Source organism: Mesorhizobium onobrychidis, assembly GCF_024707545.1.
In the GTDB taxonomy this organism is placed as follows: domain Bacteria; phylum Pseudomonadota; class Alphaproteobacteria; order Rhizobiales; family Rhizobiaceae; genus Mesorhizobium; species Mesorhizobium onobrychidis.
In genome coordinates, this window is the sequence record NZ_CP062229.1 from 6,150,970 (window position 1) to 6,207,227 (window position 56,258).

Consider the following 56,258-nt stretch of genomic DNA (forward strand, 5'->3'; position numbering starts at 1 on the left):
CAGCGAGGTGACCAAGCTTCGGGAAGCCGGTTTCAGCCTCAATAATAGAAGCGCTCTTCGGCAATTTTGCCGTTCTTGACCGTGTACAGACCAACCTCATCCATGCTGACACGCTCGCCTGTAGCCTTGGGCGTTATGTCAAACTTGAAGCGCACTGCGAACTGGTCGCCGTTGACATATGGGCCTTCGACCGAGCCGCCATGAACTTCGTTGTTCTCTTGCCACCACTGGCCCTTCTGCCTCACGGCTTCCTTGCCACGGCAGATGGCCATCGGCCCTTCCATTGCTTCGTAGCTGACGATGTCATCGGCATTGTACTTCTCAGCAGCACCTTCGTTCTCACCCTGCTTGAGCAGCTCTGTGAAATTCTTGGCAATTTCCGCGGTGGTCATGTGTTCCTCCTGTTCAGACTAATTCCAAGTAGGGAATCGCTTGCTGGCCTGCCACTGTCGCCTGCTCGATAGCTGACATCATGTCAGGATGGAGATCGCGTGCCAGCCCTTGACCGCTGAAGCACTTATGATGCGACGAAAGCATGGAACAAAGCAGGAACAAACTGGAGAGTCAAGTGGAGATCGAGTCGGCAATTTCACGATAGTGCATCAGTAGCATCCACGCTCGACGGCGAGGCGGCGCACCAGCGCCAGCACGTTGTCGATGGTCGGCGTCGGCTGGCCAGTCAGCCGGCCGAGTTCCTGAACCGCCGTCACCAGCGCGTCGATCTCCATTGGTCGGCCGCGCTCCAAGTCCTGCAGCATCGAGGTCTTGTGCTCGCCGACGTCGCCGGCACCCTTGATGCGGCGGTCGACCGATATCGGGAAACGAACGCCGAGGCTTTCGCCGATCGCCTGCGCCTCGAGCATCATGGTGAGCGCGAGCGTGCGGGTTGCCTCGTCGGCAGTGATTGCCGCAAGCGTGCTGCCGGTCAGCGCGGAAATCGGGTTGAAGGAGAGATTGCCCCAGAGCTTCACCCAGATCTCACTGCGAATGTCGTCGCGAACCGGTGCCTGCAGCCCCGCCGCAATCATCTCCTCGGCAAGCCGGGTGACACGCTCGCTCTTCTCGCCCGAGGGCTCGCCAAGCGAGAAGCGTTTTCCCTCGATATGGCGGACAAGGCCGGGCGCATCCACCTCGGCCGCGGGATAGACGACCGAGCCGATGACGCGATCCGGCCCAAGCCGATCCCAGATCACCCCACCGGGATCCACCGCTTGCAACCGCTTGCCTTCGAGCGACCCGCCGATCCTGTGGAAATACCACCACGGCACACCATTCTGCATGGTGACGACGGCCGTCCTTTCGCCCAGCAGCGGCGCAATCTGGTCGAGCGCTGATGCGAGCGAATGGGCCTTGAGCGCCAGCACGACATAGTCCTGGACGCCTAGCTCCTGCGCCTGCGCGGCGGCCCTGACAGAGGCGACCGATTCATGACCATCTTCGATCAGGCGGAGCCCGGTCGCCTTGATCGCGTCGAGATGCGCGCCGCGCGCTACGATCGAAAGATCGACCCGGCCGGCCATGGCAAGTTTGGCCGCGAGATAGCCGCCGATCGCGCCGGCGCCAAAAATGGTGATCCGCATCATCATCCCAGCCCGGGTTTGGCAAGCCCGGGTTTGGCAAGGCCGAGTTTGGTCGCGAGACCGATGCGCTGCAGCTTGCCCGTCGCGCCCTTCGGGATTTCGTCCAGGATCAGGACAATGCGCGGCACCTTGAAGTCGGCAAGCCGGAGCGCGGCAAAGCTGCGGATGTCGCCTTCGGTGGCGGCCATGCCCTCGCGCAGCACGATCGCAGCCGCGACCTCCTCGCCGAGCTTGTCGTGTGGCGTGGCGAAGGTGACGACCTGCGCCACCGCCGGATGGTCCATCAGCACGTCGTCGACCTCGAGCGGCGAGATTTTCTCGCCGCCGCGGTTGATGATCTCCTTGAGCCGGCCGGTGACGCGCAGATAGAAGTCTTCATCGAGCACGCCCTGGTCGCCGGTATGAAACCAGCCATGCGCAAAAGCCGTGGCATTGGCGTCCGGATTGTTCTCGTAGCCCGCGGTGACATTAGGCCCGCGAATGACGATCTCGCCGGTCTCACCGGGCTTCAGCAATTGCCCGTCCAGCGCCATCACCGCCACTTCCGGTCCGGCGGCGGCGCCGACGCTGCCCGGCTTGCGCAGGCCCGGCGGCAACCGGTTCGAGGCCATCTGGTGCGCGGCCTCGGTCATGCCGTAGGATTCGATCACCGGACAGCCGAAGGTCGCCTCAAGCTCCGCCATCACTTGCGGCGGGAGCGATGCCGAGGACGAGCGGATGAAGCGAAGAGGCGCGGCGGCCAATGCATCGGCATTGCGCGCCGCCCGCGGCAGGATCGCCTGATGCATGGTTGGCACGGCCGTGTACCAGCTCGGCCGCGCCTCGCCAAGCCAATGGAAGAAGCGCAGCGCGTTGAAGCCCGGCGTGCAGAAGACGCTGCCGCCGACCGCGAGCGAGGACAGCACCGCCGCGATCAGCCCATGGATGTGGAACAGCGGCATGATGTTGAGGCAGCGATCACCGGCCGTCAGGCCGAGCGTCGCGCCGATATGGGCGGCCGAGGCGGCGAGATTGGCATGGCTGAGCGGCACCAGCTTGGGGCGTGACGTGGTGCCGGAAGTGTGCAGCAACAGCGCGATGTCGCCGTCCCCAGCCAAATCGGGCGCAGCCGGCGGGCCGATCGGTTCGCCCTCGATCACAAAGCTTCCCGCAGGCGCGTCGCGCAGTGCTGCCAGCCTGAGCACAGCTATGCCCAGGCGCTCGGCCACGGTCACCGCCGGGCCGCTTTCGTCTTCGGCAGCAAGGATCGCCTTGGCGCCAATATCGGTCAGGTAAAAATCGAGCTCGTCGGCCCGGTAGGCCGGGTTGAGCGGCGCGGTCGAGGCGGCCGCCGCCACCGCGACAAAGGCAGTGGCCATCTCCGGCCCGTTCGGCAGCACGATGGCCACCCGGTCGCCACGGCCGAGGCCCAGTGCATGCAGTTGCGCTGCCGTTTCCGAGATCAGGCGGCGCAATCCGCCATGGCTGAGCGTGATCCTGTCGGGTGCCGAAATCGCCGGCGCATCATCCGCGCCGGCAGCAAGTCGTTCAATGATCGACGCCGCTTCAGACAACGCGAACCTCTAGATCGCCGACACCATCGATATGACCGCGAAGAACATCACCGCGAACAACCGCGCCGACGCCCGCCGGCGTGCCGGAAAGAATGATGTCCCCCGGCATCAGCGTGAAAAGACCTGAGAGATAAATGATCATTTCCGGAACTTTCCAAATCATCTGGTTGAGGTCGCCGGTCTGTTTTCGCTCGCCATTGACGTCCAGCCAAATCGCTCCCTGGGTTGGATGGCCGATCGAACTTGCCCGAACCAACGGCGTGCATGGCGCCGATGCCTCGAAGGCCTTGCCGACCTCCCATGGACGGCCCATGTCCTTCGCCTTACCTTGCAGGTCGCGCCGCGTCATGTCGAGACCTACGCCATAACCGAACACGCAGTCCAGAGCCTTTTCGACCGGGATTTCCGTGCCGCCGCTCTTCAGCGCCACGACCATTTCGATCTCGTGATGGACATCGTTGGAGGCCGGAGGATACGGAAATTCCCCTGTCGTATCGAGGTTGTCGGGGTTCTTCTGGAAGAAGAAAGGCGGCTCCTTGTTGGGGTCGTGTCCCATCTCGACTGCATGCGCGGCATAGTTCCGCCCGACGCAATAGACCCGGTGCACCGGAAACATCTTGTCGGTTCCCGCCACCGGGATGCTGGGGATTGCGGTCGGTTCGATGACGTAGCTTGAGGTCGTGCCGTGCATGTTCACTGTCTTGCTCCTGCATAGTATTCGACTTTGGCTTCGGCCCTTTCGATCAGTTCGGCGATCAGCAGGGCGAAGGCAAAAAGGATGATGGTCAAGGCCCAGAATTCGGCCATGCGGAAATTTCGCGAGAAGGTCTCGAACAGCGCGCCGTAACCGACGATGGCGACGAGCAACTGGCCGATGACGACGCCCTTGACGCCGCGGATGAGGCCGAGACGGATGCCGGCAAGGATTTCCGGAAGCGCCGCCCAGAGGATGATCTTGGTGTAGAGTGCCGGGCGCGAGGCGCCATAGGAACGCGCCATCTCGATCAGCGACGGTGAGATATGGCGGACCCCGGCGCGGGTGTCGAGAACGATGATCCAGATCGCAAACAGAAACACTGCCGCAACGATCGTCTTCTCGCCGAAGCCGAACAGGATCATCAGCACGGGGACGATCGCCGAGAGCGGTGCGCTTGAAAAGATATTGACCCACATGCCGAGCAGGTCGTCGGCGATCTTGACGCGTCCCATCAGGATGCCCAGTGGCACGCCGATAACGATCGACAGGGCCATGCCCATGGCGAAGGCGCGAAGGGTCGTTATCGTCGCGCTCTGCCAGGATGGGGTCTGCACCAGACTGACCGCCGCAACCAGCACGTCGCTAAACGGCGGCAGCAGAAAGACAAGGTCAAGCCGGCCGACGATTTCCCATACGACGCACCAGACGAGCAGGGATGCCATCATTGGTACACGGTAGCCAAACAAGGTCATGACCGGTTATTCCACATATTGCTTCAGCCCCTGCCAGATCTCCTCGACGGTATCGAGATAGTGCCTGTCGCGATGAATGCGCTCCGGGTCGCCGGAGCGGTCGATTTCCGGTTCGATGATCTGCGACACCCGGCCGGGTCTCGGTGACAGCAAGACGATGCGGTCGGAGATGTAGACCGCCTCCTCGATCGAGTGCGTCACGAAGATGAAGGTCTTGTTCTGGTTGGTGCGCAGCCGGATCAGGTCTTCCTGGAACTTCCGCCGGTTCTGCTCGTCGACGGCCGAAAACGGTTCATCGAGGAGCAGGACATCGGCATCGACCGACAAGGCCCGCGCCAGGCCGACGCGCTGGCGCATGCCGCCCGACAGTTCGTGCGGATATTTGTCCTCGAAGCCGGCGAGACCCACCTCGGCGATATAGCGGCGGGCGATCTCCTCGCGCTCGGCCTTGTTGGTGCCGCGCAGTTCCAGTCCGAAGGCGACGTTGCGTGTCACCGTCGCCCAAGGCATCAGCGCAAAGTCCTGGAACACGAAAGCACGTTCGGGGCCCGGTGCGCTGACGCGCTTGCCGTTGATCGCTACGGTGCCGCCATCAGCCCGTATCAGCCCCGCTATGATCTTCAGCAGCGTCGTCTTTCCGCAACCGCTGGGTCCGAGAAGGCTGGTCAGCTTGCCCCTGGGAAAGTCGAGGTCGATGCCGCGCAGCGCCTCGACATTGCCGTAGGTCTTGGAAATTCCTCTCACTTCCACGATTGAATCGATCGGCGCGGGAACCGGCGACGGTCCATTTCGCAATGCGGTCGCACCCATCTTAAGCACCTCTACTCTCGGGCCTGAAAACACGGACTTCCACCCACTGCAGAAAGACGAGCGTCAGCGTGGAAAGCGCGATGATCGAGGCAATTGTTGCGTACATCTCGGCGTAGTCTGCGCGCGAGCGGTGGAACGTGATGAGGTCGCCGATGCCGGTCGGGGTAATCAGCAGTTCAGCGAGCACCACGCCGACAAACCCGGCAGCGACGCCGAGGCGCAGACCGGCAAAAATCACCGGGCTGGCGTCCGGAAGAATGATCTTGGCGACGGTCTGCCAACGTGTGCCCAGGAATGATCGGCACATGACCAGCAGCGACTCGTTGACGTTGCGCACGGCCTTGTAGGTGTTGAGTACGATAACCGGCAGTGCCAGGATCATGACGGCGAGCGTCTTGGCGGTCATGCCTATTCCGTAGACGAAGGTGACCATCGGAATGAAGGCGGCGACGGGTGCTGCCTGAAGCACGATCAACACAGGGATCACCAGCCATTCGCCGGTGCGCCAGAGGCCGCAGATCGTGCCGAGGCCGACACCCAGGAACGCCGACAGGACGACGCCGAGCACCAGCGGCTGCAGCGTCGAAAGATAGGCGGTCGCCAGGCTGCCGTCGGCGAGCAATCCGAAAAAGGCGACGATCGTGTCGGAGAAAGTCGGGAAGGCGAAGCTGACGGGAATACGCCCGGCCACTTCCCAAATTCCCGCGAACAGAGCGATCGACACCAGCCTGAGCAGGATCGGCTGGTCCCACGATGCGCCCGTTGCGCTTCGAGTCGATGGGGAAGCGAGGCCGGCAGCCTCGCCGTCGGTTCTGATACTTACGGCCATCCGGCAGGCCGCCTATTTCTTGCCGAGCTTGGCGACGGCGCGGTCGATTGCGGAGACATCCCAGAAGTCCTCGACCTTGAGGCTCGCTGGATCGCCTTCGATCTGGCCGGCAAGGCTGAAGAAGGCAAAGTCGTCTTTGGCCGCATCCGCTCCGCCGCCGTTCAGCGCAAGGCTGCCGGCTTCCGCGGTTTCCTTATAGTATTCGGTGATTTCGCTATCCGCCTCCGCGCCGAGATCCGGCAGCAGTTTGTACTTGTTGCGGAGCTCGACCGCCACCGCCGGGTTCGCGGTTATTTCCCGCGCGGTCTTCATCAGTTCCTCGACCAGGATGTCGACGTCGGCGGCGTTGCTCTTCAGATAGTCTGCGGTCGCGAAAAGCGCTTCATCCGAAGCGCCGAGATCCTCGACCGGCAGAACGATGAACTTGCCGGGGGCTTCGGCCTCGAGCGCGCGCCGGTTGGCGGCATCGACGATCGACGCCTTGATGGTCCCTTGGAGCAGCGCATTGCGGCGAACCTCGGAACCCGGGACATAGCTGATGTTACCGAGCTTGATGCCGTGGTTTTTCGCCATCAGGAGCATGACCGCCTCGGTGCCGGAGCCGCGCGCCTGAACGGCGACTTCCTGCCCGTCGAGATCCTTCCATTCCTTGTAGAATTCGCTGTTGACGACAGGAAAGAAGCGCAGCGTCGATATCTGCGCAAAGATGCGGATCGGCACGCCAACCTTCTGGATCAGAGTGTAGGGAGCGCCGATGCCAACATCGGCCTGACCGCCGACAATGGCCTGGGCTGCCAGATCCTCGTCATTGAGAACAATGAGCTCGACATTCACGCCGCGCTCCTTGGCGCGCTCTATCGCGGCGAGTGTCTGAATGGATTCTATACCAGGAAGGTCGCCGAATGCGATGCGCATGTCGCCCGCATTTGCGGCCGACAGGGGCAGTGCCCATGCAAGGACCGCGGCGAAAGCGGTGGCAAGGATGGTACGTCTGGTCATGCTGGCCATTGTCATTCCTCCCGTTTTTTGTAACCATTATCTTAATTGGTTAAGGCTGCAGAGAGGATTGGTCAAGGAGAAACTGCGCCATGTCGGGCATGCGGGCCTAGAAAACTCGGCAGTTGACGGTTTGAGCTAATCGTTTTAACACCGACAAAGGGAAATCATACGCGGATTGGTTAAATTGATGGACGATCCCGGTAATGGCGGCCACGCCGCCCTGGTTCAGCTTCAGGCCTATCTTGCCCAGATGGACCATGCCGGTGAGACACGGCTGCCTGCCGAGCGGGAACTGTCCGAGAGCCTCGGCGTGTCGCGCGGCGATCTGCGCAAGGCGCTGGCGGTGCTCGAGAAGGACGGCCGCATCTGGCGTCACGTCGGCAGGGGCACCTTCGTCGGTAGTGGACCGGTCGAGGAGACGATCGGGATTTCGGAAATCGCCGGGCGCACCAATCCGGCCGACGTGATGCGCGCGCGCCTCATCATCGAGCCCGAGATTGCGCGCGAAGCGGCGCTGCACGCCACGCTTTCCGATATCGCTTCGATGCGGCAATCGCTGGTGCAGACGCGGGAAGCCGTCACATGGCGGCAATACGAGAATATCGACAATCTGCTCCACCGGCAGATTGCGCAGGCGAGCCGCAACAATGTGCTGCTCGGCCTGTTCGACGTCCTGAACGCTGTGCGCCGAACCGTGGTCTGGGGACGTCTTCGCTCAGAAGGCGCTCGCCCTCCGGCAGACCATCACAGCTTCGCCGACCATGAACGGATCGTCGAAGCGATAGCCGAGCGCGACCTCGGCGGCGCGGCGGCGGCGATGCGGCTGCATCTCCAACAGGTCGAGCGGCGCCTGATCCCTGTTCGCGAAGCCGCCGAATAACTCGGATTGACCCGCTACAGCGCCGCGCGTCCTTCTTGGATGCGCGGCTCTGTTCGGGTTAAGCCCTACGCGCCGTAGCCGATGATGCCCTTGATCTCGAGGAAATCGTGGATCGCCCAGTCGGCATATTCGCGGCCGTTACCCGACTGCTTGTAGCCGCCGAAGGGCGCGAACGTGTCCCACTCCGGATAGTTGATCGAGACCTGCCCAGCGCGCAGGCGGCCGGCGACTTTTCGCGCGTGGTCGATATCCCCGGACTGCACATAGGCGGCGAGGCCATAGAGGGTGTCGTTGGCGATCTTCACCGCGTCGTCGTCGTCATCGTAGGAGATGACCGAAAGTACGGGCCCAAAAATCTCCTCCTTCTCGATGGTCATGCCTGGCGTGACATGGCCAAAGACGGTCGGCCTGACATAGTAGCCGCGGTTGAGGTGCTCCGGTCGGCCGGGACCGCCGGTGACCAGCGTAGCACCCTCGGCGATGCCGGCCTCGATCAGCCGCTGGATCTTGTCGAACTGGATGTTGCTGACAACCGGCCCGAGCTTGGTCTCTTCCGAGCGCGGGTCGCCGACCTTGTGCGCCTCGGCCGCTTTCTTGGCGATCGTCAGCGCCTCGTCGTGGCGGGCTGCCGGCACCAGCATGCGCGTCGGCGCGTCGCAGGACTGGCCGCTATTGCCGAAACAGGCGTTGACGCCCTTGCGCACGGCCTTCTCGAAGTCGGCATCGGGCAGCACGATGTTGGCCGACTTGCCGCCGAGCTCCTGCGCGACGCGCTTGACCGTCTCGGCCGCTGTTTTGGCGACGATGATGCCGGCCCGGGTCGAACCGGTGAACGAGACCATGTCGACGTCGGGATGGCCGGCCATGACCTGTCCGACATCCGGACCGGTGCCGTTGACCATGTTGTAGACGCCCTTCGGCGTGCCGGCCGCTTCCATCACTTCCGAAAAAATGACGCCGCTGATCGGCGCGATCTCGGAAGGCTTCAGCACGACCGTGCAGCCGGCGGCGATCGCCGGCGCGACCTTGCAGACGATCTGGTTGAGCGGCCAGTTCCACGGCGTGATCAGCGCACAGACGCCGATCGGCTCCTTGACCACCATGGTGGTGCCGCGCTTCTCGCTGAATTGATAATCCTCCAGCGCTTTGATGGTGGATTCCATATGCGCCCTGCCCGCCCAGGCCTGCGCCTCGCGCGCCCAGGTGATCGGCGCGCCCATTTCCTGGCTGACAGCCTGGGCGATGTCCTCGTAGCGCTCGTTGTAGACTTCGAGGATGCGCTTCAGCAGCTGCAGGCGCTCGGCCTTGCTGGTTTGCGAAAAGGCCGGGAAGGCTGCCTTCGCCGCTGCCACGGCGCGATCCACATCGGCCTTCGAGCCGACGGAGATTTTCGTATAGGCCTCTTCGGTGGACGGATCGATCACATCCAGCGTCGCCGGCACCACGGGCGCGACCCATTTGCCGTCGATGAAGAAGTTCAGGTGATTGCTCATGGGTGATGCTCCGGTTTTCTGGAAAGGACGGGGATCAGATTAGCCGGGTAGCATAGGGCAGTTAGCGCCGCGGCGCAGGCTGATATGCGCCACGTCGCCGACGCTGAATTGAAAACCTTCCGCCCGCCGTGGCGCATCGATCACCACTGGTATCCCCTGCCCCAATTCGGCGTGCAGGCGCAAGGTGCGGCCGTGAAAGACGATGCTGCTCACCCGCACCGGTGCGGTGCCGGTCGCAGCTTCGGTCGCTGCCAGAAGATCCTCCGGACGCACACCGATGGTTCGCACCGCGCCTTCTCCCGGCGCTTCGCCGGTTTCCGACGAGGCTTCGAGCGGCAGGGCGCCGGCGCTGAAACGCAGTCGATCGCCGTCACGGCCGACAAAGCGCGACTGCAGCAGGTTCATCGTGCCGATGAAACTGGCGACGAATTTTGTGGCGGGCCGGTCGTAGAGCGTGGCCGGCGGTGCGATCTGCTCGATGCGGCCCTTGTTCATGACGACGATGCGGTCGGAGATCGACAGCGCCTCGGTCTGGTCGTGGGTGACCATGACGAAAGTGGTGCCGAGCCGCGACTGCAGCCGCTTCAATTCGACCTGCATCTGTTCGCGCAGATGCGCGTCGAGCGCCGACAGCGGCTCGTCGAGCAACAGCACGCGCGGTTCGCAGACAATCGCACGGGCAAGCGCGACGCGCTGGCGCTGGCCGCCCGACAATTCGGACACGCGGGCGCCGAGCTTGTCGGCAAGGCCGACCATGTCGAGCGCCTCGCCGACGCGCTTTGCCTGCTCTGCCCCGGAAAGCTTGCGCAGCGACAGGCCGAAGCCGACGTTTTCGGCGACGTTCATGTGCGGAAACAGCGCATAGTCCTGGAACACGGTATTGACGGGGCGGTCGAAGGGCCGCAGCGAAGTGATGTCACGGCCTTCGAGCCGCACCCGTCCGCTTGACGGGCTTTCGAACCCGGCGATCACCCGCAGGCTGGTGGTCTTGCCGCAGCCGGACGGGCCGAGCAAGGTCAGGAATTCGCCACGGGCAATGTCGAGATCGACGGCGTCGAGACCGACGATGCCGCCGGGGAATATCTTCGAGACCGCCTCAAGCCGGACGAGAGGATCAGGCGCCATCGCGAACCTCGGACGGTTTGGTCGTGTTGACCCAGAGTATCTGGCAGCGCTCGGCGCCCGGATTGCGGAAGGCATGCAGCAAGGTGCTCTTGAAGGCGAAGCTGTCGCCGGTCTTCAGTCCATAGGTGGTTGAATCGACGACGAGTTCGACTTCGCCCGACAGGACGAAACCGAATTCGTGGCCGGGATGAGCGTAGGCTTCGACGGTGCCGCCGCCGGCTTCCACCGTCACCAGCATGCCGGTAAGTGTAGCGGCCGGCGGCGATAGCAGCGCTTTGGCGATGCCTTCGGATTTCACCGGGATCCGTCGCCGGCTGTCGGCGCGCACGCAATAGAGATCGTTGACGGCATCGTTGCCGTCGGCGATCAGCGCCGACGGCTCGATGTCGAGCGCGGCGGCGAGCGGCCAGATCACCTTGACGCGAAGCGAGGACAGGCCGCGCTCGATCTGGCTGAGTGCCCCGATCGAAACGCCGGCCTTGGCGGCAAGCTCGGCCAGCGAAAGATTGCGTTCCAGCCTGAGCGCCCGCACGCGCCGGCCGACCCGCACGTCAGCGTCGTCCTTCGGCTTTTCAGCCGTTTCGTTCAGTATGTCCATCCGTTTCCCGACCTCGTTTCGGTATCCTAGAGCGGCGCCGCGCGGTTCTCCCTTCTCCCCTTGTGGGAGAAGGTGGATCGGCGCGCAGCGCCGAGACGGTTGAGGGGTGCTGGCCGGAGTGCAGTTGGTGCCAAGATGGAACACCCCTCATCCGACCGAGCTCCGCTCGGCCACCTTCTCCCACAAGGGGAGAAGGGAAAGGCCCAGGCTCAGCCGCCTGCCTTGACCTTCTCGAACATCTTGGCGAGTTCGTCATTCTGTTTCATCGGCCCGGTGAAGACGGTGGTCTTCAGCATCACTTCCGGATCGGACGGCAGCTGCAGCTTCTCCAGTTCCTCCTTCGGCACCGCTGCGAAGGCCGAGCTGTTCGAACTGCCGTAACCATAGGCCTGGATCAGGTATTTTCCCGAATCCGTCTCCAGCCGGCTGTTGATGAAGTCATAGGCGAGGTCGACATTCTTGGCGTCCTTGAGCATGACGAAGCCGCACGCCCAGGTCAGCATGCCTTCCTTCGGCTTCATGAACTCGACCGGCACGCCCTGCTTCTTCAGCGAGGTGGCCGACGCGTTCCAGGTCATGGCGGCGACAAGCTGGCCGCTGGCCAGCGCCTGTTCGACCGAGGTCATGTCGGTGGTGTAGTTCGAGAGCAGCGGGCGCTGCTCGCGCAGTTTTTCAGCCACCTTGTCCATCTGTTCCGGCGTCATGTCGAACGGATTGACGCCGGCGAGAAGCGCCGCCACCACCGGCGTATCGTGGACGGCGTCGATCGTTGCCATGCGCCCGGCATATTGCTTGTCCCACAAAAGGTTCCAGCTCGGTTCCGGGTTCTTCACCAGATCGGTGCGGTAGAGGATCGAGGTGTTGCCCCAGTCCCACGGCACCATCCAGACCTTGCCGTCGCCGGCCTGCAGGTCGGGCAGGTTCTTGAAGACCGGAAAGATCGAATCCCAGTTCTTGATGCGCTTGGTGTCGATCGGCTGCAGCAGGCCTTCCTTGTTCCAGCGCGCCACCTTGTCGTAGCAGGGATGTGCGACGTCAGGGCGGAAACCGGCCTTGACCTTGGTGAAGGCGTCATCGTCGTCGCCGAACATCGAGGCCTCGACGCCATCGGGGTGTGCGGCGAGGAAGCTCTTGTTGAAGTCGGGAAGTTCGTAGCCCGACCAGGTGAAATATTGCAACTTGTCGGCCGCAAGCGCGACGGTCGACGAAAGCGCCAGCGCGAAGGCTGCCAATCCGGCTTGGACTGTCTTGCGATTTATCGATTTCAGGTCGAATGCCATTGCAGTTCTCCTCTTTCGGTTTCTTCTGGTTTGGACAGGTTGGCGGGTACCGGCCGCTGAGCGGCGGCGAGCCCGCGATGGCGCAGGATTTCGGCAATTGCCGCGATGACGAAGGACACGGCCAGGATGGCCGTGCCCAGTGCCATGACGGTGGGCAGCGATTTCGGGAAACGCAGCTGGCTCCAAATGTAGAGCGGCAAGGTCGGCTCGGTGCCGGCGAGGAAGAAGGCGACGATGAACTCGTCGAAGGAGGTCAGGAAGGCCAGCATGAACGCTGACACAATGGCAGGCAGGCTGAGCGGCAGCATCACCCGCCTGAATGTCGTCCAGTCGGAAGCGCCGAGATCGAGCGCGGCCTCGCGGATGGTCTTGGGGATAGCGGCGAAGCGGCTTTTCATGATCACCACCGTCGTCGGCAGCGCCACCAGTATGTGGCCGAGCACGATGGCGGTGCGCGATGGACCGAAGCCAATAAGGTTGACCAGGATCAGCAGCGAGATGCCGACGATGACGCCGGGGATCAGGATCGGCATCCGGGCGATGGCGCTGATCGCGGCGGCAAGCGGCGAGCGGCCATAGAGGTCCATGTAGGACACGGTGATGCCGCAGAGTGTGGCACCGGTGGCGGCAATTGCACCGATGACGAGGCTGTTGGCAAGCGCGCCGGACAGCGCCGAATTGCCGGACAGCGTCGCGTACCATTCGAACGTGAAGCCTTGCAGCGGAAACGCCGCCTGGATCGAATCGTTGAAGGAGAAAAGCGGGATCAACGAGATCGGCAAATACAGGAATACCAGATAGACAAGGACGTAACCGCCGAGCCAGCGGCCACCTTGCTTTGCTTCTATGCGCGCCACGCTCATGTCCGGCTGCCGAACCTGCGGTCGGCGAAACGCACGACCAGCACCACGGCGAGGATGACCAGCATGACGGCGACGGCCAGTGCGGCGCCGAACGGCCAATCATTCGCCTTGCCGAACTGGGCCTGGATCAGCGTGCCGATCATGGTGCTGGCGGGGCCGCCGACCAGCGCGGGGGTGACATAGTCGCCAACCGTCGGCACGAAGACGACGAGAGCAGCCGCCAGCACACCCGGCATCGAATTCGGCAGCACGACGCGGCGGAAGCTGGTGAACGGTCTGGCGCCGAGATCGGAAGCAGCTTCGAGCAGCGATTTCGGGATCGTGTCCAGCGCCACATAGATGGGCAGGATGGCGAACGGCGCATAGGCGTGAGCCAGCGTGACGACGACGGCGGCCGGCGTGTTGAGAAACGCCAGTGTCGGCTCGGACCAGATGCCGCTTTCGATGAGCGCCGAATTCAGCACGCCATTATAGGCAAGCACGATCTTCCAGGCGAAGACGCGCAAGAGATAGCTGGTCCAGAACGGCAGCGTCACCAGAAACAACAGCAGCCCGCGCCGCCGTCCGGCATGGAAGGCCAGGTAGTAGGCGACGGGATAGGCGGTGACGACCGTCGCCAGCGTCACCAGGCCGGCAATGGCCAGCGAGCGCAGCGTTACTGTCCAGTACAGCGGGTCGGATGCCACGGTGATGAAATTCGCAAAAGTGAAACCGGCGCCCAGCAGCGAACCGTCATTGCCGCGAAGGGCGAGGAAAACCACGAGGCCGAGGGCAAACAGGATCAGGAAGAAGGTGACCAGCCCGCCCGGCAGCAGCATGGCCAACCGAAAACCCGTCGAGGACCGGGATTCCGGCAGCGGCTGCCTTGCAACGATGGTCGACATCGGGGTTGCCCATCGAAATTTGAAATCACCTAAGATTTTTTCATATTCATGAAACTGTCAAGCTGATTCCTGCATCGGGATTAAATCAACGCTCGAATGCATCCAGCATAGGAAGCCAGGCCCTCGTCGCGACGACGCCGACCTGCCGAAAGGCGTGGAACGGGATCGGTCGGACGGAGAGACCCGGGAACGGCAATCTTCCGTCGAGATGCGCCAAGGGCCCGGGATTCTTGTCGAGGTGCGTCACCTTCTGGTGATCGGCGATCTTCACGCCCGATGCCGAAGCGATCCGCAGTTCGTTGATGAAAATCCTTAGTGACGATTTTTCACGATTTTGAAAAACCGTTTCCGCTTCGCACCTGGGACACGCCAAGGTCAATCACCACCCAGCGACGCGGAGACCGCCCGGACAGATTGACAAAACTTGCCTTGAGGGCGGGATAGACCTTTGGCGAGAATTTGTTGAAAGTGCCGCCGAACCGGAAGAAGTCTTTCAAATCATTTATCGGCTGCGCCGGGAAACGCCGCAGCCGACCAGGACACAGGAATTCGCAAGCCATGACGAACGCCACGCACCTGCCCGACGAGGGCCTCTTCATTGGCCGCGCCCGGACAAGCGATAGGTCCCATCCGCTGGTGGTCACGGTCCGCGACGGCACGGTCTTCGACATCACGTCGAGCATGGCACCAACCGTGCGCGACATCTGCGACATGCCGGATCCGGCAGGGTACGTCCAGGCGGCCAGGGGCGAACCGATCGGATCACTTGATGCGATCGCCGCCAACAGTTTCCAGGCCGCGCGCGATCCGCAAAAACCGTACCTGCTTTCTCCGGTCGACCTGCAGGCGGTCAAGGCGTCGGGCGTCACCTTCGTCGTCAGCCTGCTCGAACGGGTCATCGAGGAGCAGGCGCGCGGCTCGGCCGAGAAGGCGGATGCCATTCGCGCCGACATTGCCGGGCTGATCGGCCACGATCTGTCGAAGCTCAAGCCAGGCTCGCCGGAAGCGATGGAGATCAAGGCCAAGCTCCTCCAGCGCGGCGCCTGGTCGCAATATCTGGAAGTGGGCATCGGCCCCGATGCCGAGATCTTCACCAAATGCCAGCCGATGGCATCGGTCGGCTTCGGCGCCGATGTCGGCCTGCATCCGGTTTCCACCTGGAACAATCCGGAGCCGGAAATCGCCATGATCGCTGCCAGCAGCGGCATGATCGTCGGCGCGACGCTCGGCAACGACGTCAATCTGCGCGATGTCGAAGGGCGCTCGGCGCTGCTGCTCGGCAAGGCCAAGGACAACAACGCCTCGGCCGCACTCGGTCCATTCATCCGCCTGTTCGACGATAACTTTTCCATTGATGACGTGAAGCAGGCCATCGTGCGTCTGAAGGTCGAGGGCGAGGATGGCTTCTCGCTGGAGGGCGCCAGTTCGATGGCCGAGATCAGCCGCTCGCCCGAAGAGCTGGTCGCTGCCGCCATGGGGCCGCATCACCAGTACCCGGACGGGCTGGCGCTCTATCTCGGCACCATGTTCGTGCCGTCTAAGGATCGCGGCGAAAGGGGCAAGGGCTTCACGCACAAGGTCGGCGACATCGTCACGATCTCATCGGAGAAGTTCGGCGCGTTGGTCAACAGAGTGCGGCTGTCGCCCGACTGTCCGCACTGGACCTACGGCGCCAGCCATCTGATGCGCGACCTCGCCAGGGCCGATCTTATCTAGGTTCCCGCCCCGCCCGCGACGGGAGATGGTTAGGCCTGGGTGCTCGAATTGGGGGGACGCTTGCTGCAAAATGTCAGCCAAACTGATGCAATCTGATGGGACTGCTGATGGCGCCTTGTCGCGCGCCAACTACCACTGGCAAATGGAGACTTGCCATATGTCGAAAAAGCGGATGCTGTGATGCTTCCAGATCGGCGCGGGCAAGAAATACGATCAGGGTTTGCCGTGATCGTCGTCGGAGGTGGAGGAAGTTTTCAAAATGGGAGGAAATCAAATGCTGACAAGGCTACGACTATTTGTATTCGGCTTGATCGTGGCGCTGGCCATCCCGGCGGCGGCACAGGCCAAGACCTTCTACTGGATTTCGCATGGCGGCCCGGCCGATCCGGTCTGGACCTACTTCCTCGCCGGCGCCAAGCAATGGGCGACGGACACCGGCAACACCGTCAATACCTCGTTCCACAATGGCGACGTGTCGTCCCAGCAGGAGGCTGTTCGCGCGGCCATCGCCGCCAAGGCGGACGGCATCACCACCACCAGCCCCGACCCGGGCAGCCTTATCGAGCTCGCTAAGGAAGCACGGGCGGCAAACATCCCGATCATCAATTTCAACACGCCCGATCCGAAGGCGGACTTCAACGCCTATGTTGGCGGCGACAACGTCACCTTCGGCAAGAACTGGGCGCAGTATCTGGTCGACAAGGGCCTGGTGAAGAAGGGCGATTTCGTCTGGATGCCGGTCGAAATCCCGGGCGCCACCTATGGCGTCCAGGAAGAAGAAGGCATCAAGAGCGTCTTCGAGCCACTCGGCATCACCTATGAAATCACCGAAGCCACGCTCGATCAGGCCGAAGCGATCAACCGCATGGTCGACTACCTCACCGCCAACAGGGCCAAGGTCAAGGCGATCATCGGTCTCGGCGACCTGGTGACCGGCTCGATCAAGCGGGTGTTCGACCAAGCCGGCATCAAGCCGGGTGAAATCCCGGTCGTCGGCTGGGGCAACTCGCTCGACACCACCCAGGAGGTGCTGACCGGCTACGTCAATGCCGCACAATGGCAGGATCCGCAGGCGACCAGCTATGTGGCGCTTTCGATCGCCAACATGGCCGCCAGCGGCATTCCACCCGGCTTCGACGTGATCACCGGCGCACTCTACGAAAAGGACACCGCGCAGGTCTACGACGACATCCTGTCCGGAAAATAAAACCGCGATTGGGATGATCGCGGCACGCCTGCCGCGGTCATCCCCATCATTCCGCCGAGCCTCGAACCGCCTTATGCGGTGCCGGGTTTGGCCAGTTCCAACCATGTCGCGGGTCCAACGTGGAAAACAGTTCCATCATCCAACGCTCGATCGCCAGGCCGGAATTCGGGCCCTTCGTGCTGCTTGTCGTCGAGCTCGCCGTGTTCTGGGGGTTCAACCACGACTTCCTGTCGCCGCAGAACATCAGCAACATACTGGCCTTCACGGTCGAGCTCGGCCTGATCGCGCTGGCGATGACGCTGTTGATGACTTCGGGCGAATTCGACCTCTCGGTCGGATCGCTGTTCGGTTTCTCGCCCGTCTTGATGTGGACGCTCTTCAACAGCGGCCTCACCTCGCTGGAAGCCGGCTTCGTCGTGGCCTTGCTGGTTGCCGCCTTCATCGGGCTGGTCAATGGCTGGTTCGTGACGCAACTCAAGATTCCATCCTTCCTGGTGACGCTCGGCATGCTGCTGGTCGTGCGCGGCACCGCCCTGTTCGTCACCAGCGGATTTCCGCAACGCACCTGGAGCGCCGAAGGCAGCTGGCTCGCCGAGGCGCTGGTCGGTGATTTCTTCATCGGGCCGTTCCGCATCTACATGTCGCTGTTCTGGTTCATCGCAGCCGCGATCGCACTCGGTTACGTGCTGACACAGAGCCGGACCGGCAACTGGATCCAGGCGGCCGGCGGCAACCCCAGTGCGGCAAGGGCGCGCGGCGTCAATGTCAGCGGCGTCAAGATCGGCCTGTTCATCCTGTCGTCGATCATGGCTTCGCTTGCCGGCGTCATCAGCTCGCTGCGCACCTCGGCGGCCAACCCGAACAGCGGCACCGGCTACGAGCTCGAAGTCATCGCCATGGTGGTGATCGGCGGCACGGCGCTGACTGGCGGACGCGGCACCATCATCGGAACCGTGCTCGGCATCCTGATCCTGCGCGTGATGCGCAATGGCATTGTGCTGATCGGCGTGCCAGGGCTTGCCTACAACATCTTCATCGGCGCGATCATCCTCGGCATGATGGCGCTCCACTCATGGCTGGAACGCCGGCATCAGGCGGGGACTTGAACCATGGCCGAACCGCTTGTCCGCATGGAAAACATCCGCAAGTCCTACGGGCGTGTGCAAGCGCTGGTAGACGCCAATTTCCATGTCAATGAAAGGGAGATCGTCGGCCTGCTCGGCGACAATGGCGCCGGCAAGTCGACGCTGATCAAGGTGCTGTCGGGTGCGGTTCCGCTGACCAGCGGCGACATCTTCATCCGCGGCAAGAAGGTGGACTTCCGCAGCACCAGCGACGCCATCGCCCACGGCATCGAGACGATCTACCAGGACTCGGCACTGGTCACGCAATTGTCGATCGCGCGCAACCTGTTCCTCGGGCGCGAGCCGATCAAGCCGCCGCGTTTCCTCAACCGTATGGACCAGGAGGCGATGAACGTGGTCGCCCGCGATCTGCTCAAACAGGTCGGCATCTCGAAGAACATCCCGCCGACCACACCGATCGGCTCGCTCTCCGGCGGCGAGCGGCAGGCCGTGGCGATCGCACGCGCCATGCATTTCGACAGCGACCTCATCATCCTCGACGAGCCGACCAACAATCTCGGCGTCGCCGAGACGCAAGGTGTGCTGAGCTTCGTGCGCAGCGCCCGCGATTCGGGCCATTCCTGCATCTTCATCGCCCATAACATCCACCATGTCTTCCAGGTGGTCGACCGCATCGTCGTGATGCGCCGCGGCAAGGTGGTTGCCGACGATATCGATCCGAAGAACACCAACGTCGCGGAAGTCGAACGGATTATCACCGGCATGTCCGACGAGGAGATCCGTGACGCCATCGTCCAGGGGAAACAATCGCAGGGCTGAGCGGGCCACGCGGAAACCGGTTGGCCGTATGTCTGGTACAGGATCACATCGGCTCCTATGACTGCGACAATGAAAGCCACCGTTGCGGACATCGCCAGAAGCTGCGGGCTGTCGACCGCGACGGTCGACCGGGTGCTGAACAGCCGGCCGGGCGCCAGCGCCGCCAACCGGCAGCGCGTGATGGAGGCGGCCAAGCAGCTCGGCTATTTGCCGGTCGTGGATCAGGTCGTGCTGCCCTCGCGGCCGGCGCATCTCGAGTTCTTCCTGCCGATCGGCTCCAATGCCTTCATGATGGATCTGGCAAATCATATCGAGGATTATGCGGCACGCCTGCCGCTCGTCGCCTCCTGCCGGATCCACAAGCTCGCCGGCATCTCGCCGAACGCGTTGCAGGCGGCCGTCGAAAACCTCTCGCTCAAGGCAAACGGCGTCGGCGTCATTGCGATCGATCATCCGAGAACGCGCAACATCTTGCGCGAGATCGTCGAGGCAGGCATCCGCCTGGTCACGCTGGTGTCGGACGTTCCGGGCGCACCGCGATCGGCATATGTCGGCATCGACAACCGTGTCGCAGGGCGCACCGCAGCCCTTTTGATGGGACGTGTCCTGGGCGGGCGTCCGGGCCATCTGGCAATGATCGTCGGCTCACGCTCCTATCGCGGACATGAGGAACGCGAAATGGGCTTTCGCTCCGTGCTCAGCGAGGAGTTCCCCAATTTGACTGTGACCAGCGCCGTCGAGATCAACGACGAGCCGGATATCAGCTACACGGCGACGATGAAGGCGCTGCACAATGAGCCGGAACTGCTCGGCATCTATTGCGTCGGCGCCGGACGTTCGGGCGTGGCGAAAGCGCTGCTGGAAGCCAAGCCGCAAAGGAAGCCGGTGTTCATTTGTCACGACCTGACGAGGGCGACACGCGGCTATCTCGTCGACGATCTGCTCGATGTCGTGATCGACCAGAATGCCCGATTGATCGCCGAGCAATCGGTCATCCGCCTGCTCGGCTCGATCGCTTCCTCGGCGCCTTATCTGACGCGGAAACTCATTGAGCCGCGCCTTGTCTTCAAGGAAAACGTGCCCGTCCAGTGATGCCGCGCAACGGCCACGGTCACTTGCCCCGATGGTTAAAATTCGGTTGATACCGCGAATATGCACATCTGCTATGCATCTTTTGCTATTGCCGAATCATTGGGCAATCGCTAGTTTCGCAGGTGTCGGCCATCTACTCCTCCCAGATGCGATGCCGACGCTGAGTGCGGTACACCTCCTCCCGTGCCGTATTCGAAATCGAGCCCGCTGCCACCTCCTCCCGGCAGCGGGCTTTTTTTGTTCCGGCTCCGAATGATCGCGGCGGCTGTCACCAGGGTTGATGCCGACAGCACATTCGCCCGCAAGGGTGCGAGCGGTAGGGCATGTTGCAGCCGCGATCAGCGGATCCGTCGGAATCCCGTCACACTTGTCACTCTCACCGATTCGTTGTCGGTCCTATCCTGCCTCACCAACAAGCAACAGGTAGCAAATGGTGCGGCGACAAGACCGGCAAAGGAGAAGCGCGATGACGGCACGTCCGAACGGACAAAAGGGCATTCGGCGGCGCGGCTCGCAATGAACACGCTACCGATCGTTTCGCCGCTGGCGAGACTATCTGGCCCTGAAAGATGTGATCAAGCCTTCCGCCATGCGGACAAATTGCGCGCTGGGGCCTTCGGCTCCGACGCTTTGAAGGCTGACACGGGCGCCTTCAAGCAGCAGCGACAATGTATCGGCGAGAAGCTCCGGCTGGCCGATGCCGGCATCCCCGCACAGGCCGACCAGACGGTCGCGCTGGGCCTGCTTGAGCTCCTTGATCACACGCCTCGCCGGATGGTCGGTCTCGCTCAGTTCGATGGCGGCGTTCGCCATATCGCAACCGCGGCCGTCCATCATCAGGCAATCGGCCGCCATCCGAACCCAGGCGTGCAGTTGCGCAAGCTTGTCGCCCGGGTGCTCCGCCTCGAACTTTTGCCACATCGCGTTGGCGCTGCATGCGGTCGCCCGCAGACACTCGATGACCAGATCGTCCTTGGACTCGAAATGACGGTAGAGCGTCATCTTGTTGGTGCCGGCGGCCTCAGTGATCGCGTCGACGCCGACGCCCTTGATGCCATGCTTGTGGAACATATCCCGTGCTGTCTCCAGGATACGATCCCGGGGGCGGATGCGTTCCGCAGTACCGTCTTCCATCAAAACCTCCTTGGTTTCCGGGGTTTCCGAAAAATCCCTCGGTACACCTCTTGACTAGGGTGTTACCGGTCTGTAACTTCTAGATGTTACTTACTGGTAACACCCCCATTGCCTCGTGTCAATCTCGCAGGCGCCTGTGAATAGCCTCCGCCGAATCGGCCCAGGCATGAAACTGCGCCCCAGGCGATTTTGGCCGCGAACAGGAAGACCACCCGATCTGCGGCGTATCCCGCAGATCGCCAAGCCAGGAGCCGCTACGATGTCGCAGCGCAAAGATTTGACGATCGACGAAGTTGTGAAGGATCCGATGATCCGGATGCTGATGAAGGCCGACCGTGTCGACCCGCGCTCTTTCGAGACGATGCTGCGTACCCTTGCGGATGCGCAAGGCCGCAGCCGCACGGCGCCGCCTCGTTTCCTGGAAGACCCGGGGCAAAGGCGCAGCCGGCGGCTGTCCAGGGTGGCCAAGGCCTTTGGCGAGGCGAGAGCATTCGGCGAGGCGCACGTGTCATGGTAAACTTCTTCATCCACCGTCCGATCTTCGCATCGTCGATCGCCATCATCATGGTGCTCGCCGGGACGATCTGCTATTTCCTGCTGCCCGTCTCGCAGTTTCCCGACATCACGCCGCCTCAGGTCGTGGTCAGCGCCAACTATCCTGGCGCCAGTGCGCAAGTCGTGGCCGACACCGTCACGACGCCGCTTGAACAGCAGATCAACGGCGTTCAAGGCATGACCTATATGTCGTCGTCGAGCTCCAATGACGGCTCGTCGACGATCACCGTTACCTTCGAGGTCGGCTATCCCCTGAGCACCGCCGCCGTCGATGTCCAGAACCGCGTCTCACAGGCGGCGTCCTCGCTGCCGGCCATCGTCAACCAGGGCGGCGTGACGATCAAGAAGCAGAATCCGAATTTCGTCCTGATCGTCAACCTCACCTCGCCCGACGGCTCCGTCGATCCGGTCGCGCTCAGCAACCTCGCCTACCTGCAGGTGGTCGACCCGCTTAAGCGCCTGCCGGGCGTCGGCGACGTGCAGATCTTCGGCGAGCGGCGCTATTCGATGCGCGTATGGCTCGATCCCGACAAGCTCGCCAATCTCGGCATTACCGCTGTCGATGTCCAAAACGCCATCGCCGAGCAGAATGTCCAGGTCGCGGCCGGCAAGATCGGGCAGTCGCCGGCGCCGGCCGGCACCGCTTTCGAAATGCAGGTCAACGCGGTCGGCCGACTGAGCGATCCCAAGGAATTCGGCGATATCATCGTGCGCGCCGATGCCGCGAACGGTTCGCTGGTGCGCTTGCGCGACGTCGCGCGCATCGAACTCGGCGCCCTGCAGTATTCGTCGTCGGCCTTCTTCGGCGAGGACCCGACCGTGGTGCTCGCGGTCTACCAGATGCCGGGCTCGAACGCGCTCGATCTGCAGCAGCGCGTCAAGGACAAGATGCAGGAACTGTCGGCCCGCTTCCCGAAAGGCGTCAGCTACGCCATGCACTACGATACGACACGTTTCGTCTCGGCGTCGATGCACGACGTGCTGGTTACGCTCGGCGAGGCGCTGGTCCTGGTTGTTGCGGTGGTGTTCATCTTCCTGCAGAGCTGGCGCACCACGATCATCCCGACGATTGCGATTCCCGTGTCGCTGGTGGCCACGCTCGTCGTCATGTACATGTTCGGCTTCTCGCTGAACATGCTCAGCCTGCTCGGCATGGTGCTGGCGATCGGCCTCGTCGTCGATGACGCGATCGTCGTCGTCGAGAATGTCGAGCGCCAGCTGGAGGCCGGCCTCAAACCGCTGGCTGCTACGCGCGCGGCGATGGCCGAGGTCACCGGCCCGATCATCGCGACGACCGCCGTGCTGATGGCCGTGTTCGTGCCGGTCGCCTTCATACCCGGCGTTTCCGGCCGGCTCTACAACCAGTTTGCGCTGACGGTGGCGATCTCCTTCGGCATCTCCGCCTTCGTCTCGCTGACGCTCACCCCGGCGCTTAGCGCTGCCTTCCTGCGCCACCGCCCGGCAACGCAGTTCGTGCTGTTCCGCTGGTTCAACACGGGCTTCGAACGGCTGTCGCATGGCTATGCCTATGGTGTGCGCTTCCTCATCCGCCTGCGCTGGATCATGCTCGGGCTGTTCGCGGCCGGGCTTGTTGCCACCTATTTCGTCTGGCAGCGACTGCCCTCGACTTTCCTTCCGGTCGAGGACCAGGGCTATTTCTTCGTGGTCATCCAGTTGCCGGATGGAGCATCCCTGGAGCGCACCGACGCGGTGGCCCGGAAGGCACGCGACATCCTGCAGAACACGCCCGGCGTCGATATCGTCGGCTCGATCAGCGGCTTGAACTTCCTCACCAGTGCCGCCCAGTCGAACTCGGCGGTGGAATTTGCCATCCTGAAACCATGGGACGAACGCGGCCCTGACCAGAGCGCCTCGAAGCTCGTCGCCGACGTGCGCTCGAAGCTCATGGAACTTCCGGAAGCGTTCGCGCTGAGCTTCGATCCGCCTTCGATCCCGGGCATCGGCACGACCGGCGGCTTTGAATTCCAGGTGGAGGACCTGACCGGTCGCGGCAGCGCTGCGCTCAACGACGCGACGCAAGCCGTGCTCGCCGAAGCGCGCAAGCAGCCCGAGCTCAACCCGCAGCAATTGTTCTCCTCGTTCTCGACCTCGACGCCGCAGTTCAACTACGACCTCGACCGCAATAAGGCGAAGCTGCTCGGCCTCAGTCTGCCTGACGTGTTCAACACGCTGCAGATCTATCTCGGCTCCCTCTATGTGAACGATTTCAATCTGTTCGGCCGCACCTTCCGGGTGACGATCCAGGCCGACAAGGATGCGCGTGCGGGTGCTGCCGACATTTCGCGGCTCTATGTGCGCAATGCCTCCGGCGGCATGGTGCCGTTGAGCACGCTCGGCAAGCTGGTGCCTATCGTCGGCCCGGAAACCGTCCCGCATTACAACAACAATGCGTCGGCCCTGATCAACGGCGGTGCCGCACCCGGCTTCTCTTCAGGCCAGGCGGTCGCCGCGATGGAACGTGCCGCTGCCACGGCGCTGCCGAAGGATTTCGGCTACGAATGGACCGGGATCACCTATCAGGAGCTCAAGGCTGGATCGATCGCCTCGATCGTCTTCGGTCTCGCCATGGTCTTCGTCTTCCTGATCCTCGCCGCCCAATATGAGAGCTGGGCCATGCCTTTCATGGTTCTGCTCGCGGTACCGCTTGCCCTGTTCGGTGCCTTTGTCGCCCTGTTGATGCGCGGCATGCAGATCGACGTCTATTCGCAGATCGGCTTCGTCATGCTGATCGGGCTGGCGGCGAAGAACGCCATTCTGATCGTGGAGTTTGCCCGGCGCCGGCGCGAGGAAGGCCTCAGCATCGTCGACGCCGCAATGGAAGCGGCGCGCCTGCGGCTGCGGCCCATCCTCATGACCGCTTTCGCGTTCATCCTCGGTGTGCTGCCGCTGATGTTCTCCACAGGTGCTGGTGCAGCGAGCCGCCAGTCGATCGGCACCACCGTCTTTGGCGGCATGGTCGCGGCGACGATCCTGTCACTGGTGTTCGTGCCGGTCTTCTATGCGGTGATCGAGCAGCTGCGCGAGCGCGGCAGCAAGAGCGAACCCGTTGCCGAACCGACTGAACCAACTGCCGAACCCGCTTTCGAGCGATTGGCCGAAGCGGCCGAATAGGATTGGAGAACTGATCATGCGTAAATGGAAAATTGCGTTGGGAGCGGCCGTCGCCGTTGGGGCGATCTCGGTGGCGAGCGTTCACTTGCTCGACATGGGCAATTTCGGCCTCAACGCCGGTACGGCAGGAGCAGCGACGCCCGAACCCGCGGCATTTGTCATGCCGGTGCCGGTGGTGAGCGTCGTCAAGAAGACGATCCCGATCTATCTCGACTATGCCGCCCGCACAGAGTCGATCCGCAGCATCACGCTGCAGGCGCGCGTGCCGGGTTACCTGCAGGAGCAGGTCGCGCCCGACGGCAGCGATGTCAAGAAGGGCGAGCTTCTCTTTAAGATCGCTCCAGAGGATTTCCAGGCTGCCCTTGAACAGGCGAAGGCTCAGGTCCAGCGCGACGAAGCAACGCTCGACTATGCCCGTTCCAGCCTTGGTCGCGGCACCGAGCTGGCCAAGAGCGGATACATCGCCAAGGATGCGTTCGACCAGCGCACCAGCAGCTTGCGCGAGGCCCAGGCCTCGCTGGCCGTGAACCAGGCGGCAGTGCGGACCGCCGAGCTCAATCTGAGTTATTCGGAGATCAAGGCGCCGTTTGCAGGGCGCGTTGGCCGCAACCAGGCTTCGGTCGGAACGCTGGTCAGCGTCGCCGGCACGGTGCTCAACACGCTGGTGCAGCTCGACCCGATCTATGTCACCTTCAATCCGAGTGAAACGGATCTGGCGCAGATCGAGGAAGCCCGCGCGGCGGGGCCCATCGATGTCGACGTCCTGCTTCCCGGCGATACCGAACCGCGCCACAAAGGTCAGCTCACCTTCATCGACAACACGGTCGATCGTTCGACCGGCACCATCACCGCACGGGCGACGATCGGCAACGCCAAGTTCACGCTGCTGCCGGGCCAATATGTTCGCGTGAGATTGCACATCAAGCAGCAGCCAGATGCACTGATGGTGCCGCAGACGGCATTGGGATCGAGCCAGCTCGGCAAATACCTCTACGTCGTCGGCAAGGACAATACTGTCGACCAGCGTATCGTTTCGCTCGGGCCGACCAATGGCGATCTAGTGGCCATCTCGAGCGGCGTATCGGAAGGCGACCAGGTGATAACAGGCAATCTGCAGAAGATCGGCCCGGGAATGCCTGTCTCCCCCCTGCCCCAGAAACCGGCCACCTGATACCCCCCATCAGGCCCGGTCCACGGCGCCCTCAGCTATGCCGAGGGCGCCGTTTTGCCGAGCAGCGCGACGAGCCCGGCAATGTCGGCACGCTCCGCCTTAACTGGCAGCATGAAGGGCGCAATAGGGCTGGCCGAGACGTCGGAGGGCGCTACAGGGCTATAAGATTCCTATTTCTTGCAGCTCACGCACGAATGGAATTTTTATGCGTGTTGCCCCACATTTGCGTCATGCGGCGGCCGCACAGCTTACGCCAGCGAGTCGTCGCGTAGGATGGCATGCAATAGGCTGGGAGTTGCACCAATGGCCGATGTTAAATCGAAGCTGCAATGGGACACCACACTGTTGCCGGATGCCGATCCGCTTTTGGGCTTGGCACCATTGGAGGCTCCAGCTGTAGTACGCTACCTTGCTGCGTTTGCAATGACCGCCTTCGCGGCGGTCGTGGCTGTCGGTGTCGACAGCCACGTGGCGATCCGAACATCTCCCTCATATTTGTGGTGCCGGTGACCATAGCGGCCGTTGGCTTGGGCTTGGGACCCTCCCTCTTTTCGGCGATACTTGGCGCTCTCGCCTACAATTTCTTTCTCACCGAGCCTCGCTATACGCTGATCGTCGACGACCCGGCAAACGTCTGGGCTATCGGACTGCTTTTTGTCATCGGACTTATCGTGAGTGCCGTTGCCTTTACCTCCCAGCGCAGGGCAACTGATGCGGCGCTCCTGAGAAGGCAGGTGTCTGTGCTGCAAGGCTACAGCCGCGACGTCGTGGCGGCCGACGGTACGAAAGCGATCGTCTCGATCACTTCCCAAGCTCTTGCAGCACTCTTCCGAGTCCCTGTCGTCGTCATTCTCGTTATGGAGGGCAAGGTGGTCTCCGTCGAGAGAGTCGGCGACATAGAACCCCTGGAGGCCGAGATCGAGGCGGCGCGATCGTCGTTGGCCACGGGTGTTGTCGTGCCCGCCAGAGTCTACCCGGCGTTGGCCTCGCGCTTTGACTTTTGGCCTGTGGCGACGTCAGTGGGCCTGGGTGCAGCCATTGGAGTCGCATTCGACCCCGATGAACGTCCGTCGGCGCCGGCCACGTTGGTCGACATCGTGGGGCGTTTTTTAGCCCTGGCCATTGAACGAACGTCTCATTCCCGGGTTGACCGCCATACTCGGCCGTAAGTTAAACCCATGGCGACCGATACATAGCAAAAAGTCCGCAAACCTCCCGGCCATTGGTGCAGCCATCTGACCGATTTTTTGAACCTATGGCGCCGTCCTGCCGAGGAGTTCGACCAGACCGGCGACGTCGGCACGCTCGGCTTTCGCCGGCAGCATGAAGGCGCAATAGGGTTGCCCGAGCCGGACCGAGACCGACGACAGCGCGATCAGCCGGCCCGCCTCCAGATCGGCGCGGGCCATGACTCTTTGGCCAAGGGCTATCCCGAGGCCCAGTCGGGCCGAGGCGATCGCCAGGCTGGACAGTCCGACGCGCCGCCCGTGCGACGGGTCGGGGGAGCGATTGTCGCCCGACGCCGCGAACCAGTCCGCCCATGTCGGATGCGAGGCATAGTTCGGACCCCAGTTGGTGTGGATGAACAGGCTCTCGTGCACCTCCGCCAGGCTGGACGCGCCATCCCCGTATCTCTGCCAGAAGTCCGGCGCGCAGACCGGCAGGACGTCGTCATGGACGAGACGGACCATCCTGAGCGCCGGATAGTGATAGTCGCCATAGGAGATGCGCAAGTCGATGTTCTGGCGCACGACATCGATTGGATCGTCCTCGACCCGGACGTCGATCGCCATTTGCGGGAAGGCATCGAGAAGAACGGCCAGTCTGGGCGCCAGCCACAATTCGGCCAGCGAAAACGGCACGCTGACGACGAGACGCGTCCTCAGCCCACCCTCCAGCATGCGCCGCCCGATCGCCGCAATGTCGCCCAAGGCGCGCGCCGTCTGCGGGTAGATCGCATGGCCTGCGTCGGTCAGCGCGATGCGGTTGCCGCTGCGCACGAACAGTTGCTTGCCGAACCAGGTTTCGAGATTGCGGACCTGCTGACTGACCGCCGCTGACGAAACGCCGAGTTCGGTGGCGGCCAAAGTGAAGCTGCCGGCGCGCGCCGCGACCTCGAAGGCCTTGATCGCGTTCAGCGGAGGGGGCCGTTCCATGCGCGCCTTTCATAAGTTTTTCCTGCGGAAGACTAATAATTTTCGACGTTGAGAGAAAGATTTTTTTGCCGTCTTCTATGCTCGAACCTGGAGCATAAGACGATGAAAGACATTCTCGATCTGGACCGATACCCGCTCGACCGTGAAGGCAGTGCCGAATGGAAGCGCCTCGTGGAGACCTCGATTGCGGCGCTGGAAGCCGACGGCATGTTCAACCTCGAGGGTTTTCTGCAGCCCGGCATGGCTGAACGGGCGGTGCGGGAAATCCAGCCCGTCATGGCGACGCGCTCGCACATGCACAAACGGACGCACAACATCTACTTCAAGCCCGATATGCCGGAACTCGCTCCGGACCACCCTTCCCTGCGCAAGGTCGAGACCATCAGCCATACGGTCTGCGCCGACCAGATTCCCGGCAGCCTCGTGCTCGCCATCTATGAGTACGAACCGCTGCTGCGCTTCCTGGCGGCAGCGATGGGAAAGACGCGGTTGCACGTCATGCAGGACCCGCTGGCGCGCACCAATGTGATGGCCTATCGCGCCGGCGAGGCGCTGAACTGGCATTTCGACCGCTCGGAATTCACCACGACACTTCTGCTGCAGGCCGCTGAGCGCGGCGGCGACCTCGAATACCGCACCGATCTCCGCTCGGACGACAATCCCAATTACGACGGCGTCGCCAGGCTGCTCGAAGGGCGCGATCCCGAGGCAAAAATCCTGCGCATGAAGCCGGGCACGCTGAACGTCTTCCGCGGCAAGAACACCGCGCATCGCGTCACCACCGTCGAAGGCGAACGCGAGCGCATGATCGCGGTGTTCTCCTACTACGAGAAACCCGGCATGATGTTCAGCGCCGAGGAGCGCATCGGCTTCTACGGCCGGGCGGCCTGAGGCGGAAGGCGCCGATATTCTGCCCAGAATCGGGAAGTCAGAAAAAGGGTCTTGTCAGATTGTCGACAATCTGCTTGTTGGTTTCGGTTCCTTGTGGAGGCCGAATGGGAAAGGCAGATTTCGCTCCGATCGCGGATACGACACGACGCGCCGAGATCGTGGCGCTGCTCAGGCGCGCGATCCTGACCGGCCAGCTGGAACCCGGGCAGAAGCTCAACGAACTCAGGATTGCCGAGCAGATGCGGGTGAGCCGCGCGCCGCTGCGCGAAGCGATGCGCGAGCTCGTGCAGGAGGGCATCCTGACCAGCATCCCCTACGCCGGGACCTTCGTCATCGATGTGACCGCCAAGGACATCGACGACGCCTATTCGCTAAATAAGGTGCTGGACGAGTTCGCCATCGAACTGAGCTGGCCGTTGCGCGACCAGTGCTTCTTCGACGAGCTCGGCCGGCGCCACGAGGCGGTAAAGCAGGCGACGCGCGACCGCGACACAACAAGGCAGATCGAAACCGCGCTGCAATTGCACGGGCTGATCCATGAATGGGCCGACAATTCGGTGCTGCTGGAAACTTGGCAGCGGCTGACCAGCCGGTTGCAGATGTATTTTGCCCTGCACCAGCGGGCGCGCAACGAGCCGGTGCCTGCCGAAGACATCCACGAGACCTATGTGCAACTGCTGAAGGGCGCCGACATGGGCGCAGCCCAGCGCCACGCCCGCGAGCATATCGACCTCGATTTCGAAGAACTGCTCGCCTATGCGCGCAGCCTCGAACAGCGCGACTCCAAGGGCGCCAAGGCCGATCGCTTTGGCCCGACGCGCAACCGACCAGACGGCAGCTGAGCCGACAGAAGCCGCCAATTGGCGGTTTCGTCGCGACATCACAGACAACGGACAGAGAACGTGCAGATCAAAACCATCAAGGCCTACCATGTCGTGCAGCCCTTCGTGGACGGGCCCTACCGTATGTCGAAAGGGCGTGTCGCCGACGCGTTCGACGCGGTGATCGTCGCCATCACCTCCGACAGCGGGCTGACCGGCTGGGGCGAGATGGCGCCGCTCGGCAATTTCTACTCGCCGGCATTCGCGGCCGGCGTTCGCGCCGGCGTCATGGAAATCGCGCCGCATCTGCTCGGCCACGATCCGCGCGGGCTGGCCAGTATCGGCCGGCTGATGGACACGGTGTTCAAGGGCCATCCCTACATCAAGTCGGCGCTCGACATGGCGTGCTCGGATCTCGCCGCACGCGCCGCCGACGTGCCGCTGGTCACGCTGCTCGGCGGGCGCGAGAGCGAGACGGCGGAGCTCTACAAGGTCGTCACCCATGGCACGGTCGATGGGATGGCCGCACTGGCCAAGCGCATCGTCAAGGACGGGTTCCACCGGCTGCAGGTCAAGGTCGGCGGCAACGTCCATGACGACATCGAGCGCGTCACCGCGGTCGCCGCTTCGGTGCCGAAGGGCACGGTGATCTTCTGCGACGCAAATGCCGGCTGGACGTCCTATCAGGCGCGTCAGTTCAGTGACGCGACGCGCGCCATCGACTACACGTTCGAGCAGCCCTGCACCACGATCGACGAATGTATGTCGGTGCGCCGCTCTCTCGACAAGCCGATGGTGCTCGACGAATCCGTCGCCTCGCTGGACGACATGCTCGACATCCACCGCAAGGGAGCGGCCGACGGGCTGACGCTGAAAATCTCGCGGCTCGGCGGCGTGACCAAGACGCGCCAGATCCGCGACCTTGCCGTCGATTTGGGCTTCATGATCACCGTCGAGGACACTGGCGGCGCCGAGATCGACACATCAGCAATGGCGCATCTGTCGCTGTCGACGCCGGAGGAGCGCCGGCTGCACGCCATCGCCTTCCACGAATGGGTGACGGTGCGCACCGCATCGAACAAGCCGCCGGTCTCGGGAAGCCGCATGGGCATTCCGGACGGGCCGGGCCTCGGCATCGACGTCGTTCCCGACCTGCTTGGCGCGCCCTTCTTCGAGGCCGGCATCTGAGATGAAGATCTGCTGCATCACCGCAACGCCAATCAACCTCCGGCTCGAAGCATCGAACGGCTATTTCTGAGCGGTTCCGGCGCCGTTTAGCTGTTGGCTGAAAATCACGCCGCGGAGCGACCTGCCATGTATGGTCGCTGCGGCTCCTGTTGGCTGCTCCAGACCACGCCAGTCTAGCTCTTCACCGCCCGAGATCACCTGCCGGTCCTCGCCGTCTTCGCTCCCCGCAGATTGCGATCAACCGTTCCCGCCGTGAGTGCGCAGACATATCCAAAATCGGAGTTCGCAATGGGTTGAAATATTTTTCAATTAGAAATAGGAATGTTCAAAATGACTTCGACGCCGCCGCGCGGCAAGAGCTGGAGGAAGCGACATGGCCCATCCGCAATTTGCAGCGGAACTTTTGCAGCGCGCTGAAAAGCAGGGACCGATCACCATCGGGCTTGCCGGCGCCGGGCAGATGGGCACCGACATCGTCGTCCAGGTGGCGTTGATGCCGGGCATGCGGATCGGCGCCATTTCCGAGGTCAGGCCGCAGGCGGCGATCGACGCAGCGCTTCTCGCCGGCCACGACCGCTCGGATATCGTGCAGGCCGGCACTGCAGCGGCGATCGACCGCGTCATCGAGGCCGGCAAGATCGCGGTGACCGAAGACCTGCATGCGCTGGCGTCCGCCGGCCGCATCGACGTCATCATCGACGCAACAGGCAATCCCAACATCGGCACGCTGTTCGCGCTCGAAGTGATGAAGAACGGCAAGCACATTGTCATGCTGAATGTCGAGGCCGACATCACGATCGGGCGCTTTCTCAAGGAAGAGGCGCGCAAGGCCGGCGTCGTCTATACGGGTGCCGCCGGCGACGAGCCGGCCTGCACGCTGGAGATCATCGGTTTTGCCAAGAGCCTCGGCTTCAACATCATCGCCGCCGGCAAGGGCAAGAACAATCCGCTGAAGATCGACGCCCTGCCCGCCGACTACGAGAAGGAGGCGGCCGAGCGCAACATGAATGCGCGCATGCTGGTCGAATTCGTCGACGGCTCGAAGACGGCGATCGAGATGGTGGCGATCGCCAACGCCACCGGCCTGGTGCCCGACGTGCCGGGCATGCACGGCCCGACCGCGACGCTGGAGGAACTCGCCAGCGTGCTTTGCCCGCAGGAGGATGGCGGCGTGCTGCATCGCAAGGGCGTGGTAGACTATTCGATCGGCAAGGGCGTGGCGCCCGGCGTGTTCTGCATCATCGAGACGCGGCATCCGCGCGTGCTGGAGCGCATGATCGACCTCAAGGTCGGCAAGGGTCCGTATTTCACGATCTTCCGCCCCTACCACCTGACCAGCCTGGAAGTGCCGCTGTCGGCGGCGCGCGCCGTGGTCTACAAGCGCGCCGACATGGAGCCGCTCGATCATCCGGTCGCCGAGGCGGTGGCGGTTGCCAAGAGCGACCTTGCCCTTGGCCAGTCGCTCGGCATGATCGGCGAGAACGATTATCGCGGCTTCGCCATGACCTGGGTGGACGCGCGCGCCCGTGGCGCCCTGCCGCTCGGCCTCGCCGAACGCGCCAAGGTGGTCAAACCGGTCAAGACAGGCGATTTCCTCACCTATGAAAATTGTGTACCCGACGATTCGATGGTGATAACCCAGATCCGCCGTCGTCTCGACCAGTCGGACGGACGGTTCGTTACGAACGCCGCCTAAATCCGCTGGATTTCCGCCTGATGGACGATGTCGTAATCGGGATCGACGCTTCGACCACGGCCGTGAAAGCGATTGCCTTCACGCGCGACGGCAAGGAGCTGTTCCAGGCGCGCGAAGCCTATCCGCTTTCAAATCCCAAGCCCGGCCATTTCGAGCAGGATGCCGAACATTGGTGGACCGCGCTGCTCGGCGCCTTGAAGCAGGTCACTGAGGCGGTTGGCGCTGCGCGGGTGGCGGCGATCTCCATCGCCCACCAGCGCGAGACCTTTACGCTGATTGATCATGCCGGCAAGCCGCTTATTCCCGCGATCCTGTGGCTGGACGAGCGCGCCCGTCCGCAAGTCATCAGGCTTTCAGCTGAACTCGGCCGCGAGGCGATCCGCGACTGGAGCGGCAAGCCGCCGGACCCGACGCCCGCGCTCTATGCGATCGCCTGGCTTGCCGAACACCAGCCGCAAGCGCTCGACGACGCAGCCGCTCTCGTCGACGTGCACGGCTTCTTCGTCCACCGGCTGACCGGAAGTCTGGTCACCAGCACGGCAAGTGCGGATCCGCTCGGGCTGCTCGACATCAAGAATGGCACTTGGCACCCTGAGCTCGTCGAGGCCGCAGGACTGCGGCCGGACCAGTTGCCGCAAATGGTCGCGCCCGGCGCGATCTGCGGTAGGCTTAGTGAAAGCGTGGCCAGGCTGACCGGCCTGAAGGCCGGCACGCCTGTTGTCGCCGGCGCCGGCGACGGCCAGGCGATGGGACTCGGCATGGGCGTCTATGGCGAAGGCAAAAGCTATCTTTCGCTCGGTTCGGGCGTCGTCAGCGGCTGTTATTCCCATGGGATGGCGACGTCGGACGCGTTTCGAACGCTGGTCTCGCCCACCGGCTCGGGGTTCATGCTGGAGACCGTGCTGCGCTCCGGCATGCAACTGGTCGACTGGATCGTTCGCACCACCGGCTCGCCGTCGGCCGCAGCGCTGGAGAAGGCGGCGGTGGATGTCGCTGCCGGCAGCGAGGGCCTGCTCGTCATGCCGTATTGGGCGGGCGTCATGAGCCCCTATTGGGACGGCGCGGCGCGCGGCGCCATTGTCGGCCTGTCGTTGGACCATGAGCCGAAGCACCTTTTTCGAGCGGTTCTGGAAGGCATCGCCTTCGAGCAGGCGATCGCCAGCGAGGCAATGGAAACTCAAGCCGGCGGCAAACCGGCGGCGATGATCGCCGCCGGCGGCGGCTCCAATTCGGCGCTGCTGATGCGGATCATGGCAAGCGTGCTCGAGCGGCCGCTCTCCGTCTCGCCAGTCAACGAAGCCGCAGCACTCGGCGCCGCCATGCTGGCGGCCTCCGCCATCGGATGGTTTGCCTCGCCCGAGATTGCGGCCGAGGCGATGACCGCGCCGCCCACCAGGCACGTCGAGCCGGTCGACGGGCTGGTCTCCCATTACCGCGCGCGCAAGGCGATCTACCGCGACCTCTATCAGGCTACGCGCGACATCCATGTTCGGCTCGGCAACGCAATAACGTGAATTCGACGAGCGGTCGCCAATCCTAAACCTTCTTCGGCAGGCCACGCTCACGGCCGAACTTGTTCCGACCCGATGCGGACGTCCTTGTCCGATAACGGATGGCTCGTTCCGAGCGCTTTGTGGCCGTTCCTCTCAAGCCGAATCGTCGATGCAGTAAGCGGCGAGGAAGATACGGACCGCTTCTTTGGCATGGGCCTGCAATGCGTCCGCCTGCAGAATTGCGTCGCTGCCCAGCAGCATTGCGTCGTTGACCGGCGCACCCATGACAAGCCAGTTGAAAAATGACGCGGCGGCATGCACGTCATCTGCCTTGATCTGGCCACGCTCCTGATAGCGGGCGAAAGCCTTTGCGAGCCGGCCGATCGACCGGCCAGGCCCACGCTCATGCAGCACCCTGCCCAGTTCGGGGAAGCGTTCCGCCTCACCGATCACCAGCCGCCGCAAATGCATCAACCGCGGTGTCATGACAATGGTCAACTGCCGGTCGGCGAAATCGAGAAGAAAATGTTCGATCGGCAGATCGTCTTCGGGATCGGCGACCTGCTCCTGCAATTCGTCGCCGGTCTCCCCCGTCATTCCTTGCACGATTTCGAGGAACAGCGCCTCCTTGCTTTGGAAATGCGCGTAAACGGTCTGCTTCGACACTTTGGCGGTGGCAGCGATCTTGTCCATGTTCGTGCCGAGAAAGCCATGCTTAAGGAACAGATCGGCTGCTGCCGAGATGATCGATCTCCGCGTGCGCTCGACGCGCGTCTTCGCACCATTGAGCATCGCCGCCTCTCGCCCCTCCAGGATCAAGTCCATGTCCTAACCGCACTATAGGCCGGACGCATTGACAAATCAAACTAGACGGTCCAGTCTAATAAGGGTGTTCGGGTGGACATGATGATCGTGAACGGATTTCAGGGAAAAAGCTGGACTGCGACCTGCGTATGCGGACGTGTCCTCTTGGAAGCCGGCGGCAAGCCTATCGTCAGCGCCGCCTGCTATTGCGCAAGTTGTCAGAGCGCAGGCCGGCAACTGGAGGCGCTTCCGGGTGCACCACCGCTCTTGGAAGCCGATGGCGGGACAAGCGTCGTCCTTTTCCGCAGGGACCGGGTACGCTGCGTACGCGGCCACGATCTCTTGGCCGAGCATCGACTTGAGCCCTCCTCCAAGACGAGGCGCGTCGTGGCGACGTGGTGCAACTCCGCCATGTTCCTCGACTTCACGAAAGGCCACTGGTTGACCCTCTACAAGGAGCGCATTCCCGCAGACGATCGACCACCGCTTGAAATGCGGGCGCATTCCGGCCGCTTCATGTGGAGGCTTCTCTCGTCCTGGGCGGCGATGGGATTTCGAACCCCTGAAATCGACTACGTGAGTGGAAAGATCGATGGCTGAAAAGATTGAAGTTGAGAACGTGGCATCGCCTGGCCGGGTCGTGCGCGTCGACAAAGCCAAGTACGAGGCCATGAAGGGGGCGTTGCTGGCGGTCTTGCCTCCCGCCGCCCCCGGTCTGACTGTTGCGGAGGCCAAACAAAAGTTGCTGCCCTTGTTGCCGCAGGACCTCTTTCCGGGCGGCGCGAAGGCTGGCTGGTGGCTCAAGGCCGCTCAGCTTGATCTCGAGGCGAAAGGCAGGATCGAGCGGGAAGCAACCAAGCCGCTTCGCCTGCATCGAAAGCAATAGCGTATACATTGTCCTGATCGTCTCCAGCAGGACCGGCAGCGGCCGCTTGCTCCCTCACGGCGAGAGTTGTCCAGACAATGCTCGTCCTCACGAGACACTCATGGTCGTCCATCGCGGTGGCAAATTCCTGGTCGCCGGCTATTAGCCGGTACGGGGACTGGAACGTCCAGACGTCCGATGGCGACGTGGAAACAACGTGGGCAGTTGCGACATCAACTATCTCACCGGCAAAGGCATCGCCTCGCAAGACTGGATGACGGCAGACCGATCGAAGGAGAATTCTAGCCAGTGGCTCTCGCGGACTGGTCGTATGACAGCCGCCCCAAGCCCTGTGAATTTTGAGGTGCCTCTGTCCTAGGCGCGCAAAACTTAGCGGTTGAGCAGGCCCTTGGCCGCATCCTCGTCGGTGATCAGAACCGATATCTTGGTGTTGGCGAGCGCCGCCCGCATGATGGCAATTTTTTCCTGCCCCCCCGAGACCAGGATGATGGCCGGGATGTCCGACAGGTCCTGCAGCGGATAGGCGCAGACCCGGCGGTTGACCTCATGGTCGACGGGCCGGCCCTCGGCGTCGATAAAATGGCATAAAATATCGCCAACTGCGCCGGCCGCCTGAAGCTCTTCGAGTTCGCTGGGCTTGATGAAGCCGTAATTGGCGATCGGACTGTCATTGGAAAACGATCCGACGCTGAGCACGGCGATGTTTGCCCGGCGCGCGCGGAAGACAACGTCCTGAACGCTGCGCTGACTCATGAAGGCTTCGCGCTGCTCCGGCCTGTCAGCATAGACCGGCACCGGCAGCAGAAAGCACTCGGCGCCGATCTTTTCGGCGAATTCCCAGGCGCTCTCGGTCGGGTTGAGCGGCTGGGCATGGGTGAGGCCGCCCAGCATGGAGACCACCGTCGTCCTGGCGATCGGCCGCCGCGGCAATTCATTGATGGCGAATTTCAGCGTTCGCCCCCAGCCCAGTGCGATGACATCGCCGGCATTCACATTGTCGGCCAGATAGGCGCCCGCGGCATGGCCGATCATCAGCGGCGCATTGCTTCGGTCAGCCGCCGACGGCACCACAATGGCCTGGCTGAGCCCGAAAAGCTGCTTCAGAGCCTCTTCCAGCACCAAGCATTCGACGACACTGTCGCGGATGCGGAACTGGACGACGCCCTCCTCACGCGCGGCGGACAGGATGCGATGCACCTTGATGCGACCGATCCCGAGGATCTCCGAAATCCTCTCTTGCGTCAGCCCCTCGACATAATAGTGCCACGCGGCACGGGCCTTCAGCTCGGCATCCGGGAAGCGCGAGGCCTTGTCATTCTCCGTCATCGCCATCTTTTTGCCCTCCCGCGGTCGTCCGAATCCTTAAATGCCATTCAAATGGCGTATCCGACCAAGCGCCACGAAATCGTACTGCGCGCCCAGGATTCAAGATTTAAGACATCGACAGGATACCGTCTACAACGCGAGATGAAAGCCAAAATGGTCAACATTTACTTTGTCTTGACCGTCCTGCCCTGCTCAAGCAGCCGAAACGAAGTCGCAGGGATGAGAGCGGACCTGAAACGCGGGATTGCATGCCCTTTCGTAAGGCAAGCCGGCTGGCGGCGCAAACCGGCGTGGAATGATGCGGCGGGCCTTGACAATTTTCCGACGAACAGTTTAGCTGAACAAAATTGCATATCAAAGATAAATTGTTCACAGGGAGGTGCCTGGTGAGCAAGAGTGAGCCGACGACGCATCGCCGGATCGCTGACGGAGGAGACAAAATGGCTCTGAGCAACGGTGCAAGCGAGTTGAAGGCCGGCCCAGGTACACAGGCCGCGGCGAGTGCGAAGCTTTCGGCCCTGTTCGCCGGGACCATGGGACCGCTGATCGGCCTGATGCTGCTGTGCCTTGCCCTGTCGCTGACCACCGACACGTTCCTGACCGTCCGCAACGTCCTCAACGTGCTCGACCAGGTCACCGTGCTCGGCATCATGGCGATCGGCATGACGCTGGTCATCCTGATCGGCGGCATCGACCTGTCCGTCGGCTCCGTGCTGGCGCTCGCCGCGATGGTGATGGGGTTCGTCGCCCATCCCGACCATCTCAATCTCGGCATGCCCGCCGGCATCGTCACTGCGCTCGTCGTTGCTGGACTTTGCGGGCTGGTTTCAGGCCTGCTGGTGACCGTCACCAAGCTGCCGCCCTTCATCGCCACGCTGGCCATGATGTCGGTGGCGCGCGGTCTCGCCAACATGATCACCGACGGCTCGCAGATCATCGGCTTTCCCGACTGGTTCACCAGCCTGTCGATTATCCGCCATTTCGGCTTCCTGTCGGTCACCGTCGGCTTGATGATCGTGCTGGCCATCATCTTCGCGATCTTCCTGAACTACCGCGCGACCGGCCGCAGCCTCTACGCGATCGGCGGCAGCGCCGAGGTCGCGCGGCTGTCCGGCATACCGGTCAAGTCGCTGACCAACTGGGTCTATGCGATCTGCGGCGTGCTGGCCGGGCTTGCCGGCATCGTGCTTGCGGCACGGCTCGATTCCGTCCAGCCGAGCTCCGGCTTCGGCTACGAGCTGGACACGATCGCCGCGGTGGTGATCGGCGGCGCCAGCCTGTCGGGCGGCATCGGCTCGATCGGCGGCACCGCGATCGGCGTGCTGATCATCGGCGTGCTTCGCAACGGGCTGAACCTGCTCGGCGTGTCGCCCTTCATCCAGCAAGTGGTGATCGGCGTCGTGATCGCGCTGGCGGTGGCCACGGATACATGGCGGCGCAGAGCGCAATGAAGGGCGGCGCGCAATGAGATTCGCCTGGGAGGTCCGGGCGAAAACGGATCGGTGATCCGAAACTGGGAGTTGTTCGGCCAAGGGGGCGCCGTGATGCGCCGGCAGGACAGATTGAACATCAACGGAGGAAACACATGCTGACCAAACGTTCATTGCTGCTTGCTGCCGCGGCCGTCATTCCGCTGCTCGGATTGTCCGACATGGCGTCGGCCAAGGAGGCCAAGAAGCTTGGCCTTGCCGTGGCCAATCTGCAGGCCGACTTCTTCAACCAGATCAAGCAGTCCGTCGAAGCCTATGGCAAGGAAAAGGGCATCGAAATCGTCACCGTCGATGCCAAGGGCGATTCGGCGACCCAGGTCAGCCAGGTGCAGGATCTGATCACGCAGAACATCGATGCGCTGATCTACATCCCGGCCGGCGCCACCGCTGCCACCGTGCCGACCAAGACGGCCAAGGCGGCCGGCATCCCGGTCATCAATGTCGACCGCAACGCCGAAGGCGCACCCGGCGACACCTTCATCGCCACCAACAGCGTGGCGTCGGCCAAGGCGGTGTGCGACTACATCGCCAAGCAGGCCGGCGGCAAGGGCGAGCTGATCATCATCCACGGCCAGAAAGGCACGACGCCCGAGGTCGACCGGTCGAAGGGCTGTGGCGAAGCACTGAGCGCCTATCCCGACATCAAGGTGGTCGGCGAGCTATGGAGCGAAGGCTGGCATCAGGACGAAGGTTTCAAGCTGACGCAGGATCTGCTGCAGTCCCATCCCGACGTATCGATCGTCATCGGCCAGGCCGACGCGCTGGCGCTCGGTGCCGCGCAGGCGGTCAAGGTCGCCAATCCCGGCCACAAGGTCTGGGTTGCCGGCTTCGACGGCGACGTGGCGGCGCTCAAGGCTCTGAAGGGCGGCGTTTTCGACGTAACCGCGACGCAGCAGACACAAGGCATGGGCCGGCTTTCCGTCGATGCGGCGATCAAGCTGGTGGCCGGCGAAACCGTTCCCGCAGAACAGCTGCAGGACGCGACGCTGACCACCAAGGACAATGTCGATCAGTTCATCGCCAAGCATCCATAATATCAGGCATCCCTGATCCCAAGCATTTCTGACGGTTAACGAGCGGAACGATGTCCCTGGATCCCAGCCACACGCAGACCCCGCATCTGGGGCTCTTCGTCAGCGGCCTCTGCAAGAGCTACGGACCGGTCCAGGTCCTGGCCGATGCGAGCTTCGAGGTGCGGCCGGGCGAGGTCGTGGCGCTGCTTGGCGAAAATGGCGCAGGCAAGTCCACCGTTTCGAACATCATCGCCGGGTCGACCAAATCCGATGCCGGCACCATCACATGGCGGGGGAAGCCCTATTCCCCCGCCTCTCCCGCCGCGGCCATCGACGCCGGTGTCGGCATGATCCACCAGGAACTGAAGCTGCTGCCGGATCTGTCGGTCGCCGAGAACGTCTATGTCGGACGCCTGCCGATGCGCGGCGGCCGCATCGACCGCGCGGCTATGAATGCGCGGGCATCGGCCCAACTGAAGCGCCTCGGCCTCGATGTTTCGCCGGATCGCAAGGTGCGCACGCTGCGCATCGCCGCCCAGCAACAGGTCGAGATCGCCAAGGCACTGACGCTCAATGCCGAGCTTCTGATCTTCGACGAACCGACAGCCGCGCTTGGCAGCGAAGAAACGGAACTGTTGTTCCAGCAGATCCGCAAGCTCAAGGCGGAAGGCATGTCCTTCATCTATATCAGCCACCGGCTGGACGAGATCGCTGAGATCGCCGACCGCGTCGTCGTGATGCGCGACGGGCGCATCGTCGCCCGGCACGAGCGCGCCGACATCCCGGTGCGCACCGTGGTCGAGCAGATGGTCGGCCGCAGCGTCGAGCGGATGTTCCCGCCGCTCTCGGAACCGGGCAGCGAGACGTTGCTCGAAGTCGAGAACCTGTCCTCGCCGGAACGCAGCTTCCAGAATGTCAGCTTTTCGGTGCGGGCCGGTGAAATCCTCGGCATCGCCGGACTGATCGGCGCCGGCCGCACGGAGCTGGTGCGGGCGATTGCCGGCGCCGATCCGATTTCGTCCGGCTCGGTGCGTGTCGCCGGCAAACCGGTGCACCTCAATGACCCAGCGGCGGCGATCAAGGCCGGCGTCGTGCTGGTGCCGGAAGACCGCAAGGCGCAAGGCGTGGTGCTCGACCAGACCATCGGCGAGAATCTGGCGATCGGCAATTTCGACCATGTCGCGCCGAATGGATGGGTATTTCCGAAGGCGGTACAGAAATTCGCCGAGGCCGGCATCGGCCGGCTTGGCGTCAAGGGCCGGCCTAACCAGGCGATCAGCAAGCTTTCCGGCGGCAATCAGCAGAAGGTGATCATCGCCAAATGGATTTCACGGCCGCCCAAGGTGTTCATCCTGGACGAGCCGACACGCGGCATCGATGTCGGCGCCCGCGCCGCGATCTACGGCGTCATCGCCGACCTCGCCCGCTCCGGCATGGCGGTGGTGGTGGTAAGTTCCGACCTCGAGGAAGTGCTCGGCCTGTCGCATCGCGTGCTGGTGCTGAGCCGTGGCCGCCAGCGCGGCATTCTAGACCGCAGCGAGGCCAGCAACGTCACCGTCATGGAACTTGCCACAAGCTAGGACAGCTTAACGGAGCGAAACCGGGGAATCGGAATAAAGCGCAGCAGGTGGTATCCTCCCAAGCACCGGACCGCGCGGGGCGCCAGTCAAGGCTGGCGCCCTTTCCTTCCTAGGCAGCACCGGCGGCTCAACAGGAAACATTTCGATGAAACTATTCGATCTTCATGGAGAGGTAGCGCTGGTGACCGGCGCCGGCAGCGGCATCGGGCAAGCGATCGCCATCGGCCTGGCCGAGGCCGGCGCCGATATCGCCTGTTTCGGCCATGCCTCGAAAGGCGGACTGGACGAGACCGCGCACAAGATTTCGGCGCTCGGCCGCAAGGCACTGGTGCTGACCGGCACGGTGACTTCAGAGGCCGATCTCGCGGCGGCGATCGAACGCACGGAAGCCGAACTCGGCGCGCTGACCGTCGCCGTCAACAATGCCGGCATCGCCGGAGCCGAACCGGCGGAGACGCTGCCGCTGCAGACATGGCAGAAGCTCTACGACGTCAATGTCAGCGGCGTGTTCCTGTCCTGCCAGGCTGAGGCGCGCGCCATGCTCAAGCGGCGCAAGGGCTCGATCATCAACATCGCCTCGATGTCGGGGTCGATCGTCAATCGCGGCCTGACCCAGGCGCATTACAATTCGTCGAAGGCCGCCGTCATCCACATGTCGAAGAGCCTTGCCATGGAATGGGCCGATCGCGGCCTGCGCGTCAACGTCGTCAGCCCCGGCTACACGCTGACGCCGATGAACAAGCGGCCGGAGGTCGCCGACCAGGTCAGGATCTTCGAGCGCGACACGCCGATGGGGCGCATGGCGGCGCCGGAAGAGATGGTCGGCCCGACCGTGTTCCTGGCCAGCCGCGCCTCGAGTTTCGTCACCGGCATCGACCTGATCGTCGATGGCGGCTTCGTCTGCTGGTAGGAGAGAAAATGCAGAAGCGTTTCCAGGGAAAGACGGCGGTCATCACGGGCGCCAGCGGCGGCATCGGTGCGGCGATCGCCCGGCGCTTCGCGGCTGAGGGCGCGGCTGTCGTCGTCAGCGCCATCGACCCGCGCGTCGAAGAGGTCGCCGCCGGCCTGAAGGCAGAGGGCGCCAAAGTCGCATCGCTGCGCATGGACGTGACGAAGAAGGACGAGGTCGCTGCCCTCTACGATCTGGCCGAACAGCAGTTCGGCCGCGTCGACATCTCCGTGCAGAATGCCGGCGTCATCACCATCGCCAGGATCGAGGCGATGACCGAGGCCGAATGGGACAAGGTGATGGCGGTGAACACCAAGGGCGTGTTCCTGTGCTGCCAGGAGGCGATCGCGCGCATCCGCAAACATGGCGACGGCGGCAGGCTGATCAACACCGCATCCGGCCAGGCGCGCCAGGGTTTCATCTACACGCCGCACTATGCCGCCTCGAAATTCGGCGTCGTCGGCATCACCCAGAGCCTCGCCAAAGAAGTGGCAAAGGAGAAGATCACCGTCAACGCGATCTGTCCCGGCATCATCGACACCGACATGTGGGCCTACAACGACGCTGCGTGGGGCAAGCTGATGGGCGACTACAAACCGGGTGAGCTGATGGCCGAATGGGTGAAGAATATCCCGATGGGCCGCGCCGGCAGCGGCGAGGACGTTTCCGGCCTGGTCAGCTTTCTGGCCAGCAACGACGCCGCCTACATCACCGGCCAGACCGTCAATGTCGATGGCGGCCTGATCATGTCGTGAGCAACGGAGCAAGTTGACGCATCAATCTGCTGGATATTCGGCAGGCGGCGAAACTGCGGCCGAATTGCGCGGTCCGCGCTGCGTTAGTCGTTGCGCGACATGAACGTTGGTATATATAATTTCATCCCATGAAAATGGCTTCGGCGACCGCCGACAGCCGAAATCATGGGACCTTGATGGCTCGCAAGCTTGAGGGCGCCGCAAGACCGGCGATCGATCCGCGGATCACCGCTTCGGCAGCACGGCGGCCATGACGCGGTCCCGTCCCGCACGACAACTTCATCGAATTGGGCATCATTGCGTCTGCGGCGACTTTAGCGCCGACAGCAATTTGGTGCCAACGGACTTGCGCAACGACCAGCTTTTCCAACACAATCAAAAGACGCAAGAAGGGAACGAACGAGAACTTCCACCAGAGCTTGACAGGAGAACAAGCATGTCACTGCGGAGTATGATTTCGAGATTGTCAATGGGAGCCTTAACACTTGCCGCGGCAAGTGCACTGACGCCTTCGGCCCATGCGGCGGCGCCAGAATCCAATGATCCGATCAAGATCGCGCTGTTCGACTGGACCAGCGTCAACCTGAACGCAAAGATCCTCGGCGGCATTCTGGAAAAGCTCGGATACACGGTCGAGTACCCGACCGCCGACTATCTCTCCAGCCTGACCACCGGCCTCACCAATGGCGATCTCGCTGTCGCTCTGGAATTCTGGGACACGACTGCCGGCGAAGCCATGAAGGCCTCGGATGCGACCGGGCAGACCGAACGCCTCGGCAAGCTCGGGCCCAAGGCCAAGGAAGAATGGTGGTATCCCGAATACATGAAGGAGAAATGCCCGGGCCTGCCGAACTGGGAGGCGCTGAAGGACCCGAAATGCGCCGAAGCCTTCTCGACGGCGGAAACGGCGCCGAACGGCCGCTATCTCGGTGGTCCGGTGACGTGGGAAGGTTTTGACGACGAGCGTGGCGCGGCGCTGAAACTGCCCTTCACCGTCATCCATGCCGGCACCGACGCGGCGATGTTCGCCGAACTGGATTCGGCCTATCAGCGCAAGGCGCCGATCATGCTGTGGGTCTATTCGCCACATTGGGCGCCAGCTAAATACAAGGGCGAATGGGTCGAATTCCCCGACCATACGCCGGAATGCTACAACGACCCGAAATGGGGCGTGAACCCTGACGCGAAATACGACTGCGGCAAGCCGCATGGCGAGATCTGGAAATATTCCTGGGCCGGCATGAAGGACAAATGGCCGGTCGCCTACAAGGTCGCGAAAAACTACACGGTCGACACCGACGAGCTCAACAAGATGAGCGGCGAGATCGATCTCGAAGGCAAGACGCCGGAAGACGTCGCCGCTGCCTGGATCGCCGCCCACGAAGCCGACTGGAAAGCCTGGGCCGAGTGATCGTTCCAACTGGAAAACTGCGAGACCCGGCCCCTTGTGGCCGGGTCTCTATCCCATATTCCAGAAGGACGATTGCATGGCCGATACGACTGAACAGGTGCCGCAAGCGGCAGATGCCCGCCCGATAAAGCTCGCCTGCCGCAACGTCTGGAAGCTGTTCGGCGCGAACGCGGCCAATTTCATCCGCCAGCGCGACGGCAAGGCCAGCATGGCGGAGGTCGCCGCGGCCGGGCTGGTCGGCGCGGTGCGCGCCGTCGACCTCGAAATCCGACAGGGTGAGATCTTCATCATCATGGGCCTGTCCGGCTCCGGCAAATCGACGCTGGTGCGCTGCATGTCGCGGCTGGTCGAGCCGACGCATGGCAAGGTCGAGTTCGAGGGCAAGGATCTCCTCAAGATCTCCGATGCCGCGCTGATCGAGCTGCGACGCCACCGCATGGGCATGGTGTTCCAGAATTTCGCCCTGCTGCCGCATCTGAATGTGCTGGAGAACATCGCCTTTCCCTTGGGCATCCAGGGACAGGACCGGCCGACGCGCGAGAAGCGCGCGCGGGAAGTGATCGAGCTCGTCGGCCTGCGCGGCCGCGAGCATTTCTATCCGCGCGAGCTTTCCGGCGGCCAGCAGCAGCGTGTCGGGATCGCCCGCAGCCTCGCCACCAAGCCGGAGATCTGGTTTCTCGACGAGCCGTTCTCGGCGCTCGATCCGCTGATCCGCCGCGAGATGCAGGACGAGCTGATGCGGCTGCAGACGATGCTGCACAAGACTATCGTCTTCATCACCCATGATTTCGACGAGGCAATCCGGCTGGCCGACCGCATCGCCATCATGAAGGACGGCGAGGTCATCCAGATCGGCACGCCGGAAGAGCTGGTGGTCAATCCGGCGACCGACTATGTCGCCGAATTCACACGCGACGTCGACCGCGCCAAGGTGATCTCGGCGCGAAGCCTGATGCGCGCCTGCGACGGAACCGAGCATGGCGGCGTGGTCGCGCCGGATGCCAAGATATCAAGTTTTTCGGCGGATATCGTCTCGGCCGGCAAGCCGTTCGCGGTGGTCAACGGCACCGGCAAGCCGATCGGCGAAGTCACGCCGCAAGCGGTGATCGATCTTCTGGCAGGCATCGAACGTCCCGGGGCAAGCGCATGACGGTGACGGCAAGCACCAGCGAGGCGAGATCGCGGCCGGTTCAGATCTGGCTGGTGGTCTGGGCCTGCGCCCTTGCCGCGGTGCTTGCCGTGTTCCTGCTGCAGGACAGGCTGCCTTGGGCGGTCAACTATCCGGCCAGCGCAATCGTTCCGGTCGCCGACTGGGTCAGCGCGCTGATGAACCTGATAAAGTCGAACTTCTCCTGGCTGACGCGGTCGATCACCGCGGCGCTCGGCGTGCCGCTCGATTTCGCACTCAATCTGCTTGCCAAGAATTTCAAGATCGGCCGTGGCGCGGATATGATCATCTTACCGCGCCTATCCTGGGTCGGCGTGTGCATCGCTGCATTCCTGGCCGGCCGCGCCGCCGGTAGCTGGAAGCTCGGCGCGCTGGTCGGCGGCTGTTTTCTCTACATCGCGCTGTTCGGCCAATGGACCAGCGGAATGCTGACGCTCGGGCTGATCTCCATCGCCGTGCCGTTCTGCATCGTCACCGGATTGTTCGTCGGCATCTGGGCGTGGCGCAAGCCTTGGGCGGAGAGGCTGTTGATCTCCCCTGCCCTCGACCTGATGCAGACCATCCCGACCTTCGCCTATCTGATCCCGATGCTTCTGCTGTTCGGCAACAGCCCGGTTTCGGCGATGATCGCGACGGCCATTTTCGCCACGCCGCCAATGGTGCGCGCGACGATGCTGGGGCTGTCGCGGGTGCCGTCCGAAATCGACGATTTCAGCGAGATGGCCGGCTGCACGGCACGCCAGAAACTGTGGCGGGTGCTTTTGCCGTCGGCGCGTCCAGCGCTGATGGTCGGCGTCAATCAGGTCATCATGCTGGCGCTCAATATGGTGATCATCGCCTCGATGATCGGCGCCGGCGGCCTCGGCTATGACGTGCTGCTGGCGCTGCGCGCGCTAAAGGTCGGCGAGGCGATGGAAGCCGGCCTCGCCATCGTGGCACTGGCGATCGCGCTCGACCGGCTGAGCCAGGCAATCGCGCGCAATCACGCGAAGGGCCATGTCTATCAAATGGTCAGTCCGAGCTTCTGGCGCCGCTACCCCAACCTGACGCTGGCCATCGCCATCCTTGCCGTCACGACACTGCTAGGTCTGTTCGTGCCGGCGTTCGCCGCAGTGCCGAAGGCGATCACCTTCACCACCGCACCCATGTGGAAGACAGCAGTGAGCTGGATCACGATCAACTTCTTCGACACGATCGAAGCGTTCCGCGTGGCGCTGATCCTCAATGTGCTAAACCCGGTGCGCGCCTTCTGCGAGGGCTTCCCGTGGCTGGGCGCGGTGTTTCTGCTTGGCCTTGCCGGCTACCAGCTCGGCGGTCTGCGCCTCGCCGCCCTGGTCGCAGCGCTGACCGTCTTCTGCGCGGTAACCGGTCTCTGGGAAAAGACTATGGCGACAGTCTACCTCTGCGGCATCTCGGCCTTCATCGCTTGCCTGATCGGCATTCCGATCGGGCTGATGGCATCGCGCAGCGACCGCGTCGAGAAGGTCGTCACGCCGGTCATCGACACGCTGCAGGTACTGCCGTCGTTCTGCTTCATCATCCCGGTGGTGATGCTGTTCCGCGTCGGCGACGTGACGGCGATGATCGCGACGGTCGCCTTCGCCGTGGTGCCGGCCATCCGCTACACCAATTACGGCCTCCGGCAGGTGCCGCCGGCACTGATCGAGGCGGCAAAGGTGTCGGGCTGCACCAAGCGCCAGACGTTCCTGCGCGTGCAGCTGCCGCTGGCGTTGCCTGAGATCATGCTCGGCGTCAACCAGACGATCCTGATGGCGCTGGCGATGATCATCATCTGCGCCATGGTCGGCACGCGCGATCTCGGCCAGGAAGTGTTCATTGCGCTGTCCAAGGCCGATTCCGGCCGCGGCATCGTCGCCGGATTGGCCATCGCCTTCATAGGCATCATCGCCGACCGGCTGTTCAACGCCTGGACGGCGAAGGCACGGGCAAGGCTGGGATAGCCGGAAAATAGAGGATCGCGCGCCCCACCTTCGTCTTGCCCAAAATGCATCCCAAGCTGGCTTCATGCTGAAGCGTCCCACCGTGATTCTAGCCTTTCTCCTCATGCTTTCCGTCGCTGCTCACGGTGCGGACCGCCTGGAGGAGCGGCTTGAAAAGCTCTTTGATGAGGCCGAGCGCCTGACGCCGCTGCGCACGGTTGCCATCGCGCATGAGGGCGCGGTGGTGGCGGAGCGTGGCTATCGCGGCTACTCTCCGGCACGTCCTGCCAACATAAAATCCGCCTCCAAGTCGATCATCTCAGCGCTCGTCGGCATCGCCATCGACAAGGGCGTGCTCCAAGGCCCCGACCAGAAGATCGCTCCGCTTCTTCAGGGCGACCTGCCCGCCGTCGTGGATCCGCGGCTCCAGCAGGTTACGATCGGTCATCTGCTTTCCATGCAGGCAGGGCTGGGTCGGACCTCCGGCCCAAACTACGGGCGCTGGGTGGCAAGCGACAACTGGGTGCGGGCAGCGCTCGCCATGCCCTTCGACGACGAACCGGGCGGTACCATGCTCTATTCCACCGGCTCGACCCATCTCCTTTCGGCAATCCTGACGCGCCGGACCGGCCGCTCAACGCTGGAACTGGCGCGCGAATGGCTGGGGCCGCAGGAGGGCTTTTCCATCGCCGCCTGGGACCGCGACCCACAGGGCATCTATCTCGGCGGCAACCAGATAGCCATGAGCCCGCGCTCGCTGCTCGCCTTTGGCGAGCTCTACCGCAGCGGCGGGATGAGCCGCGGCGGACGGCAGCTCGTGCCGGCCGATTGGATCAAGCTCTCCTGGCAGCCACGCACCGCCTCCCGTTTCACCGGTGACGGTTATGGCTATGGTTGGTTCATGCGTCAGATCGCGGACGAAGCGGTCTTCTACGGGTGGGGGTATGGCGGGCAGATGGTCTATGTTGTGCCCGGGCGGGCGTTGACCGTGGTCATGACATCCGATGAAAACGGCCCCGCCGGCCGCAGCGGCCACCGCGACGATCTCCATGCCCTGCTCGAGCGGATCATTGAGGCGACGAAAGACGTGCGCGAGGCTCGCAGCAAGTAATGCATGTCGCGCAAAAGCGCGCAGTGGTTTTGCGATAACGAGATGCAGAAAAGAACTTAAGGCGCTTCGCATGAATCCATCCAAACGCGACGCGCTTTAGACCCTCTGCACAGCGGATTTGACGGGTTCGATGGGTTGCAAGCTGGGCAGGGTGTCAGCCCGGTGCGGCGAGGAAGCCGCTACTCCGCTGCGACCCCTTTCACCTCCAGATAGCTCTCCATCGAATCGTCCATCGCCTGCAGCCAGGCCGTGTGGTGCAGCGGCGCCATCGTGCCGGTCATCAACGAACGATAGGCATTGTCGCGGAACGTCATGATGTTCTCCACCTTGTGGTGCTCCCATTCCATGAAGGTCTGATTGGTCGCCTCGACGTCGAAGCCTGGATAGTCGGTCTGATCCATCAGCTCCTTGGTGTAGTCGCCCTGGAACCAGATCATCTGCTCGGCGTCCTGCAGCGTTTCCTCACGCGCCCGCCATTTCCTGCCGTGTTCCGCCATCACTTCTGCCGAAGGCAGCCTTATGCGGCCCATGATGACGTCGCGCGCGAACCAGGCCTGCGCGTCGAACATGTTGAAGGTGTAGAACTGGTCCTGCATGCCGATATAGGACAGCCGCGGGTTCTTCTCCCAGACGACGCCCGCGTAGAGCCCGTCCGGCCACATCCGGTTGGCGGTCTTGAGCTTCAGATCCTCGGTCAGGAATGGGAAGGAGTGGAGATAGCCGGTGCATAGGATGATTGCGTCGACATCCCTGGTGCTGCCGTCCTTGAAATGCGCGGTCTTGCCGACGACCTTCTGCAGCAGCGGCACTTCCTTCCAGTTGTCAGGCCATCTGAAGCCCATTGGCTTCGAGCGGTAGCTGGAGGTGATCGATTTGGCGCCGTATTTGTAGCATTGCGAGCCGATATCCTCGGCCGAATAGGAGCGGCCGATGATCAGGATGTCCTTGTCCTTGAATTCCATGGCGTCGCGGAAATCATGGCTGTGCAGGATGCGGCCATTGAAGCTCGAAAAGCCCTCGAAATAGGGAACGTTGGGTACGGAAAAATGCCCCGAGGCAATAACGACGTTGTCGAACTCTTCGGAATAGGTGACGTCGTTGGTGCGGTCATGCGCGGTGACTGTGAACTTTTTCGTCGTGTCGGAGAAGGTCACCATGCGAACCGGGCTGTTGAAGCGCACCCATTTGCGCACGTCGGATTTTTCGACGCGGCCCTTGATATAGTCCCACAGCACCGCGCGCGGCGGGTAGGAGCCGATCGGACGGCCAAAGTGCTCCTCAAACGTGTAGTCGGCGAATTCGAGGCATTCCTTCGGTCCGTTCGACCAGAGGTAGCGGTACATCGAGCCATGCACCGGGTCGCCATGCTCGTCGAGGCCGGTGCGCCAGGTGTAATTCCACAGGCCGCCCCAGTCGGACTGCTTTTCGAAGCAGACGATTTCCGGAATGTCCGCACCCTTGTCGGCCGCCGACTTGAAGGCTCGAAGCTGGGCCATGCCGGAAGGTCCGGCTCCGATGACGGCAACACGACTTTTCATTGCGGGCCTCCCGGTCTCATTTCTCTAACGAAACAAATTTCACTGACAGGACAGTAATTGCCCGTTCGATGCTGTCAACAGGCCTTCTGCTGAAACCACGTTTCAGCAGATCGGATTTTCAGCAAAACCGCTGGTGGCGGAAACCCGGAGAGTACGCCATTCGACATAAAGTGGCTTGCTGTCGCAGTTGCGCTCTGTATCCGCACTGAATATGTTCACCGTGAGTGAAATAAATCTGCAGAACGGGGTGGCGACATGGCGAAGAAAGCTTCCAATTTCAGGAATGGGGCAGCCGCCAAGGCCAAGCCATCGCCGAAGGGCGTGGCAATGATCCGGACGCCACTGACCCAGGACCCGCACGCTGTTCGCGACACCCGCGAAAAAGTCCTGGAGGTGGCGATCGGCCGCGAGGTGCGGGCGTTTCGCAAAAAACTCGGCATCACCGTCGCCGATCTTGCGGCTGCCACCGACATTTCGCTTGGCATGCTGTCGAAGATCGAAAACGGCATCACCTCGCCGTCGCTGACCACTTTGCAGGCGTTGTCGCGGGCGCTCGGCGTTCCGGTCACCGCCTTCTTTCGCCGCTTCGAGGAAGAGCGCAGCGCCGTCTTCGTCAAGGCCGGCGAAGGCCTCGACGTCGAGCGGCGCGGCACGCGTGCCGGCCACCAGTACAATCTGCTCGGCCATATCGGCTCCAACACCAGCGGCGTCGTCGTCGAGCCTTATCTGATCACGCTGACCGAGGATTCCGATGTGTTTCCGACATTCCAGCACGAAGGCATGGAGTTCCTCTACATGCTTGAAGGCGAGGTTACCTACCGCCACGGCAACAACCTCTATCCGATGAAGCCCGGCGACAGCCTGTTCTTCGACGCCGATGCGCCGCACGGACCGGAAGTGCTGACGCAACTGCCGATGCGCTATCTCTCGATCATCTGCTATCCGCAAAGCAGCGCGGGTTGAGAGCTCGATCTCCCCCTCGTGGGGGAGATGTCCGGCAGGACAGAGGGGGCGCACCATGGAACGCCAACCTCGCGCTTATCCTACGACCGGCAGGGAACCAGCTGAGGGTGCAGTTGCGATCGATTGAGAGGTCGGCGGGACAGCGCCCCCCTCTGCCCTGCCGGGCATCTCCCCCACGAGGGGGGAGATTGCCAGCTTAGGCGACGGCAGGTGTCAATCCGGGCCAAACCCCGGGCTCGTCGGGCTGCCGTCGTCGAGCTTCGAAAGCCATTCGACCAGCGTCGCGCGGTAGCGTGTCAGGCCTTTGTAGTTGGCGAGTTCTTCGGGAAGGTCGCGGATGACGCGGTGCAGGCGGCGCGCCCATTTCGGCTGCGTCACCAGCTCGTCCATTTTGATCAGGTAGCAGCGGATCGGGAAGACGATGCCGTTCGAGCGCGGCAGCCGCCAGAAGCTCTGCAATTCGACGCGCAGATGGACCTTGTCGCCAACGTTTTCGGGCGTCACCGTCGTCCGGTCCGGACCCCATTTGTGATAATTTTCCGGACTGGTGTCGAGGCGCGGATTGATGGTCATCGTCCAGTTCAGGCGCCGCGCCGGCTTGCCTTGCTGGATGTTGGTGAGGAATTTTAGCGCCCGGACGAATATGCCCTTCTCATGCGCCAGCGGCACCGGCGCGTGCCATTCGAAGAAGTTCATGCCGATGTCGAAATCGAGCGACCAGTCGGCCTGGGTGGTGACCATGCCGGCATCCATCCACAGATTGCCGTCGCGCTGGTCGAGGATGCAGAAATCGCCTTGTGATTGGCGCGTGATGTATTCCATCGGCCCATAGGGCAGTGTCGACACGTCGCCGAAGGTGAAGCTGTCGTCGATGCCGAGCGGCCGGTTTATCCAGCGCCATCTGTCGCCGTCGCGCGTCAGCGTGAAATGCTCGGGATAGCCTAAAGCCTGCTGTTCCATCAGAAGTTCGAGCAGGTCCCAGCCCGCCAGCGTCATGTGCGGCAGCGACTGGCAGCGCAGCGGGTCCTCCGCCAGCACCAGCGCGCGGTCCTGCATTTCGGCGACATAGTGCTCGTCGACGTCGATCAGGTTTTCGAGCACGCTGCCCTTCGGCCCGACGACATGCGGCTCTATATTGACCGCGTACATATAGCTGTCTTCGTGGAACGGGAATGGGAACCGCCTGATGTGCTCCGGGCTGTTCCTGAAGGTAAAATCGTTACGGAACGTTTCGTTACGAAAGGTGATGCCCAAGCTCCGCCTCCTATCTTTCCAGCACCAGCGACCCGCCCTCGAAGCGCGACACGCAAGGCATGATTTTCTTGCAGGATCGGTGCTCTTGCTCGCTCAGCCAGTGGTCGTTGTGGATGAATTTGCCGTCATGCGCGATGACATTGGTCTCGCACTGGCCGCAGACGCCGCCGCGGCAGAGATAGGGCGGATCGACGCCTGCCGCCTCGATCGCCTCGAGCAGGCTCTGCTGCTCGCCGACGCGGATCGTCTTGCCGCTGACCGCCAGCGTCACGTCGAACGGCGCGCCGGGCTGCGGCGCGGCGAAATGCTCGAAATGCACGGTTTCCGCCGGCCAGCCCAGCGCAGCGGCGCGATCGCACACCCAGCCGATCATGCCGGACGGGCCGCAGACGTAGAGATGCGTGCCAAGCGGCTGCGACGACAGCAGCCGGTCGAGCTCGATGCGCTCGTCGCGATCGTCGTGATAGAGCCTGACCCGGCGGTCGTAGCGCTCTCTCAGCACATCGGCATAGGTGCCGAGCGATGCGGTGCGGCAGGTGTAGTGCAGCTCGAAATTGCCGCCTTCCGCCGCCAGCTGCGCGGTCTGCGCCATGAACGGCGTGATGCCGATGCCGCCGGCCAGCATCAAATGCTTTCTGGCGCGCAGGTCGAGCGAGAACAGATTGACCGGATAGCTGATCACCATCTCCATGCCGGGCCTGACATGCCTGTGCATGAACAGCGAGCCGCCGCGGCCAACATCGTCGCGGCGCACCGAAATCGTGTACTCGCGCGTGTCGAGCGGCGAGCCCATCAGCGAATAGGGGTTGAGCCTGGTCCGCTCGCCGTCGCGCATCTCCACCACAACATGAGCGCCGCCGGAAAATGTCGGTAAAAGCTGCCCGTCGCGCCTGCGGAAATGAAAGCGCGTCACCAATTCGTTGACCGGGACGACATCGCTCACCACGACGTCAAGCTTGGTGGTGCCAGTGCTCATCGAAAGATCTCCTCCGTCGGAGGAATTTCGCTGCGGTCTTCCGCATTGATGCAGACGCCCTGGAATGCCGCCAGGCGCCTGGAATAGTGATCGCGTACCAGAAGAAGCAGGCCACAATGCGAACAGGTCGCCAGCTGTGTCGTCACGTTCTCGGTGATGCCCTTGCAATGGACGCATTGGATGCGGCGCGCCAGCGAGCCGCGGTGCTCGGTCTGGATCGAGGTGTGGTCGATGCCGGCTTCGAGCGCCGCCTGCATCGCCTGGCCGATCAGCCCCTCGGTGCCGGCGAGATAGAGGCGCAGGCCCATATGCGCGTTGGCGAGCGTCTGCTTCAGCCGCGGCAAGGCGCTGGCGAAGGTAGGCCCCTGGTAGAACTGCGCCGGCTTCAGCGCCTCGAGCGCCGCGACATGCTTGCCGTCATTGCCGGGGATGAAGATGATGTGGGCATCGGCAAAGAAGCCCGCCGGCGCCTTGGCGGCCAGGTCTGATATCGCCAGCCCACCTTCTGCATCCGCCACGAAAAGATGGTGCTTGCCGGGCTGCGGCGACAGGGTTCCGTAGACCGGCCGGCTGATGATGCTTTTCGCTGCCATCCTCCCAGTATGCCTCAGCCTTTCGCCGTGCGCTTGGTCTTCTTCGGATCATCGAACGGAAGCGGCTCAGCCGTCGCGCTGATGGCGCCACTCTGGTTGCGGATCTCGAGCCTGGTGCCCTGGACGGCGCAGTCGACGTCGAGCCGGGCAATGCCCATCGATTTCTTGACCAGCGGCGAATACATGGCACAGGTCACCACGCCGACTTTTTTGCCGTCGCGATAGACCGGCGCGCCCTCGTCGGCCGGCTCCCTGCCTTCGAGCAGCACGCCGAAGATCTTGAAGCGTTCTTTGCCCTTGAGGCGATAGTGCTCCTCGGCGCCGCGAAAGCCAGTCTTGCCGGGACTGACGGTGAAGTCGAGGCCGAGCTCCCACAGTGTGTCGCCGGGGCCTTCGTTCTCGAACGGATATTTCTGCGAATTGTCGTAGGGGTAGAACAAAAGGTAGCTCTCGACGCGCAGCATATCGAGCGTGGTGAACCGGCACGGGATGATACCGGCGCTCTTGCCTTCGTCGAGGATGGTGTCCCAGATGGTGCCGGCGTCCTGGCCACGGCAGAAGATCTCGTAGCCGCGTTCGCCGGTGTAGCCGGTGCGCGAGATCATCACGGGAAAACCGAACAGCCGGGTCTGCATGTGGTGGAAATAGTTGAGGTCGCGAATGCCCGGCACATGCTTTGCCAGATAATCGACTGATGTCGGCCCCTGCAGCGACAGGTCGTGCAGATTGTCGTCGAAGCGCAGCGAGACATCGCGACCCATGGCGGCCCGCTGCAACTCCTCATGGCCGGTGCCCGAACCATGCACGACCATCCAGGCATTCGGGCCGGTGCGGTAAAGGATGCAGTCGTCGGTGAACTTGCCGGCCTCGTTCAGCATGCAGGCATAGGCCGACTTGCCGGGATAGATCTTTTCCACGTCGCGCGTCGTCGCCAGGTCGATCAGATGCGAGGCATGCGGCCCAGTGATGTGGACCTTCTTCAGGCCCGACACGTCCATCAGCCCGGCCTTGGTGCGGATGGCGATGTATTCCTCGTCGGCGTCCTTGTCGTAGGTCCAGGCGGTGCCCATCCCGCTCCAGTCTTCGAGCTTCGAACCAAGCGCACGATGGCGATCCGCCAAGGTCGAAAATCTCCAGGATGCGGTCATGGACTTGCTTCTCCTCAACACGATTGCCGACGTTTCGCCGCTTCAGGGCATCGGAGCCATGCGACGGTCCGCGCCATATTGACTCAAAACTCCAAAAGCGCGCAATACTAAGATGCAAAAAGTTTTACTGAGAGGCAAGGAACGCACCTGAACGGAGGGGACATGACATGGAAGGGAATCTCAACGCTCTAACGACCATTTTCACGGAATTCTATTACTGGGTGACCATCGTCATGATGTTCCTGATCCATGTCGGGTTCTGCATGTACGAGGTCGGCGTGTCGCGTCGGCGCAATCATCTGAAAACGCTCATGAAGAACGCGATGGCGATTCCGCTCGTCACGATCACCTTCTATTTTTTCGGCTGGTGGATCTATTTCGGCTTCCCCAATGGGCCGGGCATCGCCGGCGGACTTGTCACCGCACCATTTGCCGAGCCATGGAATCCGCTGATGGGCACCCATCTCTCCGGTGTCAATCCAGGCGAGACCGGGGTCACGCCTACCGATGCCGCGCTGTGGCATCGCCTCAACGGCGTGTTCTGGGGCGCCTTCCTGTTTTCCATCACGACGGCGTCGATCATCTCGGGTTCGATCATAGAGCGCGTGCGCTCGGGTGCGTTCTGGATCGTCGCGGTGCTGGTCGGTTCGGTCCTGTGGATCCTCGACGCATCCTGGGGCTGGCATCCGCAAGGCTGGATGGTGAAACTCTGGGGCTACCATGACGCCTATGCATCGGGGGTCGTGCACGCGATCGCGGGCGGAGCGGCGCTCGCCTTTCTCATCGTGCTTGGTCCGCGCATTGGCAAGTTCAAGCCCGACGGCACGGCGCGCGAGATCCCGCCCCATAATGTT

At 62.8% G+C, this 56,258-nt stretch carries 54 protein-coding genes (1 of these 54 running past the window's edge); 29 read left to right on the top strand and 25 right to left on the bottom strand.

The features are described from left to right. Positions 1–38: 38 nt before the first annotated feature. The 8 genes from IHQ72_RS30475 to IHQ72_RS30510 form a co-directional block, all read right to left on the bottom strand. Entirely contained in the window at positions 39–392 is a 354-nt protein-coding gene (locus tag IHQ72_RS30475) for a nuclear transport factor 2 family protein (protein ID WP_258119291.1), read from the bottom strand. Between the two features lie 210 nt (positions 393–602). After that, positions 603–1,580: a 2-dehydropantoate 2-reductase gene (locus IHQ72_RS30480; RefSeq protein WP_258123984.1), complete on the bottom strand. Its 978-nt coding sequence runs from the start codon at positions 1,578–1,580 to the stop codon at positions 603–605. A 2-nt stretch (positions 1,581–1,582) separates the two neighbouring features. Further along, positions 1,583–3,133, bottom strand: coding sequence for an acyl--CoA ligase (locus IHQ72_RS30485; protein WP_258119293.1), 1,551 nt, complete (start codon positions 3,131–3,133; stop codon positions 1,583–1,585). Continuing rightward, complete coding sequence (locus tag IHQ72_RS30490; RefSeq protein ID WP_258123985.1) at positions 3,126–3,824, bottom strand: fumarylacetoacetate hydrolase family protein; 699 nt, start codon at positions 3,822–3,824, stop codon at positions 3,126–3,128. The genes IHQ72_RS30485 and IHQ72_RS30490 overlap by 8 nt, the downstream gene beginning before the upstream one ends. Before the next feature lie 2 nt (positions 3,825–3,826). Beyond that, positions 3,827–4,582 carry an ABC transporter permease gene (locus IHQ72_RS30495; protein WP_258119294.1) on the bottom strand — a complete coding sequence of 252 codons (756 nt, stop codon included), beginning with the start codon at positions 4,580–4,582 and terminating at the stop codon, positions 3,827–3,829. A gap of 6 nt (positions 4,583–4,588) precedes the next feature. Continuing rightward, positions 4,589–5,392, bottom strand: coding sequence for an ABC transporter ATP-binding protein (locus IHQ72_RS30500; RefSeq protein ID WP_236369910.1), 804 nt, complete (start codon positions 5,390–5,392; stop codon positions 4,589–4,591). A gap of 1 nt (position 5,393) precedes the next feature. Beyond that, complete coding sequence (locus IHQ72_RS30505) at positions 5,394–6,221, bottom strand: ABC transporter permease (RefSeq protein WP_258119296.1); 828 nt, start codon at positions 6,219–6,221, stop codon at positions 5,394–5,396. Positions 6,222–6,233: 12 nt separating this feature from the next. Continuing rightward, the gene (locus IHQ72_RS30510; RefSeq protein ID WP_258119298.1) at positions 6,234–7,229 is read right to left on the bottom strand and encodes an ABC transporter substrate-binding protein; all 996 of its coding nucleotides are present in this window, start codon (positions 7,227–7,229) and stop codon (positions 6,234–6,236) included. Positions 7,230–7,407: 178 nt separating this feature from the next. Between IHQ72_RS30510 and IHQ72_RS30515 the strand changes: the two genes are divergently transcribed. Further along, the gene (locus IHQ72_RS30515; RefSeq protein ID WP_065010097.1) at positions 7,408–8,100 is read left to right on the top strand and encodes a FadR/GntR family transcriptional regulator; all 693 of its coding nucleotides are present in this window, start codon (positions 7,408–7,410) and stop codon (positions 8,098–8,100) included. Between the two features lie 65 nt (positions 8,101–8,165). On the opposite strand, the gene IHQ72_RS30520 is transcribed toward IHQ72_RS30515, so the two are convergent. The 8 genes from IHQ72_RS30520 to IHQ72_RS30555 form a co-directional block, all read right to left on the bottom strand. Further along, the gene (locus tag IHQ72_RS30520; RefSeq protein ID WP_258119299.1) at positions 8,166–9,593 is read right to left on the bottom strand and encodes an aldehyde dehydrogenase family protein; all 1,428 of its coding nucleotides are present in this window, start codon (positions 9,591–9,593) and stop codon (positions 8,166–8,168) included. A 39-nt stretch (positions 9,594–9,632) separates the two neighbouring features. Then, on the bottom strand, positions 9,633–10,718 hold the full coding sequence (locus tag IHQ72_RS30525) for an ABC transporter ATP-binding protein (protein WP_258119300.1): 1,086 nt from the start codon (positions 10,716–10,718) through the stop codon (positions 9,633–9,635). After that, entirely contained in the window at positions 10,708–11,316 is a 609-nt protein-coding gene (locus IHQ72_RS30530) for a cupin domain-containing protein (protein ID WP_258119301.1), read from the bottom strand. Before IHQ72_RS30530 ends, IHQ72_RS30525 begins: the two co-directional genes overlap by 11 nt. Positions 11,317–11,525: 209 nt before the next feature. After that, the gene (locus IHQ72_RS30535; protein WP_258119303.1) at positions 11,526–12,596 is read right to left on the bottom strand and encodes an ABC transporter substrate-binding protein; all 1,071 of its coding nucleotides are present in this window, start codon (positions 12,594–12,596) and stop codon (positions 11,526–11,528) included. Continuing rightward, positions 12,581–13,459 (bottom strand): ABC transporter permease, encoded by an 879-nt coding sequence (locus tag IHQ72_RS30540; protein WP_258119304.1) that lies wholly within the window; start codon positions 13,457–13,459, stop codon positions 12,581–12,583. The genes IHQ72_RS30535 and IHQ72_RS30540 overlap by 16 nt, the downstream gene beginning before the upstream one ends. Then, positions 13,456–14,343 carry an ABC transporter permease gene (locus tag IHQ72_RS30545; protein ID WP_258119305.1) on the bottom strand — a complete coding sequence of 296 codons (888 nt, stop codon included), beginning with the start codon at positions 14,341–14,343 and terminating at the stop codon, positions 13,456–13,458. Before IHQ72_RS30545 ends, IHQ72_RS30540 begins: the two co-directional genes overlap by 4 nt. A gap of 85 nt (positions 14,344–14,428) precedes the next feature. After that, entirely contained in the window at positions 14,429–14,614 is a 186-nt protein-coding gene (locus tag IHQ72_RS30550) for a hypothetical protein (protein ID WP_258119306.1), read from the bottom strand. A 55-nt stretch (positions 14,615–14,669) separates the two neighbouring features. Then, positions 14,670–14,903, bottom strand: a complete 234-nt coding sequence (locus IHQ72_RS30555) for a hypothetical protein (RefSeq protein WP_258119307.1) — start codon at positions 14,901–14,903, stop codon at positions 14,670–14,672. On the opposite strand from IHQ72_RS30555, the gene IHQ72_RS30560 reads away from it, so the two are divergent. The 5 genes from IHQ72_RS30560 (at position 14,902) to IHQ72_RS30580 (ending at position 20,262) form a co-directional block, all read left to right on the top strand. Continuing rightward, entirely contained in the window at positions 14,902–16,059 is a 1,158-nt protein-coding gene (locus tag IHQ72_RS30560; RefSeq protein WP_258119308.1) for a fumarylacetoacetate hydrolase family protein, read from the top strand. The two genes, IHQ72_RS30555 and IHQ72_RS30560, sit on opposite strands and share 2 nt — an antisense overlap. Before the next feature lie 274 nt (positions 16,060–16,333). Next, positions 16,334–17,266 (top strand): substrate-binding domain-containing protein, encoded by a 933-nt coding sequence (locus IHQ72_RS30565; RefSeq protein WP_095491966.1) that lies wholly within the window; start codon positions 16,334–16,336, stop codon positions 17,264–17,266. A 119-nt stretch (positions 17,267–17,385) separates the two neighbouring features. Then, positions 17,386–18,372, top strand: a complete 987-nt coding sequence (locus tag IHQ72_RS30570; protein ID WP_258119310.1) for an ABC transporter permease — start codon at positions 17,386–17,388, stop codon at positions 18,370–18,372. 3 nt (positions 18,373–18,375) lie between these two features. Next, on the top strand, positions 18,376–19,170 hold the full coding sequence (locus IHQ72_RS30575) for an ATP-binding cassette domain-containing protein (RefSeq protein WP_258119312.1): 795 nt from the start codon (positions 18,376–18,378) through the stop codon (positions 19,168–19,170). Between the two features lie 69 nt (positions 19,171–19,239). Then, entirely contained in the window at positions 19,240–20,262 is a 1,023-nt protein-coding gene (locus tag IHQ72_RS30580; RefSeq protein WP_258119313.1) for a LacI family DNA-binding transcriptional regulator, read from the top strand. Between the two features lie 552 nt (positions 20,263–20,814). On the opposite strand, the gene IHQ72_RS30585 is transcribed toward IHQ72_RS30580, so the two are convergent. Further along, positions 20,815–21,396, bottom strand: a complete 582-nt coding sequence (locus IHQ72_RS30585) for a TetR/AcrR family transcriptional regulator (protein WP_258119314.1) — start codon at positions 21,394–21,396, stop codon at positions 20,815–20,817. Between the two features lie 259 nt (positions 21,397–21,655). On the opposite strand from IHQ72_RS30585, the gene IHQ72_RS30590 reads away from it, so the two are divergent. From IHQ72_RS30590 to IHQ72_RS30610, 5 genes are all read left to right on the top strand, one after another. After that, positions 21,656–21,913, top strand: a complete 258-nt coding sequence (locus IHQ72_RS30590) for a hypothetical protein (protein WP_258119315.1) — start codon at positions 21,656–21,658, stop codon at positions 21,911–21,913. After that, entirely contained in the window at positions 21,907–25,083 is a 3,177-nt protein-coding gene (locus IHQ72_RS30595) for an efflux RND transporter permease subunit (RefSeq protein WP_258119316.1), read from the top strand. Before IHQ72_RS30590 ends, IHQ72_RS30595 begins: the two co-directional genes overlap by 7 nt. A 16-nt stretch (positions 25,084–25,099) precedes the next feature. Further along, positions 25,100–26,254 (top strand): efflux RND transporter periplasmic adaptor subunit, encoded by a 1,155-nt coding sequence (locus tag IHQ72_RS30600; RefSeq protein ID WP_258119318.1) that lies wholly within the window; start codon positions 25,100–25,102, stop codon positions 26,252–26,254. A 303-nt stretch (positions 26,255–26,557) separates the two neighbouring features. Next, positions 26,558–26,764, top strand: coding sequence for a hypothetical protein (locus IHQ72_RS30605; RefSeq protein ID WP_258119320.1), 207 nt, complete (start codon positions 26,558–26,560; stop codon positions 26,762–26,764). Continuing rightward, positions 26,761–27,423 (top strand): DUF4118 domain-containing protein, encoded by a 663-nt coding sequence (locus IHQ72_RS30610; RefSeq protein ID WP_258119322.1) that lies wholly within the window; start codon positions 26,761–26,763, stop codon positions 27,421–27,423. Before IHQ72_RS30605 ends, IHQ72_RS30610 begins: the two co-directional genes overlap by 4 nt. Before the next feature lie 84 nt (positions 27,424–27,507). On the opposite strand, the gene IHQ72_RS30615 is transcribed toward IHQ72_RS30610, so the two are convergent. Next, positions 27,508–28,410 carry a LysR substrate-binding domain-containing protein gene (locus tag IHQ72_RS30615; RefSeq protein WP_258119323.1) on the bottom strand — a complete coding sequence of 301 codons (903 nt, stop codon included), beginning with the start codon at positions 28,408–28,410 and terminating at the stop codon, positions 27,508–27,510. Positions 28,411–28,512: 102 nt separating this feature from the next. Here IHQ72_RS30615 and IHQ72_RS30620 point away from each other — a divergent pair, with 102 nt between their 5' ends. From IHQ72_RS30620 to IHQ72_RS30640, 5 genes are all read left to right on the top strand, one after another. Beyond that, positions 28,513–29,301, top strand: coding sequence for a HalD/BesD family halogenase (locus IHQ72_RS30620; protein ID WP_258119325.1), 789 nt, complete (start codon positions 28,513–28,515; stop codon positions 29,299–29,301). 104 nt (positions 29,302–29,405) lie between these two features. Continuing rightward, entirely contained in the window at positions 29,406–30,143 is a 738-nt protein-coding gene (locus IHQ72_RS30625) for a GntR family transcriptional regulator (protein WP_258119327.1), read from the top strand. A 60-nt stretch (positions 30,144–30,203) separates the two neighbouring features. Next, positions 30,204–31,310: a mandelate racemase/muconate lactonizing enzyme family protein gene (locus IHQ72_RS30630; RefSeq protein ID WP_258119329.1), complete on the top strand. Its 1,107-nt coding sequence runs from the start codon at positions 30,204–30,206 to the stop codon at positions 31,308–31,310. Positions 31,311–31,683: 373 nt separating this feature from the next. Then, entirely contained in the window at positions 31,684–33,006 is a 1,323-nt protein-coding gene (locus tag IHQ72_RS30635) for an NAD(P)H-dependent oxidoreductase (protein ID WP_258119331.1), read from the top strand. 20 nt (positions 33,007–33,026) lie between these two features. Then, complete coding sequence (locus IHQ72_RS30640; protein WP_258119333.1) at positions 33,027–34,520, top strand: xylulokinase; 1,494 nt, start codon at positions 33,027–33,029, stop codon at positions 34,518–34,520. 132 nt (positions 34,521–34,652) lie between these two features. On the opposite strand, the gene IHQ72_RS30645 is transcribed toward IHQ72_RS30640, so the two are convergent. Continuing rightward, entirely contained in the window at positions 34,653–35,324 is a 672-nt protein-coding gene (locus IHQ72_RS30645; RefSeq protein WP_258119335.1) for a TetR/AcrR family transcriptional regulator, read from the bottom strand. A gap of 78 nt (positions 35,325–35,402) precedes the next feature. Between IHQ72_RS30645 and IHQ72_RS30650 the strand changes: the two genes are divergently transcribed. Both IHQ72_RS30650 and IHQ72_RS30655 read left to right on the top strand, forming a co-directional pair. After that, on the top strand, positions 35,403–35,903 hold the full coding sequence (locus tag IHQ72_RS30650; protein WP_258123986.1) for a GFA family protein: 501 nt from the start codon (positions 35,403–35,405) through the stop codon (positions 35,901–35,903). Next, on the top strand, positions 35,896–36,189 hold the full coding sequence (locus IHQ72_RS30655) for a DUF6958 family protein (protein WP_258119337.1): 294 nt from the start codon (positions 35,896–35,898) through the stop codon (positions 36,187–36,189). The genes IHQ72_RS30650 and IHQ72_RS30655 overlap by 8 nt, the downstream gene beginning before the upstream one ends. 369 nt (positions 36,190–36,558) lie before the next feature. Here IHQ72_RS30655 and IHQ72_RS30660 read toward each other — a convergent pair whose 3' ends face one another. Next, positions 36,559–37,521 carry a sugar-binding transcriptional regulator gene (locus tag IHQ72_RS30660; RefSeq protein ID WP_258119338.1) on the bottom strand — a complete coding sequence of 321 codons (963 nt, stop codon included), beginning with the start codon at positions 37,519–37,521 and terminating at the stop codon, positions 36,559–36,561. 434 nt (positions 37,522–37,955) lie between these two features. Here IHQ72_RS30660 and IHQ72_RS30665 point away from each other — a divergent pair, with 434 nt between their 5' ends. The 9 genes from IHQ72_RS30665 (at position 37,956) to IHQ72_RS30705 (ending at position 48,932) form a co-directional block, all read left to right on the top strand. Next, complete coding sequence (locus IHQ72_RS30665; RefSeq protein WP_258119340.1) at positions 37,956–38,966, top strand: ABC transporter permease; 1,011 nt, start codon at positions 37,956–37,958, stop codon at positions 38,964–38,966. Positions 38,967–39,100: 134 nt separating this feature from the next. Next, entirely contained in the window at positions 39,101–40,039 is a 939-nt protein-coding gene (locus tag IHQ72_RS30670; RefSeq protein WP_123146961.1) for a sugar ABC transporter substrate-binding protein, read from the top strand. 50 nt (positions 40,040–40,089) lie between these two features. Then, positions 40,090–41,598 carry a sugar ABC transporter ATP-binding protein gene (locus IHQ72_RS30675; protein ID WP_258119341.1) on the top strand — a complete coding sequence of 503 codons (1,509 nt, stop codon included), beginning with the start codon at positions 40,090–40,092 and terminating at the stop codon, positions 41,596–41,598. Between the two features lie 145 nt (positions 41,599–41,743). Continuing rightward, positions 41,744–42,508, top strand: coding sequence for an SDR family oxidoreductase (locus IHQ72_RS30680; protein WP_258119342.1), 765 nt, complete (start codon positions 41,744–41,746; stop codon positions 42,506–42,508). Positions 42,509–42,516: 8 nt separating this feature from the next. After that, positions 42,517–43,302, top strand: coding sequence for an SDR family oxidoreductase (locus IHQ72_RS30685; RefSeq protein WP_258119343.1), 786 nt, complete (start codon positions 42,517–42,519; stop codon positions 43,300–43,302). A 436-nt stretch (positions 43,303–43,738) separates the two neighbouring features. Next, a complete protein-coding gene (locus tag IHQ72_RS30690) occupies positions 43,739–44,713 on the top strand; it encodes an ABC transporter substrate-binding protein (RefSeq protein ID WP_258119344.1) in 975 nt (324 codons plus the stop codon). A gap of 76 nt (positions 44,714–44,789) precedes the next feature. Continuing rightward, positions 44,790–45,863: a quaternary amine ABC transporter ATP-binding protein gene (locus tag IHQ72_RS30695; protein ID WP_258119345.1), complete on the top strand. Its 1,074-nt coding sequence runs from the start codon at positions 44,790–44,792 to the stop codon at positions 45,861–45,863. Further along, positions 45,860–47,842: an ABC transporter permease gene (locus IHQ72_RS30700; protein ID WP_258119347.1), complete on the top strand. Its 1,983-nt coding sequence runs from the start codon at positions 45,860–45,862 to the stop codon at positions 47,840–47,842. Before IHQ72_RS30695 ends, IHQ72_RS30700 begins: the two co-directional genes overlap by 4 nt. 64 nt (positions 47,843–47,906) lie before the next feature. Next, positions 47,907–48,932: a serine hydrolase domain-containing protein gene (locus IHQ72_RS30705; RefSeq protein WP_258119348.1), complete on the top strand. Its 1,026-nt coding sequence runs from the start codon at positions 47,907–47,909 to the stop codon at positions 48,930–48,932. 179 nt (positions 48,933–49,111) lie between these two features. On the opposite strand, the gene IHQ72_RS30710 is transcribed toward IHQ72_RS30705, so the two are convergent. Beyond that, complete coding sequence (locus IHQ72_RS30710) at positions 49,112–50,470, bottom strand: trimethylamine monooxygenase (RefSeq protein WP_258119349.1); 1,359 nt, start codon at positions 50,468–50,470, stop codon at positions 49,112–49,114. Positions 50,471–50,725: 255 nt separating this feature from the next. Here IHQ72_RS30710 and IHQ72_RS30715 point away from each other — a divergent pair, with 255 nt between their 5' ends. After that, positions 50,726–51,433 (top strand): helix-turn-helix domain-containing protein, encoded by a 708-nt coding sequence (locus tag IHQ72_RS30715; RefSeq protein ID WP_258119350.1) that lies wholly within the window; start codon positions 50,726–50,728, stop codon positions 51,431–51,433. Between the two features lie 213 nt (positions 51,434–51,646). Here IHQ72_RS30715 and IHQ72_RS30720 read toward each other — a convergent pair whose 3' ends face one another. From IHQ72_RS30720 to IHQ72_RS30735, 4 genes are read right to left on the bottom strand one after another with little or no spacing between them, the layout of a single operon-like run. Then, positions 51,647–52,687, bottom strand: coding sequence for a heme-dependent oxidative N-demethylase family protein (locus IHQ72_RS30720; protein WP_258119351.1), 1,041 nt, complete (start codon positions 52,685–52,687; stop codon positions 51,647–51,649). A gap of 10 nt (positions 52,688–52,697) precedes the next feature. Continuing rightward, positions 52,698–53,663, bottom strand: a complete 966-nt coding sequence (locus IHQ72_RS30725) for a PDR/VanB family oxidoreductase (RefSeq protein ID WP_258119353.1) — start codon at positions 53,661–53,663, stop codon at positions 52,698–52,700. Beyond that, positions 53,660–54,256 carry a dimethylamine monooxygenase subunit DmmA family protein gene (locus IHQ72_RS30730; RefSeq protein WP_258119354.1) on the bottom strand — a complete coding sequence of 199 codons (597 nt, stop codon included), beginning with the start codon at positions 54,254–54,256 and terminating at the stop codon, positions 53,660–53,662. The genes IHQ72_RS30725 and IHQ72_RS30730 overlap by 4 nt, the downstream gene beginning before the upstream one ends. Before the next feature lie 14 nt (positions 54,257–54,270). After that, complete coding sequence (locus IHQ72_RS30735; RefSeq protein WP_258119356.1) at positions 54,271–55,404, bottom strand: aminomethyl transferase family protein; 1,134 nt, start codon at positions 55,402–55,404, stop codon at positions 54,271–54,273. Positions 55,405–55,571: 167 nt separating this feature from the next. Here IHQ72_RS30735 and IHQ72_RS30740 point away from each other — a divergent pair, with 167 nt between their 5' ends. Then, a protein-coding gene (locus tag IHQ72_RS30740; RefSeq protein ID WP_258119357.1) for an ammonium transporter crosses the window boundary here: on the top strand, positions 55,572–56,258 show its 5' portion. Its footprint extends 708 nt past the window's final position; the window shows 687 of its 1,395 coding nt (coding positions 1–687); its start codon is at positions 55,572–55,574; its stop codon lies beyond the right edge, outside the window.

Coding starts and splice junctions, on each gene's coding strand:
- IHQ72_RS30655 (WP_258119337.1), top strand. CDS start 35,896: ATGGCTGAAAAGATTGAAGTTGAGAACGTGGCATCGCCTGGCCGGGTC.
- IHQ72_RS30545 (WP_258119305.1), bottom strand. CDS start 14,343: ATGTCGACCATCGTTGCAAGGCAGCCGCTGCCGGAATCCCGGTCCTCG.
- IHQ72_RS30530 (WP_258119301.1), bottom strand. CDS start 11,316: ATGGACATACTGAACGAAACGGCTGAAAAGCCGAAGGACGACGCTGAC.
- IHQ72_RS30670 (WP_123146961.1), top strand. CDS start 39,101: ATGCTGACCAAACGTTCATTGCTGCTTGCTGCCGCGGCCGTCATTCCG.
- IHQ72_RS30615 (WP_258119323.1), bottom strand. CDS start 28,410: ATGGAACGGCCCCCTCCGCTGAACGCGATCAAGGCCTTCGAGGTCGCG.
- IHQ72_RS30710 (WP_258119349.1), bottom strand. CDS start 50,470: ATGAAAAGTCGTGTTGCCGTCATCGGAGCCGGACCTTCCGGCATGGCC.
- IHQ72_RS30510 (WP_258119298.1), bottom strand. CDS start 7,229: ATGGCCAGCATGACCAGACGTACCATCCTTGCCACCGCTTTCGCCGCG.
- IHQ72_RS30595 (WP_258119316.1), top strand. CDS start 21,907: ATGGTAAACTTCTTCATCCACCGTCCGATCTTCGCATCGTCGATCGCC.
- IHQ72_RS30600 (WP_258119318.1), top strand. CDS start 25,100: ATGCGTAAATGGAAAATTGCGTTGGGAGCGGCCGTCGCCGTTGGGGCG.
- IHQ72_RS30635 (WP_258119331.1), top strand. CDS start 31,684: ATGGCCCATCCGCAATTTGCAGCGGAACTTTTGCAGCGCGCTGAAAAG.
- IHQ72_RS30695 (WP_258119345.1), top strand. CDS start 44,790: ATGGCCGATACGACTGAACAGGTGCCGCAAGCGGCAGATGCCCGCCCG.
- IHQ72_RS30640 (WP_258119333.1), top strand. CDS start 33,027: ATGGACGATGTCGTAATCGGGATCGACGCTTCGACCACGGCCGTGAAA.
- IHQ72_RS30560 (WP_258119308.1), top strand. CDS start 14,902: ATGACGAACGCCACGCACCTGCCCGACGAGGGCCTCTTCATTGGCCGC.
- IHQ72_RS30645 (WP_258119335.1), bottom strand. CDS start 35,324: ATGGACTTGATCCTGGAGGGGCGAGAGGCGGCGATGCTCAATGGTGCG.
- IHQ72_RS30650 (WP_258123986.1), top strand. CDS start 35,403: ATGATGATCGTGAACGGATTTCAGGGAAAAAGCTGGACTGCGACCTGC.
- IHQ72_RS30540 (WP_258119304.1), bottom strand. CDS start 13,459: ATGAGCGTGGCGCGCATAGAAGCAAAGCAAGGTGGCCGCTGGCTCGGC.
- IHQ72_RS30675 (WP_258119341.1), top strand. CDS start 40,090: ATGTCCCTGGATCCCAGCCACACGCAGACCCCGCATCTGGGGCTCTTC.
- IHQ72_RS30575 (WP_258119312.1), top strand. CDS start 18,376: ATGGCCGAACCGCTTGTCCGCATGGAAAACATCCGCAAGTCCTACGGG.
- IHQ72_RS30605 (WP_258119320.1), top strand. CDS start 26,558: ATGGCCGATGTTAAATCGAAGCTGCAATGGGACACCACACTGTTGCCG.
- IHQ72_RS30580 (WP_258119313.1), top strand. CDS start 19,240: ATGAAAGCCACCGTTGCGGACATCGCCAGAAGCTGCGGGCTGTCGACC.
- IHQ72_RS30725 (WP_258119353.1), bottom strand. CDS start 53,663: ATGAGCACTGGCACCACCAAGCTTGACGTCGTGGTGAGCGATGTCGTC.
- IHQ72_RS30490 (WP_258123985.1), bottom strand. CDS start 3,824: ATGCACGGCACGACCTCAAGCTACGTCATCGAACCGACCGCAATCCCC.
- IHQ72_RS30590 (WP_258119315.1), top strand. CDS start 21,656: ATGTCGCAGCGCAAAGATTTGACGATCGACGAAGTTGTGAAGGATCCG.
- IHQ72_RS30690 (WP_258119344.1), top strand. CDS start 43,739: ATGTCACTGCGGAGTATGATTTCGAGATTGTCAATGGGAGCCTTAACA.
- IHQ72_RS30700 (WP_258119347.1), top strand. CDS start 45,860: ATGACGGTGACGGCAAGCACCAGCGAGGCGAGATCGCGGCCGGTTCAG.
- IHQ72_RS30665 (WP_258119340.1), top strand. CDS start 37,956: ATGGCTCTGAGCAACGGTGCAAGCGAGTTGAAGGCCGGCCCAGGTACA.
- IHQ72_RS30735 (WP_258119356.1), bottom strand. CDS start 55,404: ATGACCGCATCCTGGAGATTTTCGACCTTGGCGGATCGCCATCGTGCG.
- IHQ72_RS30475 (WP_258119291.1), bottom strand. CDS start 392: ATGACCACCGCGGAAATTGCCAAGAATTTCACAGAGCTGCTCAAGCAG.
- IHQ72_RS30480 (WP_258123984.1), bottom strand. CDS start 1,580: ATGCGGATCACCATTTTTGGCGCCGGCGCGATCGGCGGCTATCTCGCG.
- IHQ72_RS30730 (WP_258119354.1), bottom strand. CDS start 54,256: ATGGCAGCGAAAAGCATCATCAGCCGGCCGGTCTACGGAACCCTGTCG.
- IHQ72_RS30500 (WP_236369910.1), bottom strand. CDS start 5,392: ATGGGTGCGACCGCATTGCGAAATGGACCGTCGCCGGTTCCCGCGCCG.
- IHQ72_RS30680 (WP_258119342.1), top strand. CDS start 41,744: ATGAAACTATTCGATCTTCATGGAGAGGTAGCGCTGGTGACCGGCGCC.
- IHQ72_RS30495 (WP_258119294.1), bottom strand. CDS start 4,582: ATGACCTTGTTTGGCTACCGTGTACCAATGATGGCATCCCTGCTCGTC.
- IHQ72_RS30565 (WP_095491966.1), top strand. CDS start 16,334: ATGCTGACAAGGCTACGACTATTTGTATTCGGCTTGATCGTGGCGCTG.
- IHQ72_RS30685 (WP_258119343.1), top strand. CDS start 42,517: ATGCAGAAGCGTTTCCAGGGAAAGACGGCGGTCATCACGGGCGCCAGC.
- IHQ72_RS30535 (WP_258119303.1), bottom strand. CDS start 12,596: ATGGCATTCGACCTGAAATCGATAAATCGCAAGACAGTCCAAGCCGGA.
- IHQ72_RS30505 (WP_258119296.1), bottom strand. CDS start 6,221: ATGGCCGTAAGTATCAGAACCGACGGCGAGGCTGCCGGCCTCGCTTCC.
- IHQ72_RS30520 (WP_258119299.1), bottom strand. CDS start 9,593: ATGAGCAATCACCTGAACTTCTTCATCGACGGCAAATGGGTCGCGCCC.
- IHQ72_RS30625 (WP_258119327.1), top strand. CDS start 29,406: ATGGGAAAGGCAGATTTCGCTCCGATCGCGGATACGACACGACGCGCC.
- IHQ72_RS30715 (WP_258119350.1), top strand. CDS start 50,726: ATGGCGAAGAAAGCTTCCAATTTCAGGAATGGGGCAGCCGCCAAGGCC.
- IHQ72_RS30585 (WP_258119314.1), bottom strand. CDS start 21,396: ATGGAAGACGGTACTGCGGAACGCATCCGCCCCCGGGATCGTATCCTG.
- IHQ72_RS30705 (WP_258119348.1), top strand. CDS start 47,907: ATGCTGAAGCGTCCCACCGTGATTCTAGCCTTTCTCCTCATGCTTTCC.
- IHQ72_RS30660 (WP_258119338.1), bottom strand. CDS start 37,521: ATGGCGATGACGGAGAATGACAAGGCCTCGCGCTTCCCGGATGCCGAG.
- IHQ72_RS30525 (WP_258119300.1), bottom strand. CDS start 10,718: ATGGCGCCTGATCCTCTCGTCCGGCTTGAGGCGGTCTCGAAGATATTC.
- IHQ72_RS30555 (WP_258119307.1), bottom strand. CDS start 14,903: ATGGCTTGCGAATTCCTGTGTCCTGGTCGGCTGCGGCGTTTCCCGGCG.
- IHQ72_RS30620 (WP_258119325.1), top strand. CDS start 28,513: ATGAAAGACATTCTCGATCTGGACCGATACCCGCTCGACCGTGAAGGC.
- IHQ72_RS30515 (WP_065010097.1), top strand. CDS start 7,408: ATGGACGATCCCGGTAATGGCGGCCACGCCGCCCTGGTTCAGCTTCAG.